At 60.7% G+C, this 57,671-nt stretch carries 34 protein-coding genes (2 of these 34 running past the window's edge); 7 read left to right on the forward strand and 27 right to left on the reverse strand.

Annotated elements, in window-relative coordinates; translation table 11 throughout:
* From RY113_RS12385 to RY113_RS12400, 4 genes are all read left to right on the forward strand, one after another.
* Positions 1-700: the 3' portion of an extracellular solute-binding protein gene (locus RY113_RS12385; RefSeq protein WP_315914793.1), read on the forward strand. Its footprint begins 653 nt before the window's first position; only the last 700 of its 1,353 coding nucleotides appear in the window; its start codon lies beyond the left edge, outside the window; its stop codon occupies positions 698-700.
* A gap of 123 nt (positions 701-823) precedes the next feature.
* The gene (locus RY113_RS12390) at positions 824-1,786 is read left to right on the forward strand and encodes a sugar ABC transporter permease (RefSeq protein WP_315914794.1); all 963 of its coding nucleotides are present in this window, start codon (positions 824-826) and stop codon (positions 1,784-1,786) included.
* Position 1,787: 1 nt separating this feature from the next.
* A complete protein-coding gene (locus RY113_RS12395; protein WP_110104478.1) occupies positions 1,788-2,627 on the forward strand; it encodes a carbohydrate ABC transporter permease in 840 nt (279 codons plus the stop codon).
* Between the two features lie 5 nt (positions 2,628-2,632).
* The gene (locus tag RY113_RS12400; RefSeq protein WP_315914795.1) at positions 2,633-4,024 is read left to right on the forward strand and encodes a glycoside hydrolase family 3 N-terminal domain-containing protein; all 1,392 of its coding nucleotides are present in this window, start codon (positions 2,633-2,635) and stop codon (positions 4,022-4,024) included.
* On the opposite strand, the gene RY113_RS12405 is transcribed toward RY113_RS12400, so the two are convergent.
* The 18 genes from RY113_RS12405 to RY113_RS12490 form a co-directional block, all read right to left on the reverse strand.
* A complete protein-coding gene (locus RY113_RS12405) occupies positions 4,021-5,397 on the reverse strand; it encodes a CoA transferase (protein WP_315914796.1) in 1,377 nt (458 codons plus the stop codon). The genes RY113_RS12400 and RY113_RS12405 overlap by 4 nt on opposite strands.
* A gap of 88 nt (positions 5,398-5,485) precedes the next feature.
* Complete coding sequence (locus tag RY113_RS12410; RefSeq protein ID WP_315914797.1) at positions 5,486-6,328, reverse strand: inositol monophosphatase family protein; 843 nt, start codon at positions 6,326-6,328, stop codon at positions 5,486-5,488.
* Positions 6,329-6,346: 18 nt separating this feature from the next.
* Positions 6,347-8,602 carry an NAD-dependent DNA ligase LigA gene (gene ligA / locus RY113_RS12415; protein WP_396334241.1) on the reverse strand — a complete coding sequence of 752 codons (2,256 nt, stop codon included), beginning with the start codon at positions 8,600-8,602 and terminating at the stop codon, positions 6,347-6,349.
* A 159-nt stretch (positions 8,603-8,761) separates the two neighbouring features.
* Positions 8,762-9,025, reverse strand: coding sequence for a hypothetical protein (locus RY113_RS12420; protein WP_146212954.1), 264 nt, complete (start codon positions 9,023-9,025; stop codon positions 8,762-8,764).
* Positions 9,026-9,192: 167 nt separating this feature from the next.
* Positions 9,193-13,629, reverse strand: coding sequence for an FtsK/SpoIIIE domain-containing protein (locus RY113_RS12425; protein WP_315914798.1), 4,437 nt, complete (start codon positions 13,627-13,629; stop codon positions 9,193-9,195).
* Positions 13,626-14,330, reverse strand: a complete 705-nt coding sequence (locus RY113_RS12430) for a hypothetical protein (protein WP_110104485.1) — start codon at positions 14,328-14,330, stop codon at positions 13,626-13,628. Before RY113_RS12430 ends, RY113_RS12425 begins: the two co-directional genes overlap by 4 nt.
* A gap of 37 nt (positions 14,331-14,367) precedes the next feature.
* Positions 14,368-16,158: a serine/threonine-protein kinase gene (locus RY113_RS12435; protein ID WP_315914799.1), complete on the reverse strand. Its 1,791-nt coding sequence runs from the start codon at positions 16,156-16,158 to the stop codon at positions 14,368-14,370.
* Complete coding sequence (locus RY113_RS12440; protein ID WP_315914800.1) at positions 16,155-18,317, reverse strand: FHA domain-containing protein; 2,163 nt, start codon at positions 18,315-18,317, stop codon at positions 16,155-16,157. Before RY113_RS12440 ends, RY113_RS12435 begins: the two co-directional genes overlap by 4 nt.
* Positions 18,310-19,299: a PP2C family protein-serine/threonine phosphatase gene (locus tag RY113_RS12445; RefSeq protein ID WP_396334243.1), complete on the reverse strand. Its 990-nt coding sequence runs from the start codon at positions 19,297-19,299 to the stop codon at positions 18,310-18,312. Before RY113_RS12445 ends, RY113_RS12440 begins: the two co-directional genes overlap by 8 nt.
* 5 nt (positions 19,300-19,304) lie before the next feature.
* Positions 19,305-21,257, reverse strand: coding sequence for an RDD family protein (locus RY113_RS12450; RefSeq protein WP_315914802.1), 1,953 nt, complete (start codon positions 21,255-21,257; stop codon positions 19,305-19,307).
* A gap of 103 nt (positions 21,258-21,360) precedes the next feature.
* Positions 21,361-23,928, reverse strand: coding sequence for a transglutaminase domain-containing protein (locus tag RY113_RS12455; RefSeq protein WP_315914803.1), 2,568 nt, complete (start codon positions 23,926-23,928; stop codon positions 21,361-21,363).
* Entirely contained in the window at positions 23,925-25,256 is a 1,332-nt protein-coding gene (locus RY113_RS12460) for a DUF58 domain-containing protein (RefSeq protein WP_315914804.1), read from the reverse strand. Before RY113_RS12460 ends, RY113_RS12455 begins: the two co-directional genes overlap by 4 nt.
* 106 nt (positions 25,257-25,362) lie before the next feature.
* The gene (locus tag RY113_RS12465; RefSeq protein WP_110104491.1) at positions 25,363-26,334 is read right to left on the reverse strand and encodes a MoxR family ATPase; all 972 of its coding nucleotides are present in this window, start codon (positions 26,332-26,334) and stop codon (positions 25,363-25,365) included.
* Positions 26,335-26,602: 268 nt separating this feature from the next.
* Positions 26,603-32,800 (reverse strand): Ig-like domain-containing protein, encoded by a 6,198-nt coding sequence (locus RY113_RS12470; RefSeq protein ID WP_315914805.1) that lies wholly within the window; start codon positions 32,798-32,800, stop codon positions 26,603-26,605.
* 227 nt (positions 32,801-33,027) lie between these two features.
* A complete protein-coding gene (locus RY113_RS12475) occupies positions 33,028-39,168 on the reverse strand; it encodes an Ig-like domain-containing protein (RefSeq protein WP_315914806.1) in 6,141 nt (2,046 codons plus the stop codon).
* 154 nt (positions 39,169-39,322) lie between these two features.
* Complete coding sequence (locus RY113_RS12480; RefSeq protein WP_110104495.1) at positions 39,323-40,402, reverse strand: adenylate/guanylate cyclase domain-containing protein; 1,080 nt, start codon at positions 40,400-40,402, stop codon at positions 39,323-39,325.
* Entirely contained in the window at positions 40,386-40,985 is a 600-nt protein-coding gene (locus tag RY113_RS12485; protein WP_315914807.1) for a PH domain-containing protein, read from the reverse strand. The genes RY113_RS12480 and RY113_RS12485 overlap by 17 nt, the downstream gene beginning before the upstream one ends.
* On the reverse strand, positions 40,978-41,988 hold the full coding sequence (locus RY113_RS12490) for a biotin--[acetyl-CoA-carboxylase] ligase (RefSeq protein WP_315914808.1): 1,011 nt from the start codon (positions 41,986-41,988) through the stop codon (positions 40,978-40,980). The genes RY113_RS12485 and RY113_RS12490 overlap by 8 nt, the downstream gene beginning before the upstream one ends.
* 226 nt (positions 41,989-42,214) lie before the next feature.
* On the opposite strand from RY113_RS12490, the gene RY113_RS12495 reads away from it, so the two are divergent.
* The 3 genes from RY113_RS12495 to RY113_RS12505 all read left to right on the forward strand — a co-directional run bounded on the left by RY113_RS12495 (position 42,215) and on the right by RY113_RS12505 (position 46,395).
* The gene (locus RY113_RS12495) at positions 42,215-44,410 is read left to right on the forward strand and encodes a DUF222 domain-containing protein (protein ID WP_315914809.1); all 2,196 of its coding nucleotides are present in this window, start codon (positions 42,215-42,217) and stop codon (positions 44,408-44,410) included.
* Positions 44,411-44,578: 168 nt separating this feature from the next.
* Positions 44,579-46,162: an acyl-CoA carboxylase subunit beta gene (locus tag RY113_RS12500; RefSeq protein WP_110104500.1), complete on the forward strand. Its 1,584-nt coding sequence runs from the start codon at positions 44,579-44,581 to the stop codon at positions 46,160-46,162.
* Positions 46,159-46,395: an acyl-CoA carboxylase subunit epsilon gene (locus RY113_RS12505; RefSeq protein WP_110104501.1), complete on the forward strand. Its 237-nt coding sequence runs from the start codon at positions 46,159-46,161 to the stop codon at positions 46,393-46,395. Before RY113_RS12500 ends, RY113_RS12505 begins: the two co-directional genes overlap by 4 nt.
* On the opposite strand, the gene RY113_RS12510 is transcribed toward RY113_RS12505, so the two are convergent.
* From RY113_RS12510 to RY113_RS12550, 9 genes are all read right to left on the reverse strand, one after another.
* Positions 46,396-48,537, reverse strand: coding sequence for an FUSC family protein (locus RY113_RS12510; protein ID WP_315914810.1), 2,142 nt, complete (start codon positions 48,535-48,537; stop codon positions 46,396-46,398).
* Between the two features lie 258 nt (positions 48,538-48,795).
* Positions 48,796-49,992 (reverse strand): thiolase family protein, encoded by a 1,197-nt coding sequence (locus tag RY113_RS12515; RefSeq protein ID WP_315914811.1) that lies wholly within the window; start codon positions 49,990-49,992, stop codon positions 48,796-48,798.
* A gap of 139 nt (positions 49,993-50,131) precedes the next feature.
* Positions 50,132-51,061, reverse strand: a complete 930-nt coding sequence (locus RY113_RS12520; RefSeq protein WP_315914812.1) for a cytochrome b/b6 domain-containing protein — start codon at positions 51,059-51,061, stop codon at positions 50,132-50,134.
* Positions 51,058-52,032: an electron transfer flavoprotein subunit alpha/FixB family protein gene (locus RY113_RS12525; RefSeq protein ID WP_315914813.1), complete on the reverse strand. Its 975-nt coding sequence runs from the start codon at positions 52,030-52,032 to the stop codon at positions 51,058-51,060. The genes RY113_RS12520 and RY113_RS12525 overlap by 4 nt, the downstream gene beginning before the upstream one ends.
* 15 nt (positions 52,033-52,047) lie before the next feature.
* Positions 52,048-52,836 carry an electron transfer flavoprotein subunit beta/FixA family protein gene (locus tag RY113_RS12530; RefSeq protein ID WP_110104505.1) on the reverse strand — a complete coding sequence of 263 codons (789 nt, stop codon included), beginning with the start codon at positions 52,834-52,836 and terminating at the stop codon, positions 52,048-52,050.
* A 75-nt stretch (positions 52,837-52,911) separates the two neighbouring features.
* Positions 52,912-54,069, reverse strand: coding sequence for an acyl-CoA dehydrogenase family protein (locus RY113_RS12535; protein WP_315914814.1), 1,158 nt, complete (start codon positions 54,067-54,069; stop codon positions 52,912-52,914).
* A 35-nt stretch (positions 54,070-54,104) separates the two neighbouring features.
* The gene (locus RY113_RS12540; RefSeq protein WP_315914815.1) at positions 54,105-55,073 is read right to left on the reverse strand and encodes a C-terminal binding protein; all 969 of its coding nucleotides are present in this window, start codon (positions 55,071-55,073) and stop codon (positions 54,105-54,107) included.
* The gene (locus RY113_RS12545; RefSeq protein ID WP_315914816.1) at positions 55,070-56,494 is read right to left on the reverse strand and encodes an aldehyde dehydrogenase family protein; all 1,425 of its coding nucleotides are present in this window, start codon (positions 56,492-56,494) and stop codon (positions 55,070-55,072) included. The genes RY113_RS12540 and RY113_RS12545 overlap by 4 nt, the downstream gene beginning before the upstream one ends.
* Positions 56,491-57,671 carry the 3' portion of a thiamine pyrophosphate-binding protein gene (locus tag RY113_RS12550; RefSeq protein ID WP_315914817.1) on the reverse strand. The gene runs 487 nt beyond the window's last position, so the window shows 1,181 of its 1,668 coding nt (coding positions 488-1,668); the start codon falls outside the window, past its right edge — the gene reads right to left on this strand; its stop codon occupies positions 56,491-56,493. The genes RY113_RS12545 and RY113_RS12550 overlap by 4 nt, the downstream gene beginning before the upstream one ends.

Raw genomic sequence — 57,671 nt, forward strand, 5'->3', positions numbered from 1 at the left:
CAAGAAGGAAAACGGCAAGTGGGTTTCCACCCTTGCCGATGCCAAGACGCTCAAGGGCTTGGAACAGTTGCGGGACCTGTACAAAAATGCTTCCAAGGCCCCCTCTGATGCCAAGGATGCCACCCCGTGGCTGTACATCAACGACGCCGATGAAATCCTCGGCGATGACGGCAAGCCCACAGGCAAGACGAGCCTGGCTGCTGCCACCATCATGGCTCCGGGCTGGGCCCACTGGTCCATCGGCGACTTGAAGAAGGATGATGCAACGGGCAAGGACGTGCGCACCTGGAATGAGGACACGTTCGGCACTCTGGTGCTTCCCGGCAACGACGGCAAGCCTGCTCCGGTCCTGGCCGGCGGTTCCAACATCGGCATCTCCGCCAAGTCCAAGAATCAGGATCTGGCCAAGGACCTGATGCGCATCATCTTCTCCGAGGAATACCAGAACATGCTCGGCGGTGCGGGCTTGGGCCCGGCCAACTCGGACTACGTGAATTCGTTAGGCGATGACCAGTTCGCCAAGGCAGCCATTGCCTCCGCCTCCAACTCCAAGCTGACCCCCGCCGCTCCAGGCTGGGCATCCGTTGAGACCTCGCTGGTCCTTGAGGAGTTCTTCGGAAAACTTCGCGACGCCACCGACCTTGCCGCACTGGCCAAGCAGTACGACGAAAAGATCACCCCGCAGCTGAACCTGAAGTAAAGACAAGAGCGCAGCTACACAGCACCAATAGTGGTGACCGGGGTTCGTAAGAGCCCCGGTCACCACCGCTTTGCCACCTGTAGCAAGAACCACGGCAGTTTCCGCCGTCACGAAAGGCCCCCTATGTCAACGGACGCCAAAGCGCCCCCCCTCGCACCCGGTCGCGGCGGACAGTCATCCGAGCCCGGCCCCGCCATCCGGCGCCGCAAAGCCAGCAAGGCTCCTTACTACCTGATTCTTCCGGCCATCATCATCTTGTTGGTAGCCCTGGGCTACCCCGTGGGCTGGCAGATCATCACCAGCTTCCAAAAATTCGGCCTGATGCAGCAGTTCGGCGGATCTCCTGAATTCGTCGGCTTCGAGAACTACTTTGCACTTCTGGGCACCTCCGAACTCTGGGTGGTCCTTGGCCGTTCACTGCTGTTCTGTCTGCTTTCGGCGTTCCTGACAGTGGCAATCGGCGGCCTCTTGGCCCTGCTGATGCAGCGCGTCGGCACGGCAGCGCGCCTGATGCTGCAAGTTTCCATGCTGCTGGCCTGGGCCATGCCCGTTGTGGCCGCCATGACCGTGTGGGTCTGGCTCATCGACTGGCGCCGCGGCGTCTTGAACTGGCTCCTAGTCCAGTTCGGCATTGATGCCGAAGGCCACAACTGGCTGGCTGATCCGGTCACGTTTTTCCTGATCGCCGTTGTCATTGTCGTATGGATGTCCGTACCGTTCGTGGCGCTGAGCCTCTACGCCGGCCTGACCCAAATCTCCGGCGAGGTCCTCGAGGCCGCCGGTATGGACGGAGCCACCGGCTGGCAGCGCACCCGCTACATCATCTTGCCGTTGATAGCCCCGGTCCTGTCGATCGTGCTGCTGCTGCAGCTGATCTGGGACCTGCGCGTGTTCACCCAGATCAAGCTCCTGCAAGACGCCGGCGGTGTTGCCAACGAAACCAACATGCTGGGCACCTTCATTTACCAGCTCGGCGTCGGCTCCGGGGACTTCGGCATGGCAAGCGCCGTGTCCATCCTCATGCTGATCCTGACAATCGGCATCAGCTGGTATTACGTCCGTTCCCTCATGAAGGAAGAAAACTAACATGCGGCGCAAGTCAATCATTACTGCTCTGTTCACCGCCCTGGCCGTGGCAATAGCAATCCTGTGGGCCTTCCCGGTCTACTGGATGTTCAACTCCTCCATGCTGCCCAACGTTGTTTTGCAGTCCACCACACCCACGTTCTTGCCCTTCGGCGGATCGCTGGAGAACTTTACGGCAGCCCTGGCCGACGGCAAGTTCCTCGGCGCACTCACCATCTCACTGACGGTCACGCTGAGCACGGTCGCGGCCGTGCTGATCATCGCCTTCCTCGGTGCCCTGGCCGTCAGCCGCTTCAAGTTCAAGGGCCGCAAGTCCTTCATCCTGGCACTGCTGTTAATCCAGATGCTCCCGGCCGAAGGCATGTTCATCGCCCAGTACAAGATGATGAGCTCAGTTGGCATGCTCAACAACATTGTGGGCCTGACCATCTTGTACACGGCCGCAGTTGTGCCCTTTACGATCTGGATGCTGCGCGGCTTCGTCGCCGGCGTCCCCGCAGAGCTGGAGGAGGCCGCCATGGTGGACGGGCTCTCCCGCACCAAGGCGTTCCTGAAGATCACGTTCCCGCTGCTTGCACCGGGCCTGGTGGCGTCCGGGGTGTATGCGTTCTTGCAGGCCTGGAATGAGTTCACCGTCGCCCTGGTCGTCATGACCGAGGACCAGTCCCGCACACTGCCGCTGTGGTTGCGCGGCTTCGTCCAAGCCTCGGCCACCCGGGAGACCGACTGGGGGATGGTCATGGCCGCTTCCATGCTCGTTGCCGTTCCGGTCATCATCTTCTTTTTGATCGTCCAGGGCAAGATGAGTTCCGGGCTCGTCAGCGGGGCGGTGAAAGGATGAGCCCCGTGGATGTGCGGCGTCTGGCCGCCGGAACGCTCATGCCAGGATTTGTCGGCACCACTGCCCCGGACTGGCTTCTTGACGCGTTCGACGACGGATTGGCCGCGGTGTGCTTGTTCGGCACCAACCTGGTCTCGTGGGATCAGCTTGCGGCACTGTGCACGCAGTTGCGCCGGCGGTCCCCGCACGCCCTCCTGTCAGTCGATGAGGAAGGCGGCGATGTCACTCGCCTGCACTACCTGGCCGGTTCCAACCAGCCCGGCAATGCGGTCCTGGGGCGGATAGACGACGTCCATGTGACGGCTGCGGCGGCCTCGGCCATTGGCATGGAGCTCGCAGCGTTTGGCATCAATTTGAATCTTGCCCCGGATGCCGATGTGAACTCCGCGGACGAAAACCCCGTAATTGGGGTCCGCAGCTTCGGTGCGGACCCCCTCCACGCGGCCCGGCACACGGTGGCTTGGGTGGAGGGCCTGCAGCTTGCCGGCGTGGCTGCCTGTGCCAAGCATTTCCCCGGGCATGGGGACACCCACGATGATTCACACCTGGCCCTGCCCCGGGTTAAAGCCCCGCTGCAGACGCTCCTTGAACGGGAACTACTTCCGTTCAAGGCGGCGGCCATGGCTGGGGTTGGAAGCATCATGACCAGCCACATTGTGGTTGAGGCACTGGACCCTGCCAACCCTGCAACTTTTTCGCCGATAGTGCTGCAGGATATTCTGCGCGGCCAGCTCGGGTTCAAAGGTGCCGTGATCACAGACGCTTTAGACATGGTGGGGGCCTCCGGAGTCATTGGCATACCGGCGGCTGCAGTCCGTGCCCTGGCAGCCGGTGCCGATCTGCTGTGCATTGGCTCCGAGACCACGGCCCGCCAATACCACGACGTACTCGAGTACGTGGTGGCGGCAGTTGCTGAGGGCACACTCCCGCTGGCCCGGCTTCAGGACGCCGCGGCGCGCACCGCAAAACTGGCTGGGGACTTCCCCGCCCACAGCGGTGCTGCCGTGAATTCTTCCGCGGCCATTCCGGCGGCGGCAGAAATCCGTAGCACCTTTGATCTCTCTGCCACGGCCAATACTTGGCTGGCTGATCCGTCCCCGGCCGCCGTGGTCCAGTTGGAAACACAGGCCAACTTTGCCGTAGGCACCGTCCCGTGGGGTCCGGCCGCCACGGGAGGCACCGTGCCTCAAGAAGGCCTGAACCCGGGCCAGAAGGTGGCCCTCGTGGGACGCGGGCTGGACGCCGACCATCCGGTCTGGGTCCTGGCCCAAGCTCTTCGCTCCGCTGGGCACAACACCATCACCGTCGAGTGCGGTTGGCCCCGCGGCGGTGCCGACATTGTCAGCTACGGGGCATCGCTGGCAGTGTCCACGGCCCTCATGGAGCTGCTTCTCTAGCCTCCTTCGGCGCGCACCACTCTGGCATTCCGGGGCTTGAGCCAACGAGCCTCGGAACTGCCCAATCCCCGGGCCGGAACATCGGCAGAGGCAACAAGACCGGAAATTTGGCACGCCGGCGGCAGCCGCAGGCCTGGGCCCCACGCGGTCTCTTCGGGCAGCAGCACCGCCGGGTCGAGTAGGGGTGGCGGCGCCAGCGGGTCCGAGGGCCCGGTGCGCATGAGCTCCACGGCAGTCCGGGCCAGCGAGAACTTGGCGCTGCGGAGAATTCCATCCAGCCGCTCGCGCCAGGCGTCGATAGCGGCTGCGGCACAAAGGTACCCCGTAGCGTGATCCAGGGCCTGCACGGGCAGCGGATGTGGACGGTCCGAGCCGAAGTGAAGCATCCCGGCGTGCGCAATCCCGCAGCTCATCTGCACGAGTGAGTCAAAGCCGCGCCGGCGCTTCCACGGCCCGCTCCACCCATAAGCGTCCAGCGCCACGTTGACCAGGCTCGGATGGCGCTCCGCCAGCCAGCCTTCGGACAGGCCCAGCCGGTCCAGCGCATCCGGACGGTAACCGTGGATAAGGATGTCGGCCCCGGCAAGTAATTTGTGCAACTTGGCCAGCCCATCGGCAGATTTCAGGTCCAGCCGGGCACAGCGTTTGCCCACCGTTAGCTCGGCTTCCAGCCCAGGCTCCGCCCACTCTGGCGGATCGATTCGCAGCACCTCTGCCCCGTACATCGCCATGAATCGGGTGGCCACGGGACCGGCGATGACACGGGTTAAATCCAACACCCGCACCCCTTCCAGTGGGCGTGCGGCACTGGCGGGCCGGGCGTGTTGGCGCGTGCCGCCGTCGTCCGTCAGCCGCGGGGCACCCCAGATCACGAGCGGTTCGGCAGCCACAGACCGACCCTGCGGATGCGCCAGCCACTGCTCCTGCGAGCGCATGAACGCGGCACAGCCAGCAGCCGCAACCACCGCAGCTTCTAGGTCTTCCCCCATCCAATGTTCGACTGCGGTGCCAACAGTTGCGCGGTCTGCGCCGGCTCCCAGCCCAAGTACCGACAAGGCAGCAGCACGGTGATGAGGTTCGTTGGTGTGCAGCCGGATCCAGCCGTCGGCGCAGCGGTAGTCCCCGGCAATGCTGTCCCACACCGGAGCCAGCTCCCAGCCAACAGGTTTGAACGATGCCCCAAACCAGAAGGAGGCAAGCTGACTGTCGATGGAAAGGTCAGGGGCGGTAGAGCCATGGTGTTGGACTAACCGGGCAATCGCCCCGGCTGCAGCACTCATGCTGGAGACCGCCAGCCCGGTCACATCAAAGGCCGCGGCCAGCACCCCGTTTCCGGTGCTCGCCGGCTCTTGCGGAAACTGCTTCTCACCCATGGCATCAGAGTACGACAACTACCCCATGACCGGCCACCGGGGCACCGGCCCTAGCCTTCGGCTGGGTGCCGCCCTGGCACCCTTGAAACTACTGCTCCGGGGCGAAGCCGCCTTGAAGCCCGGGCACGCAGGCGCCGGTCCACACGGACAGGACCTCTTCACGTGTTGGCAGCCCGTTAATGGCTGGGCTGAGGGTGGGCAGGTGCACCCAGGCACCGGCTTCTTCCGCAATGAGCCCGCCGGCGGCAAAGTCGTGCTCGAACAGGCCGTATTCCAGGTACGCATCCACGGATCCTTCAGCCACGGCACACAGTTCCAGGGCGGCGGAGCCGAGCCGGCGGAAGTCACCAAAATGGTCCATTTTGAAATCCAGTTCGGAGACCAAACGGTGGCGCACCACCGGATCGTACGTCAGTGCTGTGGAAATCAGGGTGCCACCGCGTTTCTCTACAGGACCGCTCAAACGCCGCACCGATTGGGCGCCATCTGCGCGTTTCTCATCCAGCCAAGCACCTTCTCCACGGGAGCCAAAGTACACGCGGCGCAGTGCCGGGGCGTTGACCACCCCGGCGAGCCATTCGCCGCTGGGCCCCATCACGGCCACCGAGGTGCCGTAGTAGGCAATGTTGCGGATGAAGTTCATGGTGCCATCGAGCGGATCGATGCTCCACCTGTACCCGGAGGGCGTCTCGGGAAGCGCAGGGGCCAGCTCCTCCCCCGTGATGACGTCATGCGGGCGGGCCTGTGCAATCACTGCCCGCACGGCGTTCTCTGCGGCAACATCAAAGGCAGTAACCCAATCAGCATCAGAGGATTTCTCCGTGGCCCCAAATCCTGCCGGATCCCGGGCCGCAAGCACGGCGGCACCTGCGGCAGCGGCGCGCAGGGCTACCTCCAACAGTTCATCAACAGGGACAGGGTGGACGTTCATGGTGCTCCTTCGTGTCTGTTATTCAGTGGGCTCGGCGTCAAGAAGTGGTCCGTTGGCGAGTAATTGCAAGAAAGCGTCCTCGTCCAGGACAGGGATGCCCAGCGCCTCGGCTTTGTCTAACTTGGTGCCCGCAGCCTCACCGGCCACCACATAAGAGGTGTTTTTGGAGACCGACCCGGCCGCCTTTCCGCCACGGGTGATGATGGCTTCCTTGGCCTCGTCACGGCTGAGTGTGGGCAGGGTCCCCGTCACCACAATGGTCAGACCCTCCAGGGTCTTGGGAACGGATTCGTCCACAGCATCAGCCATAAGCACCCCCGAAGCTGCCCATGCGGCAATGATTTCCTGGTGCCAATCCACCTCAAACCACTCGATCAAAGCCTCTGCGATGATGGCTCCCACACCATCCACATCAGCTAGTTGCTCCCGCGCATTCGGGGCCTTGAGCGCCTCCACAATGGCTGTGATGGACCCGTACCGGGTGGCCAGCGCGCGCGATGCCGTGGGCCCAACATGCCTGATGGACAGGGCAACCAACACCCGCCACAGCGGCGCCTTCTTCGCCTTTTCCAGCTCCTGGTACAACTTCTCTGTTGTTTTGGACGGCACGGAAGGCTTCTTCGCCGTGGCCTTCGTGTAGAAGTATGGGGTCAGCTCAAAGATGCCGGTACCTTCACCCTTTGACCGCTTTTCACGCCACACCATCACGCCGGATAAATCCAGTTGCGCAATATCGAAAACGTGCGCTTCACTCACCAGGGGGCCAGGGCCGGCCGGTGCAATGATCCCACCGTTCTCCGCCGGATCCGGGCCGTGCCCGGCGGTCAACGCCCGGGCCGCCTCGTAGCCAAGGGCCTCGATGTCAAAGCCTCCACGTCCGGCCAGGTGCGCCACGCGTTCGGTGAGTTGGCTCGGGCACGAGCGGCTATTGGGGCAACGAATGTCAATGTCACCCTCCTTGGACGGCGCCAGTTCAGTGCCGCAGGAAGGGCAGTGTGTGGGCATGATGAACTCACGCACGGGCGGAACCTGGGCATCACGCAGTGCCATAACGGGGCCCACGATCTCCGGAATGACATCCCCTGCCTTGCGCAGCACCACAATATCGCCAATCAAGATTCCCTTGGCCTTGACCACATCCTGGTTGTGCAGGGTTGCCATTTCCACGGTGGAGCCGGCCACCAGAACTGGTTCCATGATGGCGTAGGGGGTAACCCGGCCCGTGCGCCCCACATTGACCCTGATGTCCAGCAGCTTGGTATGAACTTCCTCCGGCGGGTACTTATACGCCACGGACCAGCGCGGCACGCGGGAGGTGTGGCCCAGTTCGCGCTGCGTGGCAAGGTCATCCACCTTGACAACAATGCCGTCAATCTCATGGATCAGATCGTGCCGATGCTCCCCGTAATAGGCAATGAAGTCCATGACCTCGGGCAGCGTGTCTAGCACCTTGTAATAAGGGCTGATGGGCATGCCCCACGATTTGAGGAGCTCGTACGTTTCGGACTGGGTGGCCGTGGTGAGCCCCTCACGGGCACCGATGCCGTGCACAAACATGCTCAGCGGCCGCTTGGCAGTTTCCGCAGCATCCTTTTGCCGCAAAGAACCGGCCGCCGTGTTACGCGGGTTCGCGTACGGCGCCTTTCCGGCCGCAACCATCACCTCATTGAGCGCCAGGAAGTCCTTGGAACCAATGAACACCTCGCCACGGATCTCCACCTCAGCGGGGAATCCGGAACCGTGCAGCTTTTGCGGAATGTCCTTGATGGTAGCCACATTGTGCGTGACATCCTCACCTGTTGTGCCGTCGCCGCGAGTGGCCGCCCGCACCAGCACGCCGTCGCGGTAGAGCAGATTCACGGCCAGGCCGTCAATCTTCAGTTCCGTGAGCCACTTCGGGGCCGTACCACCCCGGTTTTCCACCGAGGCGGCCGCCTTGAGCAGCCATGCTTCCAACTCCGCAAGAGAGAAGACGTCCTCCAGCGAATACATTCTGGCCAAATGCTCGAAGGCGGCAAACGCCACCGAGACATCCCCACCCACCACTTGGGTGGGGGAATCATTGCTGACCAGTTGGGGGTGGAGCGCCTCCAGAGTTTCCAATTCACTGTAGAGCAGATCAAACTCCGCATCGGAGACCAGCGGCGCATCCTCGTTGTAGTAGGCAGCCCGGTAGGACTGAATCAACTCCACTAAAACCACATAACGCTCCGCAGCGCTTGGCTCTACGGGCGGGGACTCTACGGGCTGGGGTTCTACGTTCTGGCTGCTCACGGTTCTATCTTGCCCCACGAAGCTGCCCTGACGCACCAATCAGCGCGAAGCGGCACTTAAACGCCAGACCGACCCCCACAAATGGGAGCCGGTCTGGGCCCACGCTCGCCAGGTTCCGCATAAATCGCGTCAGCGATTTATGCGGCCGGCGAGTGGGGACTAGCGTGAAGCTTCGATCTGCTGCAGCTTCTGCTTGTTGACCAAGGTCTTGACCTGGGTCAGATCATTGATGACGTTATTGAGCTGCTTCTTTGAGGTGGGCCAGGTGGTGCCCTTAAAGCGGGTGGCGTCGGCGCCTTCCCAGCGAACGGACTGAGCCTTGCCGTCAAGGGTGGACATTGCCGTGGTGATCTGGTCAATGGCTGAAGCCAACTTGGAAACCAGTTCTGCCATGTCCTGGGGATCATTACCGATCATTGCCATGATGAACATCCTTTGTGAGAAGAAAATACCCTGTGCTGGCTTTTCCAACCGGGCGGCTATCAATAACCTAACAATTTCCTGTCAGGAGTGCGATGGGGACAACTCCCCAACTGCGCCCGGCCGCCGGGAAACACTCCCCGGGACGTTGGCAGTTGAGGCCCCAACCGTTAGCGTTCGTGGTCCATGGTGGTGGCCACTTGCAACGCGAACGCCTTTCCGCGGCCCACCACAAAACCGCGGCCCGGGATGAACTTATTGTTGTGCAGCCGGCCCAGCGAGGTGTTCATCAAGGTGTCACCTTCAATATCGCTCGGGTTCAGCAGCAGGCCGCGGCGCCCAGCCTTGAAAAGCCCGGCCAGGCTCCAGGCGGCAGCCCAGGTAGAGGTCTCCCCCTCACCCACCACAAAGCAGTTGCTCTTGATGGCTGCCTTGATCAAGTTGACCAGGTCCATCTCTGCTTCAGAGTCGGCAAATTCGGTGACGCCTTCTATAAAGAACGCCACGGGGGTGGTTTCGCTTTCCACCAGGTCAATGAAACGCTGCAGTTGCGGCTCCAACCCAGCAGCCGTCACAATGGCCTCATCCCATACCGAGAGGTTGGCGATCGCTGAGCGGCGTGAGCCGAAGTACACGCGGCGGGTACCCGGCGTCGAACGTTTAAGCGCCTCGGCGAGGGTGACCAAGGCTGTGGTGCGCCCGGATGCGGGCGGTCCCGTCAGCATGAGTGCACCGCTGGCCACCAAGCCTGCCGGTTCCAGATTGTAGTCATCCACACCGATGATGACGTTGCCGGGGCTGGCCTCTGGGAGCACGTTCAAGTCCACGTTCTCCGGCAGCGATTCAATCCGCCGCGCCTGCGGCACCCCTTGGCGGCGCATGGTTTCGCCCAGGCTGGCCACTTGGCGCGCCTGCAGGGCAAGGTTAGGTGTGCCACCAAAGATCGCCATCTGGATTTCGCCGCCGTCGATCATTCCACGCCCGGGTGGTGATGCCGGATCAAGCACGTCGCGGGGCAGGCCCAGGTTGGAATAGTCATCGGCTGTGGCCATGCGGAACACCAGAAGGCGCTGCACGGAAGAAGCCAACGACGCCGGGAGCGACTTCGGGCTGTCACCGGCAATGACAATGTGGACGCCCATGGGACGGCCGTCCGTGGCAATCTGCTGGAGGGTTTCGAACTGGGTCATGCCCACCCGGAATTCGTACAGTTCCCGGAACGTGGCCAAGCCATCCACCATGATGATGATGCGCGGCTCGTTGGGCTTGTTGGCCAGGTGGCGGTACTCGGCAATGCTGCCGGCCTTAACCGCGGCAAAGCTCTCTGCCCGCTCCTCAATGACAGAGCGAATGTGGCGCAGCAACCGGCCAACACGTTCGGCATCCTCGGCGTTGATAATCCCGCCCACGTGCGGGAGCGCTTCTAGCATTTGTAGCCCGTTGGAGGCCGCGTCAATGCCGTACACCTGCACGGGCCCGCCGCGCGGAGTGATTGCCGCGGCAATGGCGATGGTGCGCAAGGCCGCCGATTTACCCGAACCGCTGGCCCCCAGGATGGCCATGTTGCCGTCCTTGTCCGGTTCGAAGAACACGGTGGGCTGTGCCTGGTGTTCCGGATCATCCATAACGCCCAGCACCAATTGCTCATCGGTGCGCGAGTTGGGCAGTTTGGAGAAGTCATAAATCTCGGACAGCTCGCTCAGCCAGGGTTTGCGGGGCGGCTTGATGCCCAGTTCCACGGCGGCCAAGGAAATATTGCTGACCACTTTGGCAATGTCATTGGGCCCGGCTGAGTCCTCCACAGGGGCTACCGCGAGTTCCTGCTCCCATGGGGCGCCGGCACCAAAGTCCATCTCCACAATGTCAATGCGCGGACGCTGCGGGGTGCGCGTGGTCCAGCCACCGGCATAGCCTGTCTGGAAACCCTGGATCCGGCCTGGGCCGGTTTTGGCTGCCCCACGGCCGGGAATGGACGGGCTGAAGTAGGCGGCTGTGGGCTCCCCTAAAATATCTTGGGAGTCATCCACATCCGCCATGCGCAAGGCGATGCGCATATTGGTGTTGGCGCGCAGGCTGTCCTTGATAACACCCGAGGGGCGCTGGGTGGCCAGAATCAAGTGCAGTCCCAGGGAGCGGCCACGGGCGGCAACATCCACCACACCGTCAACAAATTCCGGCACTTCCTTGGCCAGTGCGGCGAATTCATCCACCACAATGATCAACGACGGCGGCGCCTCAGGATCTGCTTCCCGCTCCATGGCGAGTAGGTCCTTGGCTTTCTTGCGGTTGAGCAGGTGCTCCCGGTAGTGCAGTTCGGCACGGAGCGAGGTCAGGGCCCGGCGCACCAGGTGCGGGGACAAATCGGTCACCAGGCCCACTGTGTGCGGCAGTTGCACACAGTCGGCAAAGGCAGCCCCACCCTTGTAGTCAACAAACAAGAAGGAGAGCCTGTCGGGGCTGTACGCGGCGGCCATGCCCAGCACCCAGGCTTGGAGAAACTCGGACTTGCCTGCACCGGTGGTACCGCCCACCAGGGCGTGCGGGCCTTCGGTTTTCAAATCCAGGTACATGGGTTCCACACCCTTGGAACCCACCAATGCCCGCAAGGAGCCCTGGTATTTGCGGTTCTTCACGGCGCGGGAGGCCACGGAGTTGTTCTCCAGCCAGCGGTCTGCAATTCCGGAGGTGTTTTCCACCAGATCATGCCCGGCCAGCGCCACGTAGGAGACGCTGCGGGGAAGGTCAGAATCATCGTCAACAGGTTTGCCGGAGTCAACCACCGGGGCCAGCAAGCGGGCCAGTTGAGAGGCCAGCTCCAAGCTGACGCTTTCACAGCTCACGGGGAATGTCAGCTGGCCCAGGCGCACCTGGCCTGTGGTGGCAGTCTCTGCCACATGGACAAAGTCACGGCAGGGGGCCGGGAGGGCATCCACGGAACTGGCAACCCACAGGATGTGCAGGCCTGCGTCCGCACCGTATTCCGTCAACCGGGTGAGCCTGGCCCGGTCCACTTTGACGTCATCTTCAATGATGACCAGCATGGCCGGGGTGGCAGGAGGGGGCGGATCCGCTTTGGTGGGATCTTGGCTGCCACGGTGGGCGGCGGCATGGGCGGCCAAGTTGACGCCACGGTTGACCATAAGATCCTCCAGGGCAGCCAACAGCACTCCTGCGGCACCGCTGCCGGAGGCCAGATGGTCAGCAGCCAGCGGGGAATGGACTGAATCCACGTGCGGAAGCCATTGCAGCCACTGCCAACGGTCCTTGGACTCAGCGGAGGTCATGGCCGCCACGGCCAGTTCAGCCGGTGAGTGCAATCCCACGGCCTGGAGCACCAGTGCCCGGGCTACATCGTCCACCACACCGCGCGGGCCGGCAACACCCAGGGCGCCGCTGTTGCGCAACTGCGCCACCACGGGAACGGCGTCAATATCGGAAAATTCGGCCTTGATTTCCTGTACTTCTGCCATGTATTCCGGCAAGGTGTCATTGCTGTCGCCCACCTCTATGGGGGTGCGGGAGGGCTGTCTACCCACGCCCAGGCGCAGGGTCAAAAACGCCTTGTGCTCGGGGCGGTGAGTCCACATCAGCGGGCCCAGCTTGTAAATGGCGTCCACAGTTTCCGCCGCCGAGGGGCTCTCAGCCAGGCGGATGGCCCGCTCCACCTGCTGCCGGGCGGTCATTTGGCGGCGGAACTCTGTGACGGAACCCCGGAACTGCTCAATGGATTCCCGCAGTTCGCGTTTGGCGTTCATTTTTTGATCCACGAAGCCGCCAATGATCATCAACGGCATCATGGCCATGAAGATCACACTGAACAAGCTCCTGGTGACGCCGAACATGACAGCTCCCATGAGAATGGGCGCAATGAGGATGACCACGGGGAAGCGTTCGCGCCGGGGCCGCTTGGGCCCGGCCGGAACGGTCTGCTTCTCCACCTTGAACTGGGGCACAACACGTGGGGAGCGGTTGAATTCCACCAGCGGGCTGGTGGGTCCCGACTGTGAGCCGCGGCCCAGGCTGATGACTGAAATGGTGCTCTCGCCCAAGGTCACCTCATCCGAGGAGCCCAGCACGGCCCGGGAAATCTGAATTCCCTCCATCATCATGCCGTTGGCTGATCCGGTATCCGCGATCTCCACCGTCTCCCCCACCGTGATGCGGGCATGGCGTTTGGAGGTCATGGGGTCACTCAGGCGCACGTCGACGTCAAAGTCGCGCCCCACATAGCTGGTGCCCAACGGGAGCGCGAATTCTTTCCCCGCGTCCGGCCCGGCCATGACGCGCAAGGTGGCAGCCGCCGGTCCCCTGTCCTGATTGGGCAGCGCAAAAGACTCACTGACCTGAGTCAGTGAAACCGTGGCGCCGGGACGCAGCCCAGATTCCAGCAAGTTACTCCCCGGTGGCAAGGTGCGTCCCTGAATGCCACCTACCAGTGACTCCTCCACTAACAAGGAAAGGTTGGCCGGAGCCTGCGCACCCTTACGGGTGGGATCAGAGAGGAACAACTCCGTAGCAATGTCCCCTACAGTGGCCAGGCCGTCAACAGTGACTGCCAGGTTCTTATCCTCAAGAGGCTCGCGTCGGAGCGTTAGTCGCAGCCTCATTCATCTTCCATTCCACGTTGGGATTCCAGCAGGGGCAGATCATCAGGTGTGACCAGGTGTGAGGTGACGGCATGTTCAACCAGTCTGGCCCGCCTGTTGGTGGCGAGTTTTCCGCCACCTCCGCGCAAACCCACCACACCCACTCGGTCCAGCTTGTCGCACACGTTATCGAGCTTGCGGTTGAAGCGGGTCAAAGCCCATCCGAGCCGCTTGGCCGCTTGAGCGGAGGACGGGATGGAACTAAAACCTGTTCCGCCACGGCGCAGCATGGGCTCGGCCAGGGCCACTATCAGCGCCTTCTGGGACGGGGTGAAAACAACAGGGCCAATCGTGGTGGAGCCGGCGGAATCGTCCTCCCGGCTCTGCGAGGTGAAGGCGGGTGAATCCAGGTGGACGGAGAACTCGTACGTGGTGGGTCCGGCCGTGAAGATCACGTTGGTCTGCTGGAACACCAACGGTACGCGTGCCCCCGGAGCCATCCAGGCCTGCATGCCCCCAGCCGCGTCAGCAATGGTCGCTGAGAGCATGGTGCCGGCATTAGTCAGCCACCAGATACCGTCATATTTGCTGACCTCTAGGAACTTGCGGTGCAGATACGGGTTGTCATCGACCTCAATATCGCCTTCACGGCCAATGCTAAAAACACTCTCAGGCGACGGTTCATACCATTCGCCACAAAAGTCAATGGTCAGTTCAGCCATGATGGTTCTCCCCCTTGTTGGTGCTGGTCCTTAGAGCTCATTCGGTACATTTTTTTATTTCATCGGAGACCTGACCGTTGGAGCGCAGTAGTTTCACGGAAATACAGGAAACCCCATTAGCGCCATTGACAACAAACACCCTGTTATCTGTGATCCGTTTGAACTCACCCGTATCCACAATGCTGATGGCAGCCCACATGAACTGGTCCCCTTCTTGCGGATCAGGGTTGGTCCAGGTCCATTCGGCGCCTCCATTGATGGGTTTAGCGCTCAGATCGCTCACTTGTGGCACCTCGGCGCCCACCACTAGAGCTGTGGGCGGCGGGGCGCTCTGGGACGCAAGAGGGTCTGGTTTTGGTGCTGCTCCACCAGCGCTGAAGACCATAATGCCCACCACGACGGCGGCCACCAGTACCAGCCCGGAGACCAGTCCCAGCCATAGCCCCTTCTTGCGCGCCGGTGTGGGGGCAGTTTCCAGCTCTGCCGGGGCCAGTAAATCCTGGCGCTCTACCGTCTGGTCCAGGGCGTACTTCTGGGCCGGATTCTCCAGCCGCAGCCCCGTGTCATTCCACTGCGTCGGTGATGCCACGTTGGAGAAGCTCTTGGGCACGGTAGACCCACCCGCGGTGTCCTGCGAGGGAACTGTTTGGCCGTTGCGGGTCAGGCTGCCGGTTGTGCCTGTTGTACCAGTTCGACCTGTTGTACCAGTTCCTTCTGCGCCTGCTGTCCCGGGACCGCTGGGGCTAAAGCCGGTGTTTAGCTGCTGCCTTCTAAGAGCTGAGGGTCCATTGGAGGACGTTCCGGCAGTGCGGCTCGCAGGGCTCGCAGCGCCTGTGGCCCGCGAGGGAAAAGTGGGGTTGGGGGTGCTTGCGTCAGGGTCTATGGAGATGATGGAGCGTACCCGTGTGGGTTCCGAATAATCCTCAGGGTGGCCAGGAGGCCGTTCCTGAACAACTATTTCCTCCTGCACCTCAAAGGGGGTGACGGAATAGTTCAGATCCGCCTGCACACGCATGAGTGCCCGGGCAAAGTCCTTGGCCGAGGCATACCGGGAGCTTGGGTGCTTGGCCATGGCGGTTGCCAGGACCATTTCCAGGGCTTCGGGGATGTCAGCCCGGCCCAGCCGTGGCAGCGCCATGGTGGCAATTCGGTCCCCGAGAATGCGGTAGGAATTCTCCGCACCCGGAATGACGAACGGCGAGTGTCCGGCCAAGAGTGTGTAGATGGTGGCGCCCAAGGCCCAAATATCCACCTTCACGCCGTCCGTTGCTCCTGAACCAAAAGATTCAGGTGGCGACCAGGGCACGGACATCCCGCCGCCGTCGGCCGCCAGCGCATCCGTGGTGCCGGAAATTCCAAAGTCAGTCAGAGCCGGCCGGTTGTAGTCCGTGACCAGGATATTGGCGGGCTTGATGTCTCGGTGGGCAATGCCTGCACGGTGTGCGGTTTCCACGGCTGACGCCACCTGGATACCGATTTCCATGGCCTTGTCAGCACTGTAACGTCCCTGCTTGAACTGCAGATCCAGGCTGGGGCGCGAGCAGTACTCCATGGCCAGGTAGGAGTGGCCAGCATCAGTGATCACGGCTTCGTAAATCGTGACGATGTACGGATGCGCGGATAGCTGTGCCATCAGGTTCGCTTCGGATTCAAAGCGGGTTCTGGCTCCGGCCGTCTTCAGGTCAGCCGTCAGGACCTTGATGGCAACCTTGCGTCGGGGCCGTTCTTGTTCGTACAGGTATACGTCGGAGAATCCGCCCGAGCCCAGGCCTGAGATGAAAGTGTAGCCGGGCAGCTGTGGTGGGGCCGCCACTCGCCTCTGACTCACGGCAGTCCGTCAAAGAGCAGGGAAATACCATCACCGAGCTCGGCAATATCGCCGTTGAGCAAGATGGCTTCCTCGCCTTGGCTCAGACGCCGCGGAGCCTGACCTTCACGTACTAGGACTGTGCCGTTGGTGGCTTTCAGATCCACCAGCAGCACATCCCAACCGTCGAGGCGCACTTCCACGTGAGAGCGTGAAATGTCATCGTTGCCGCTCTTTACTTGCACCAGCCGGGGCATGGCACCGCCCATGACACGGGACACCGAGGGCTGGCGGCCAATGATGAGCGAGTGGTCAAGCTCTACCGATTCGCCACTGGAAATGTGCATGGTGCCCAGACGGGGACGGCCTACTTCACGGGGCTCGGAGTTAATGGAAGCACCGCAGTGCGTGCACTGCGAACGGCTGGGCGGGTTGGCATGACCGTGCGGGCACATGCGTGCCAAAACCATGGGGCCTGTGGAAGGACGTGATTCCAGGAGGGGCGCTGAGGCCAGGGCGCTGTGCTGTTGGCCCTCGCCACTCATGATGGTGTGCCCGTCATGGTCAGGATCAAAGGCCACATTCTCGGGTGCCAAGGGTGCCAAGGGAGCCGAAGTTGCCGGGGGTGCCTGCTGTTCCACTGCGGGGGACATGTTCCACGGCACGGAATCGATCATGGGTGAGTGTGCATTGTGCTGCGCACCGGGGTCGGGATTGTGCTGCGCACCGGGGTCGGGATTGTGCTGCGCGCCGGGGTCGGGATTGTGCTGCGCACCGGGGTCGGGACGGTGTTGTGCCCCTTGTTCAGCACTGGGGAATGCCCCACCCTCGGAATCCGGCGCCCCGAACGGATCATGGTGTGCGGGGAGAATACCGGCTGCTGGGTCCTCGCCATGGCCTGAAAGCGGAGGTGCTGGCGGCAAGGGTGGAACCACTGGATCAGAGGACACCGGGTGCACGGGCTGCCCGTTCTCATCAAGGCGCACGGCAGCGTCTTCAACACTGCGGGAAATTGTGGGACCCCACAAGTGGTCATAGTTGGTTGTGAAGGATTCTTCCTCAGATGACGGGCTCTCAGGCGCTTCCTGGACCTCAACGGGCTCCGCGGCAACACCATACTCGTCCATCAGCTGTTCTTGCTCAAGCTGTTCTTGCTCAAGCGGGTCTGCTTCCAGCGGGTCTGCTTCCAGCGGGTCTTGCTCAAGTGGTTCTGCCGCCAGCGGGCCTGCTTCCACACCTTGTTCCTGCTCGGAACCCTCAACGGCTACCTGCTCGGTAAACTCGTCGTGGTGCAGGTCCGGGTACCTGGTCAGGTTCAAGTCATTGTGGGACTCTTCGGCCGTTGCCGAAACGGGCGCCAGCTGTGCGCTCCACTCTGCGTCCGCAGCTTCTGCAGCCATCGCGAAGCTGGCATAGGCGTCAGCATCCTCCACAGGTACATCGCTTGGGGCCTCATCCGTAGCGGGCGCACTCTCAACCGGCTCTTCCGCGGGCGCAAACCAATCATGCTTCAGAAGTGAAACAGAGTGCTCCTCAGCCTGGGGCTGCTCCGCGAATTTAGTTGATTCATCCTCCGAGGCATAGTCGGCAGCAGAATCCTGCGCGTCATGATTGCCGCCAGGGTTCAGGACCTCCTCAGCTGCCAGTGCTGGTGAGGCCTCCACGGCGGCGCTTTCCTCCTCTGCCAACCCTTCCGGGGCAGAGACGGCAGCGGCAAAGCCTGTTTTTGTGCCATGAAGATCACCCTGGAGCAATCGCTGCAACCGAACAACGGCTTCCCCCACGGGAAGCTCGAGCTCTGTGTCACCGGCGGAAGTATCCGCCAGTGTCAGTTCCAGTGCTTCCGGAAGGGCCAGCGAACGTTCGCTCCAGGTGGAGACTTCCCGGCCGGAAACCACTTCTGCGGAATCACCCTGATGAGCAATCAGGGTGATATCCCCGCGCAGGATGGCGTGCAATTTATCACTCTGAACCAGGATGGCGAAGCTGGGCAGCCCGGTCAGCCCGGTGCCGAACTCGGCCGTCACTTGGTTCAGGACACCGTGAATGGTGGGTTCTACTCCAAGGAAATCCCACAGCCGGTTGACGATGGCTGGGTTGGTGTTGCCTTCCAGCACTATGACAGAGCCGGATCGCACAATTCCAAGCCATGAGCCTGTGCGGTACGTGCTGCTAACCATGATTCTCCTTGGGTGAAAATGCTGTGGCCTGGACAGGGGCTGCCATGGCCGGAACTGCAGGTGCGTGGGATGGTGGCTGCAGTTTGAGGTCGGTGTTTTGCCCTGCTTCGCGCACCGAGGCAGGAATGGACTCCAGCACGTCCTCAATAATTGGCATGCGGGGAAGAGTGTCCTCTGGTACGGATTCTGCGCTCTTAGGGTTGTTGAGGGTTTGCTCAGCCGCACCGCCGAAGACATTGCTAGCATCTACCACGATCACGGTGATGTTGTCTCTGCCCCCGGAGCGCAGTGCTGCTTGAATCAGTGAGTCGACGGCGTCCTGCGGGTGACGCAGGGTGCTCATGACGCGGTGAATTTGCTCGTCGCCAAGCTCGCCGGAGAGGCCGTCGGAGCAGATGAGAATTCTGTCGCCTTCTTCCACGGGGACCAACCAGAAATCTGCCTCGGTGACCGATCCGGTGCCCAGCGCACGGGTCACCACATGCCGCCGCGGGTGTACCAGGGCTTCTTCGGGGGTGATGAGACCGGCATCCACCAGTTCCTGAACTTCGGAATGGTCCACACTGATCTGGCTGAAATTGCCCTGGCTCAGGCGGTACGTGCGTGAATCACCCACGTTGAAGACCAACCAATACGGAACTGTACGTTCCTCCACCAGAACTACCCCGCTGACGGTTGTACCGGCGCGTGCGTTGGTCAGTTCGCGGATACGGGCATCGGCTTGACGCAGTGCCTGTTGCAGATCTGCTGCCGTTGCTTCCCTGCAGCCTGCGCTGAGTAGCCGCTGTTGGCTCAGAACTTCAACACACTCGCGGCTGGCAACCTCGCCTGCCTCGTGCCCGCCCATGCCGTCTGCCACGGTGAAGAGCGGATCTGCTGCCAGGAAGGAGTCCTCGTTGAGTTCCCGGCGCAGACCGCGGTCCGTACCAAAGCCGAAGGCTAGGCGGACCCCTGAGCTAGCTGCGCCCTTCATATCATCCATCAAACTCATACCTGTTCCACCGCAAAGGATCTGTCACCAAAATGAACTCGTGAGCCGGGCACCGCGAGGGTGGGCGTGCCGCCTATCAGAGGGGTCTTGACACCGCCGGTGTTGGCAATGGCGCTGCCATTGGTGGAATTACGGTCAGTCACCCACAGCCCCTCAGCCGCGGCACGGACGTGAAGGTGTGTCTTGGATACTGATCGGGTGGAATCTTGGATTGGGATGAGACGGGAAATCATCTCACCATCGTAACCGGCAGGGTTACGGCCAAGCAGCGCTGTGGCGCCCAACTCTTCGGTGCGGCCATCATCGAAAACCAGGCGCACTGCGGTCCGGCTTCCTTGAGGCCGCGCCCGGGTCTCCCCCGCCTCGTCATCGAATGGTGTGCTGGCATAAGCATCCGCGGGCCCAGGCCTGGAAGCCGGTGCTGGTGCAAACGCTCCCGCGGGGGCGAAGCCCTGTGCCTGCATCCCCTGAGCCGGCTGCTGGGGCTGCTGGGGCCGTTGGGGCGGTTGCGGCTGTTGGAACTGTTGGGGCTGCTGGAACGGCTGCCCCGTTTGGGCATCGGGAGCGGTGGTGTCTTCAGTCAGCGGCCGGGTGATGCCTGGCACAGTAGTGATGGGGCCTTGCTCTATCGGCAGCTCGGGCGCCGGAGCGGAGGGCGGCGGGGCAAAGAGATGATTCGTCTGCTGGAACTGCTGAACCGGCTGCTGGTTCTGGAACTGTCCCGGGGCCTGAGCTTGGCTGGGCTGGTTCTGGAACTGGGCAGGGGCCTGAGCTTGGCTGGGCTGGTTCTGGAACTGGGCAGGGGCCTGAGCTTGGCTGGGCTGGTTCTGGAACTGGGCAGGGGCCTGAGCTTGGCTGGGCTGGTTCTGGAACTGGATGGCTGGTGGGGCGAAGGGATCCACGGCGGCACCCTTCTTCTTGCCACGCCCCAAGCGGCGTGCGGGCACTGCAGCGGCAGCGCCCGGAGCAGGCGCCTGCCCGGCCTGAGCCTGTCCCACCTGAGTCTGTCCGGCCTGAGCCTGTCCCATCTGAGTCTGTCCGGGCGGGAACTGTCCGGCGTGGGCTTGTCCGGCCGTTGGTGCAGCGGGGCGGACCAGCGGTGAGCGCACGGGGGAAAGAGTCGGAACTTCTGTGGGGGTGAATGTCTCCCGCTCGGCGATGCCGCCGGTTTCCAGGGGGTTCCGGCCCTTGGAAACGTTGAAAACTAGGGTGTGGGCAACCTTGTCGTGCCAACCCTGCTTCTTGCCGTTTTTATCCCACGCATTGGAAACCAGCATCACGATCGGTCCAATAGTGGGCACCACACCGCTCAGGCTAACCATGAGGGAACGGAGGAAAATTGCGAGTAATCCGGCCGGTGTCCCTTCCATGTTGGTGGTGCGCAGGCCCAGCATCAGGTTGCCGAGGGTTTTGCCAGCCCTGGCTTCCCACACCCACTGCCACACGGCATATGCCAGCGAGAGAACGGATGCCACACCCATCAGGACAGAGAGCCATGTGAAGTCCACCTGGGTGCCGCCCTGCACGGTGGTGGTGGTGATAAGTGCTGCTCCAACGCCCCCGGCCACACCAAAGAGGATTCCCGGTGGCACACCGTCAATGATCTTGGCGGCCAAACGGCGCCCCGCTGCCGCATTGGATAAAGCCGTTGCCGCTGCAGCCCGAGGGTCCTGCCCTACCTGCACGGGAGGAAGTAGCGGTCCGGAAGGAGTACTGCCAACAGTGATGATGCCCGGCAATGCTTGCCCCGGAACAGCGGAACCCGGAACACTGGGAGCACTGGCGGCCCCAAAGCCGGGAGCGCTGGGCGCACCGAAACCGGGCGCACCGAAACCGGGCGCACCGAAACTGGGAGCCCCGAAACCGGGAGCCCCGAAGCCCGGGGCACTGGGTGCACTGCCACCCAACGGCGCAACTGACGGAGCCGTGGAAGCAGCCCGATTAGCCACGGTGGCCCCACAGACTAGGCAAAAAGCCGCGCCCGGCGAAAGAGCAGCCCCACAATTCCGGCAGGGATCCGCCATATTCTGCACCATTTTGTTAGTACCCTTCTTAGGACTTCTTCATCATCTGCGCCAGCTTGGCGCGGATACCCGCACGGCCTTGGTCATCGCCGCTCTCGCCGCCCCAAAGTCCGCGGTCCGCTTCCTTGCTCTGCGCCTTAGTCCGTGCCCTTTCTTGGGCGCGAAGTCTGGCATCGGCCAGCAATGATCGTGGTGAGAACTTTGCCCGTTGCCGCTTCCAGAATCCTACCGACCCAGTCATGCCTTGGGCCGAATGTTCCACGTGTTGCCAGTATGTGGCGACTTCATCTTCGCTGGGCTGGCCCGGTCCAAAGATGGCGGCGTCAGCCCGTTCTGCTAGCAGTGCAGTGGTGCCGGCCGCGGCAGGGAAGGCGCCGTACAGTGCTGCAGCGCTCTCGCGGCGGGTGCCGCTGGGCTCCGGTCCCGCACCTAGATCGGTGGCCAAGCTCAGCACTTCCGACCATCCGCCACCCACCCTGTCGGTGGGCAGTCCGGTGGTGAGGCGCTTCTTACGGCGCCGCGACTTCAGCACCACAATCAGGATCAGCGGCAGCGCGATGATGAGCAAAGGAATTGCAGCAACGCCTGCGATCAGCAAGATGGTGCCCCAAATACCGGCGAGCTGATCCTTTTTACCGTCAGTGTCGAGGGCATCGGGAGCGCTGTCCGGCGGAAGATCGGCCGGCTCCTGCGGCGGAGGCGGCGGCTGGAGCACCTGCGGCTTGGGCTTGGAGGCGTTCTGGGGCTCCGGCGGGTTCGGCACATTGTCCTTATCCGGCGTCGGATTAAACGGCACCCAGCCCTGCCCCGCAAAGTTGACCTCAACCCAGGCGTGGACATCGGCACCCTTGACCTTGATGGTGCTGGCCCCGTTGCCGGTGTCCTTCTCATCGAGATAGAAGCCCATGACAACACGGGCAGGAATACCTAGATGACGGGCCATAAGCACCATCACCGTGGCATATTGCTCGTCGTCGCCCACCATTTCCTTGCCGCTGAGTAGCTTGGTGATACGCGCAGCACTGTGGCCCGAGTTGGACTGGGCCTGTCCGTCCAGACCGTTGCTGAACTTTCCTTCACGCTGCAGCGCACTCTCCAGTGCCTGCACCTTTTTCAGCGGAGTGTCCGCCTCACCAACAATCTCATTGGCCTTGGTGCCAACAACCTGCGGCACGTTCTCCAGCTTGGGCAGGTTGACGCGGCCAAACTCGGAGCCGGCCAGCTTGTTGCCCTCCACCTGCGGGAATTGGACATCCATGGAATAGGAATCGCCATCCTTGACACCCGCCAGGTTCAGCGCGGTGCCGGATTCCTTATTCAAGTACAGCGTGGGCGTGGAGCCCTGGGCGCTCTGGTAGCTCAGGCTGCGGGCCACCGCCACATTGGGAATCCACACTCCCTGATACCCCTCAATGACCAGTCCGACGTCGCGCCCCTCACCATCAGTGCCCTGGTTCAGAGCCTTCGGGTCACCAATCGGGGAAAAGGATGCAGAGCTGTTGGGATCCACAGTAAAAACAACACCGTCGTAGTTGTCCATGGCGGCAATGCGTACACGGCCGTTTTTGGGCATGCCCTCAACCGTGAAAAGGACGGTGTCCTTTTCATTCTTTACATAGTCACGGAACTTGGTCAGCGGAGAAGGCAAGGCATGCAAGTCCGGCGGTGGGATCACGGTATCGCGCAGCACCTCACGGCTGGATGATTGAGTCAAAACAGGTGCCGCCGCCATGGTCAGCGCCCCGGCAACAAGGATCACTCCAGCGCCCATGCCTATCCGGCGCAGCAAGGAAGCCCGTGCGCCGGCAGCGTCCTGCACCTGCTGATTGGCTGAGATGGAACCCGCCATTTCACGGCGCACCAGTTCATGGCGGTAAGCCAGCCACGCAATGGCACCCACGGTCAGCAGAGAGCCCCGCAGAACAGGCAGGAAAACTTCTGCCGTACCAAAGAGAATCGCGGTGATAAACAAGGCCACCACCGGAACCAACGCCCAATAGGCGGTGCGCAGGCGCCAGGCCAGGCTGCCAGCCACAACAGCCGTCACAAAGGCGCACAGATAAGGCACCACCATGACCTCAACACTGGTTCCTACGGGCGGTGCAAGAGTCAGTAGCTGCTTCCAAGAGAGCATGATGCCCAGCAACAGACCGCGCAAGGAGTCCAGGCTGGGCAGGAAACCCAAGAAAGCCTCGTTCGGTGCGGCGAGGGCGCTACCGAAGAGCATATAGACCAAGAAGCCCACACCCACCAAGGGGATCAGGCCAAACCGCCAATGAGCTCCCATGGCTGCCACACCCAGACCCAGCACAATGGCGCCAATTCCAGCCACCAAGTACGCGGGGCTGTGGCCAAAAGTAGGGCCAAAGCCGAGAACGGCGACGCCGAGCAAGATCGCTAAAACGGCCCCGTCAAGGACAAAGTGCCACCGCAGGCGCGCGCCTGCGAACGCTGACGGCTTCTGCGGGAGAGCCTGTTTCGGCGTTTCCACCCGTGGCTGGCGCCGGGCGGATGCGCGGGTGCCTGCCTGCCCTGCTGCTGGGGAATCTGATGAGTTGTTTTGCGGCTGTGCTGCCGCGCTCCTGCGGGCGCTCACGCGACGGCCTTTCTCAGAACTGCTGCCAGATCACTGAGCTCGCCCAAGGTCAGGACGGTCAGGTCGGCAATATTGGCACGGGCCGGTTGTGCCCCGGTAAAGCAACGGATGGCAAAAGCGCGCACACCCGGCGGCACGGAGGCGGCCGCGCTGCGTAGTTGTCCCGGGGTCACTTTTGAGCCCACCACTAAGAACACCACGGAAGCATTGGGCACCACATCGGAGAGAGTGCGGGCCAAATCAACGGAGTTGCCGCGGCGGTTGAACCCCTCCACCCGGGTCATGTCATCGAGCAGATTCCTACCCGTCTCACAACGAATAGGACCCTTCTGGGTGATGATGCTCAGCTCGCGGCTTTCCTTGATGGCTTGTCTGCCCAGCGAGGCCGCAGCCGAAATGGCCAACTCAAAATCGTCGTCGTGCTCATATTCATCGGTGTTGATGGAAAGGGCCACGGCCATGTGTGAGCGGCGGGTTTCCTCAAATTGGCGCACCATGAGCTTGCCGGTGCGGGCCGTGGTCTTCCAGTGGATATGCCGGCGGTCATCGCCAGGCACATAGTCACGGAGGGCGTGGAAGGCAATATCGGAGCTGGAAAGATCCCGGGTTGTCAGGCCCTCCAAGTCACGCAGGAATCCGGCGGCCGGGCCGTCCAGGGCTGTGGTGCGGGGATGCACAAAAAGGTCCGTGGGCTCCGTCCAGAGCATTTGACGGCGCAGCAATTGCAAGGGATCTGCATTGACGGAACGTACCGGCCCTACTGTGATGACGGCTCGGCGGGTGGTGGGGATGGTGAAGAGATCCTCGTGGATCTCCTGAGGTTTCATGCGTGGCAGGTGAAACAGTGCCGTGGCCTGACCCACCGGCAGTTCCAGCGCGGCGGGCAGGGCACTACGGGATGACATGTTGGCCACGGCAATGCTGCCCACGGCGTTATCACCCACGGCAACCCGGGTGCGGGCCAGATCAAGCTTGACCGCGTACATGGACTTGCCCATCACAAAGGCAATGGCAATAAGCATCAACACCACGCCCAGCAGGGCGGCCACTTTGGCTTCCTGCCAGCCGAACCGGGCTCCCAGGGTCCACAAGAAAACAGCCGTACCGAGGACAACCCAGCCTAGAGTGCTAATGGTGGCTAAGGCCGGGCTGATCCAGCGCTTAAACCAGGCCACAATCTTGGACCACACGGGAGCAGCATAAATGCTGGCCACCTTCCCCGCCTCACGGGTGAGTGAGGCGGGGTGCAAGCGGGTGGGGGATCCTTCGCGGTGGAAAGGCCGGGAGAGAAACTCCCCCACCTTCCCTGCGCTGGATTTAATGCTCATGTTTTACCTTCGGCTGGTGGTGCTGTGATGTGCTGGTGTTGCTGTGCTTATGACGTAGCTGTGCTTCCGTGCTTATGGTGCTGGTGTGATTAGGGTGCTGGTGTGTTTAGACGGAAGCGCGCTGCTGCGGAGGCGCGACCTCAGCCATGATGCGGCTCAGGACTGCTTCGGGAGTGGCACCGGCAAATTCCGCTTCAGGATCCATGACAAAGCGGTGCGTCCACACGTACGGCGCCAATTCCTTGACATCATCGGGCAGTACATAGTTGCGGCCCTTCGCAGCCGCCCACACCTTGGCAAGGCGAACCATGGCGATGGCGCCACGGACAGAAACACCCAGGCGGGTTTCCGGAGCGTTGCGGGTTTCTTCACACAAGCGCGAGATGTATTCCAACACGGCCGCATCCGCATGAGTGGTTGAGGCCAGGTCCGCCATCTCCGAAACTGCCTGCGGTGTGATGATGGCCTGCAGGGAGGAGGTCCTGTCACGCTGACTGGAACCGGCCAGCAGTTGGACCGTTGAGGCATGGTCCGGGTAGCCGATGGAGGTCTTGACTAGGAAGCGGTCCAGCTGAGCTTCGGGGAGGCGGTAGGTACCGGCCTGCTCAATGGGGTTTTGAGTGGCAAGCACCATGAAGGGCCGGCCCACCTCGTGCGTGTTGCCGTCCATGGTCACACGGGACTCTTCCATGACCTCCAGCAGTGCTGACTGCGTTTTCGGGGAGGCCCGGTTAATCTCATCGGCCAGCACAATCGTGGCGAAGATGGGGCCCTTGTGGAATTCGAATTCCTGAATCTTCTGATCATAGATCATGACGCCAGTCACATCGGAAGGCAGCAGATCAGGGGTGAACTGGATGCGGCTGTTGCTGCCCTTGACCGTCGCTGACAGGGCCCTGGCGAGCATGGTCTTGCCGGTGCCCGGAGCGTCCTCAAACAGAACATGCCCCTCGGCGAGCATAGCGGCCAAGGTCAGGCTGATGACCTGAGACTTACCCAGAATCGCCTGACCAACATTAGCCACCAACTTCTCGAATGTTCCTGCAAACCATGTGGCCTGTTCGGGCGTCATGGACATATGTCATCCTCTTTCGATTATTTAGATTCGTGCATCGTTTGCAGCAAAACCTGCATTAGTTTATCCACTAGTTGGCGTTACTCGCTATTAGCGGGACTTATTCAACACTTTCACTTTGTTATTCACTTGAGCAACGGCGGCCCCGGCATGAGCCGGGGCCGCCGTTGACATACGCGCCGTGCTTGAATTATGCAGCAGTTGACCCAAACACAATAGGCGCCGATGGGCTAGACGTTTCTGGGCTACTAGTTACTGGGCGAGAAGCCCATCACCACTGCCCTGGCCCTTGCGGACACTTCGGCATGTTGGGGCTGGGCGTCCAGGAAGGGGAACCACTGAAGGCATCCCATCGGGCAAACAAGCCGTTGTTGGCTCCGTTGGGTCCGCTAACCTGGCGGAACCAGTTGCCTTGGTTCCCCGAACTGCTATCTCGCCAGACGTAGCAGTTGCTGACAATGGTCTGGCCTGGGTTCAACCAGTGCCCACCGGAACAGCTACTGCCGGTCCAGTTGGTACTACCCAAAGCATCCATGCAAGTCCGGTTGCCGATGCTATGGGTAATGTTCCATTCTGTCACGGGCGGCGGTGGCGGTTTCTTGGGTCCGCTGGTCAGTGTCTTGGACACAACAGGACCGTAGGTGCCCACCGAGTTTTTGGAGCGAACAGAGATGGTCACCGAAGTACTGTAGCCACCCGTGTTGTACGTGGCACTCCCATTGCCGGATTTGGCAGCCCAACCACCGGAGCCCACTTTCACCTCAATCGAGGCCGCGTCCACGGCCCCGCCGGGATAGGCCCACGAGTAGCTCACTGATTGCTGATCCTCTGCCCCATTACTACCACCCACTCCAGGAGTTCCAGGAGTTCCATACGGTGCCAGTTTCGCGGACGCACCGGAAGTATCACTGCGGTCGCCAGCATTGGATGTTGGCTGCGCATAGACGTTGGCGAAGACGGGGGTACCGTTCGGAGAGTTCAGGACCACCCCGGACGGCACACCGCAGCTGGTAGTGCCGGGAGTGAGAGTGACACAGTACTGGACCTCGCCACTGGCGTAGCCGTTGAGCTGACTCTGGGGAATGGCGCCATAGCTGACCTTGACCTGCCCACCGGATCCGCCCGTGCCCACCAAGGTTAGCCCCGGCGCTGCGGGGATCCCCGTGATCTTACCCAGGGCACGTTGTGGCGCGGACATTCCACTCCACGCGGTGGTGCCGGCCTTGTTCGTTGCCCGCACCCGGTACTGGTAGCCCTCTGTTGACGTGCTCACGGAGAAGGTGGTACTCAGGCCTGTCACCGTTTGCGTGGAAGTCCCCTGCCCACCGCCGGAACGTTCCACCTCGTATTTGGAGATGGGGTCACCGTTAATAAACGGCTGCTCCCAGGAAACACTCACCTGGCTGTTGGATCCCACGGCCTTATTGGTTGTCACGGCGGGCACGGCAGGAACACCGGGCACACCAGCCGGGATCACGGAGGTGGAATAAGCACTCCATTCTGAGGGATTGGGGGCCTTGTTAATCGCTTGGACGCGGAATTGGTATTCCGTACCATTCTCGAGATTGTTCCACGTGGTCTGGTTTCCTGTGAGGCCTGGCTTTTGGCCGTTTTGCCCCGAGGGTGCCGGGGAAATCTCCACGTTGAACTTGGTCACTGCGGAATAGGGACCCACCGGGGTCACCCAGCTAACCACCACGGACTTATCACCGAACACTGTGGTTGGTGCCAGCGGGGTGTCGGGGATACGGTCCGGTGTGGCGCCTACGGAGGCCTTGGATGCCGGTGAGGTGCCCACGGCGTTCGTGGCCGTCACCGTGAAGTTGTATGTTTTGGTGTTGGTCAGATCCGTGATGGTGCACGTGTTTGTGGCACACTCCTGGCTACCGCCAGCCCACGCCACCGTGTAACTGGTGATGGGTGAGCCGTTATCTGCTGGCGGATCCCACGTGAGCAGGACGGCTTGATCCTTCTCCTCTTCCACTTGGGGTTTGGCAGGTGAATCCGGCCGGCCCTTGACTGTGATGCGAATCCGGCCGTTGGCGTACCGGTCCTCATTGTTGGTCTTGTCAGCAATGATGTAACGCACCACCACTGTGCCCTTGTAGTCTTCGGCGGTGTTGACGGAGACGGAGTCATTCTTATTAGTGACGGTGATGCCAGCGCTACCGGTCTCCACTGATGTTCCCACTACCTTCAGGGGCGTATCTGGGAAAGGGTTGACGTCATTTTCAAGAACCTTGATGGTTTCCACCCGGCCAGCATGAGCGTCCAGAACAATGTCCTCGTTGGCCACAGCCAAGGGTTCCGAGGAGGAGATGGCTTTGAGCAGCACTTCCGCAGGAACAGGAGGATTAGTGCCATCCTCAACCTGGACCGTGATGGTACCCGTGGCGCCCACTTTGGTGCTGTCTTGGAGTGAAACACTCAGGACGCTACCGGCCAGGTTCACCTTGAAGCCGGCGGGAGTGCCGCCCACCACCGCGAACTTGAACTTCTCTTTATCACCCGGATCAATGTCAAAGGCCAGTGGCCCAACATCGAGGGTCACGGACTCTTGCTGCGGAACATCCAAAAGGGAGCCGGTGAAGGTGGGAGGGGTATTCTTCTTCTCTTCCTTTTTGTCATCCTTCTTTTTGTCATCACTGGGCTTTGCCACCGGTGCGGGATCCACCAGAGTCATCACTGTCAGTGTTGATTTCAGGCCTTCGGGATCATCGGGAGCGGAGCCATCAGTGACCTCAAAGGTGATGGAACCCGGACCGTAGAACTTGATATTGGAGGCGTATTTAATCGCTGTACCGTCACCTGCAATAACATCCTCATTGGAAGCGCCCAGAAGGTAAATCTTGGACGCCTCGGTCAGGCGGGGCGTGCGCCCCTCCCGCACCTGGACGTAATCAGAGAGCTTCATGGTGGCACTTTCGCCAGCTGTCATGCGGATGACGTCATGACTCTTGAGTACGGGGTACTGCTTATCCAGGCCCGGCACCCAAATAACGGCTGTGGCTTTCAAACCGTCCTGATCAGTGATGGTGTAAGGAATCATTTGATCGGCGGCAGCCAAAACAACTCGCACAGCACCGTCCGAGGTGACAGTGGCATCGGGTGCGGGGCCCCCTGGAGCGCCTTCCACGGAAACTTTCAGCTCTTCGGTCACACCGTCTGGGTCAGCATCATTTTCCAACACGGGAACATCTACCGTATTTTTGCCCAGCATTTGCTTCACTGTGACCCTGTCATCTCGGGCGATGGGGGCCTTCAATGCTGCTTTGGGGGTGACCGTCATGCGGATATTACCGGTGGCTTTGGCCCCAAACTTGTCAGAAACCGTGTACATCATGGTGGCGATACCGGGTTCCAAGGGTGAAGTTACCAACACCTTGCCCTTATCGGTGACCGAAGGCAGCATCTCCTCGGGGCCCTTGAAGCCATTCTTGACCAGACCCAGCTGGCCACCGTCGGGGTCGGAATCGTTCAGAAGAACATCCAGGGATACTTTCCGGCCCGGACGCATCGTAATGTAATCATCCTCGGTGACGGGCGGGTGGTTCAGTGCAAGTGGCGGGGCCACACCCACATCCACGCGGGCAATGGCTTCGGCGCCGAGCCGGTCCCGAACCCGGTAGCTGAAGGTATCAGTGCCGGCAGAGTTTCCGCCCGCTGTGTAAAAAATGTAGCCGTTGCCGGTTTCCGCCGTGCCTAGTGAGGGCGCCTTGTCAATGCCCACCAGCTCTACTGAGTCACCCTCGGGGTCAATGCCGTTCAGGGTCACAGGGATACGGATCTGGTCCCCTGCAATCACGCGGCCAGTGAGGTTCTTCGGAGCAGGCGGTAGATTGTGTTCGGGATCTGCAGCCACAATGGTGACGGTCACTTGCGCCGAGTTTGACTGACCCGAGCTATTGCTCACCTTGTATACGCCGCTGAGCTTTCCTGGCGTCATCCCGGCAATGAAACGTAGCTGGTTTTGGTCCGAGAACAACTTACCCATGTCAGCGTTGCCGGCTTCTGTCACCAGCGGTTCCTTGAGTACTTCACCGTTGGGATCGGTGTCATTGAGAAGGACGGGAATACTCACCACATCCCCTACACGCACCGTGGCAGTGTCAGCTTCTGCGCGGGGCGCCAGTAACTTATCTGCTGCGGGAATCCGGATGATCGCAACCTCTCCCACGGAGCTGCCGGTGCCGTTGGAGATGGTGTACTTAATGCTCATAGCGCCAGTGAGTCCGCGGACATCGCTGAGCTTGATGACATTGCGTTCAATGATGGTTGCGGAAACAGGTGAGCCGGCCGGGACATCCACGGACTGGATCACCAGGACTCCTCCCGCCGGGTCCTCGTCATTGCCCAGCACATCCACCAAAACTGATCCTCCGGCTGGCAGCATGGCCAGATCCTTCACAGCCACGGGTAAGCCCTTGGTGTTTTCGGGAACAACATCAACACGGATCAGGCCGGTGGCGCTCATGGGTCCGTTGGTTACCTGATATTCCAGGTACACCTCTCCAGGTGAGCTGGCCGTAAAGGTGACCGTGCCGTTGTCCGCGATTTTGGAGATAGTGGCGTTGGGTACCTTGGACACGCTGGCCAGACGCAGTTTCCCTCCCGAAGGGTCCTGATCGTTGCGTAATGGGGCCAGCGCGATGGGCTGGTTGACCACAGCTCGGAAGAAGTCCGCATTGGCTACCGGGGGAACCGTACCGCCAGGTTTGACGTTGACCTTGATTTTCTTCTCGGTGCTGTCCTGGCCATCGGAAACTGTGATGGTCATGGTCTTCAGCCCGGCGTTCTCGCCATCATCCTTGTAGCTAAGTTGCCCATCCGGGGTGGTCTTAATGACCGCGGACTCATCATCCGAGACTGCTCCAGTCAAGAAGATGTCATCCCCATCAGGGTCAATCCAGTCTGCCAGCACGTTTTGCTTCATGGTCTGGCCTTGTTCTACCACCATGGTGGAGTCACGCATGGCCTTGGGCGGGGAGTTTTCACTCTCAGGCACCACGCGCACGTTCACGGAGGCCTGAGCAGTTCCCTTCCGGCCATCATTGGCGGTGTACATGAAGGTCCCTGCGCCAGCTGCGCCTTCGGGAACCTTGATCTGCAATCCGGTACCACCGTAAATGGACTGGACGCCGCCTACCTCGGGGTCAGTGGCAGGAGGCTCGGCGGTGAGCACGTCACCATCAGGATCGGAGTCGTTAAAGAGAACAGGCAAAATAGTGGTCTTGCCCGCGCGTACCCCAAAGGAGTCAGGGGCAGCTTCCGGAGGACGGTTCGGCTTTGTCCTATCCGGCAACGTGTTCACCACGTTGGGATCAGCAGATTCCTTCTCAGCGTTGTCCGCCTTCTTCAAATCAGTTTTTAGATCATCCCAGTTATTCACCAGAAGCATGTTCTGGTTGACCAGCCACACATTGCCGGTATTGACATCGTTGAGAACCACCACGTCACGGTTCTTCCGGAACACAAACTCAGACTTTGCCGAAGCCTTGGGAATATCAATCAACTCTCCGGCACCGTCACAAGAGAGCGCATACTTGTTAGCCCCGGACCAGGCAGCATGAACACAACCGTTCTGCACTACGGGAGCAACAGCCTTAGCCGTGGTCCCCAGTTCCAGCACCTTCGCCGCAGAACCGTCCAAGGGCTGTGTGAACAATGCCGTGGCCGTTTCCACTGCCACGAAATTCCCGTCAGCAGTGGGCTGAGCCAGCAAGGCACCCTGTGCATCGGGGATCTTCACACTCTTGCCGCCAGGTAAAAAGACAGTCCCGGACTCAGCGGAAAAAGCAACCGGCTTCCCCCCGGCAACAGTGAGCTGAACGTCAGACTTACCGGCGAGCCCCTCAACTTTCACCCGCTCCTGGGAGGCAACCTTCCCGGCGTCGGTCAAGGTGGTGGTAATCAGCTCGCCAGCCCCACCATCCACCGTGAAAATGGTGTCATCGGGCGCCGTCACCGAAACAGCACTACCCAACTTGCTCACAATGGGCGCCGTGGTCTTTTCACTAAAACCAGGCACCTCCCCATTACTGAGGGCCCACACCTTGCCCGCACCAGAATCCGTCAACGAGACAATATTGGTACCTTGGGAAACTTGTTTGCCACCACCCAAATCAGTCTCGGAAGCCATCGCCATCATGGGCACGCTGACAGGATTCAACAAAGTGCCACCGTCGCCACTCATGAACACATTCCCGGCATCCTGCACCACATCAAAAGTGGTGGAGGTAGCGGCAAAACCACCATCGAGGACCTTCGATTGGTCATTGAGGTGGCCTACCAAGCCCTCAGCACGGTTAGTAACCCACACGCTGCCATCGTTAAGATCAACATCAGCCGTGGTAAATCCGGGGTACACAATGGCTCCCGTCACCAGGGACGCAACCACTACAAGTGTTCCGGAGATCCCCAAGATCTCTTTTTTTCGCAGTGAACGTCCTGTGAGTGACTGCAATGCCATGTGCCAGACTCCAATAAATAGCTACTGTGGGTACTGCTGTGTGCCGCGTCCTTGCCGGATTCCAGCGCACGGGGCACAAGAACAACATTATATGCCGAATGGACTAACTCCTGGCCCATCCGCCGTAACTGTACCAATGCCAGCATCCAACACCGCACCAGCAAGGGCAATGGGGAGCTCTCCCCCTCACAGGAGCGCTCCCCAATGCCGCAGCTCCAACACCCCAGCTAGCAGCGGATGTTGCCACCGTTACGGTCGCGTACATCCACGGTGTCGCTACGGACCCAACGTCCGGAGACTGGTCCGCTGCTCATGACATACCAGTTGCTATGGCAGCCCGTTACCGTGACCCAGCCGTCAGCGTAGTCCAGCCAGTTGCCACCAAGGTTCACATTCCCACCTGGGGATTCAACTCCATCACAGCGAACAGGGTTGGTCTTGAATACTCCTCCCCCGCTGGGCCCCATGGTGCAGGAGTGCCAGTCCCCGGCTTTGACCCGAACTTCGGTGACCGGCGGCGTTGGCTTCTTGGGGCCACTTGTCACGGTCGTCGAGGCTACGGGACCGTAGGTGCCAATGGAGTTTTTGGCACGAACCGAAATAGTCACTGAGGTGTTGTACCCGCCAGTATCATATGTGGTGCTACCGTTGCCGGATTTGGCGCTCCAGCCGCCGGAGCCCACTTTCACTTCGACGGAGGCCGCGTCCACTGCCCCGCCGGGATAGGACCACGAATAGGACACACTTTGGGAGTCCTCTCCACCGTTGCTCCCACCCACACCGGCAGCACCCGGCACTCCGTGCGGTGTGACTCCCAGTGATGCCTTTGAGGCATCGCCCACAGAGCTCAACCCTCCCGCCGCTGCCTCGGCGCGGACCGTGGCAGAGACTTCCTTGCCGTTGGTACTTGCCAAGACCGCCCCGGACGCCATACCACATGTTTCACCCATGGTGGAAAGTGTCACACAATAGGTGACCTCATTAGCGGCAAAACCATTGCGCTGTGTGTCATCGAGAGGGGTGTAGGTCACCGTGACTTGCCCACCGGCCGCATTCTGATTGGCCACCGCGATTTCCGGCGCTGCCATGATAGCTACCTTCCCAACAGCGCGCTGCGGTGCCGAGGCAGGGCTCGAGGAACTTGTTCCTGCCTTGTTGGTGGCGGTCACGGTGAAGATGTAGGGCGCTGTGGAGTTACCCACTGTGACGGTCTGGCTGGTACCGGTGGGCGTGTAGGTTCTCACGCCGTCCCCTCCGCCGGACTGGGTCAGAGTGTATTTGCTGATGGCCGCGCCATTGATGAACGGCTCATTCCACTGCACCGAAATCTGGTTTTGATTGCCAACTTTATCCAAAACAGTAACCGTGGGTGCGGCAGGCGCGTCCGGTACACCGGCCGGAACCACGGATGCCGAGTACGGCCCCCAGTCAGAGGGTTTGGGCGCATTGTTAATGGCTTGGACCCGGAATTGGTACCCGGTCCCATTCGCCAAACCGTCCCAGGTGACGGAATTGCCTGTGAGCCCTGTCCGCTGGCCGTTCTGCCCGGCCGGTACCGGGGAAATCTCCACAGTGAATTTAGTGACAGCAGAGAATTTACCCACTGGAGTCACCCAATCCACGGTCACTGCCTTGTCACCAAATGTGGTGGTGGGGGCAGCCGGTGCATCCGGTTTACGGTCCGGAGTGGCAGTGACGGACGCCGGCGACGCCGGCGATTGCGCCACCGCGTTGGTGGCGGTCACCGTGAATTTGTAGCCCGTAGCGTTATCCAGTCCCGTGATGGTGCACGTGTTAGTTCCACAATCTTGCGAACCGCCTGCCCAGGCCACCGTGTACTTCGTGATGGGTGAGCCGTTATCTGCTGGCGGATCCCAAGTAAGCAACACGGCCTGGTCCTTCTCCTCCAAAACCTGAGGTTTTGTGGGTGCGTCCGGCCTGCCCTTGATAGTGATTTTGATGCGGCCAGTTGCGTGCCGCGCCTGATCCTTAGTTTTGTCCTCCACCACGTAACGCACCACCACGGTGCCCTTGTAGTCTTGATCGCTATTGACCGTGACGGCCCCATCCGTGTGCGTGACTGTCACGCCGGCAGAACCGGTTTCCGTCATGGTGTCCACCACGCGCAGCGGCGTGTCCGGGAACGGGTTGACGTCATTAGCCAGCACATTGACCACCTCGGCCTGGCCGGCATGGGCGTCCACAACAAGATCCTCGTTGGCCACCGGTAGGGGCTTGGCGGACGACGTCGCACGCAACACTACATCCGCCGTCACCGGCGCGTTGGTCCCATCAGTGACGGTGAGCGTCATTGTGCCTTGCTCGCCCACCTTGGTGCCGTCTCGCTGGGTGATGGTCAGGACAGTTCCGGATAAGCCAACCTCAAAGTTGCCCGGCTTGTTCTCCCCTAGTGCGAACTTGAATTTCTGCTGATCGCCAGGATCAACATCAAAGGCGAGCGGGCCGACGTCGAGCTTCACACTCTCTTGTTGGGGCACATCTAGAGAAGCCCCCGTGAAAGTGGGCGGGGTGTTCTTCTTTTTCTCCTTGGTGCTGGCCGGTGCAGGGTCTACCAAAGTCATCACTGTCAGCGTTGATTTCAGGCCCTCGGGATCATCCGGGCCGGAGCCGTCGGTGACCTCGAAGGTGATGGACCCGGGGCCATAGAACTTAATGTCTGAGGCGTAGTTGATTCCTGCACCGTCACCGGCAATGACCTTGTCATTACTGGCACCGACCAAGGAAATTTTGGCGGCCTCGCTCAGGCGTGGCGTGCGGCCCTCCCGCACCTGGACGTAGTCGGAGAGCATCATGGTGGCACTCGCACCCGCCGTCATGCGGATGACTTTATTGTTTTTCAGGACCGGGTATTGCTTGTCCATGCCGGGCACCCAAATCACGGCGGTGGCCTGCAAACCATCTTGATCCGTGATGGTGTAGGGAATCATCTGTTCCTGCGGACCCAGTTCAATGCGCACTGCACCATTGCTGGTGACGGTGGCGGATTCGGTCACAATGCCCTTGACCGGTTGAATGCTCAGCTTCAGATCTTCTGTGACACCGTCCGGATCAGCGTCATTTTCCAGCACGGGAACATCTACCGTGTTTTTGCCCAGCATTTGCTTCACCGTGACCCGGTCATCCCGGGCGATGGGGGCTTTCAGCGCGGCATCAGGGGTGACTGTCATACGGATATTGCCGGTGGCTTTGGCCCCAAACTTGTCAGCAACCGTGTACATCATGGTGGCAATGCCGGTTTCCTTCGGCGCTCTCACCAGCACCTTGCCCTGATCGGTGATCTCGGGAAGCATCTCTTCGGGGCCTTGGAAACCACCCTTGACCAGGCCCAGCTGGCCGCCGTCGGGATCGGAATCGTTGAGAAGAACATCCAAGGAGACCTTCCGGCCCGGACGCATTGTAATGTAATCATCCTCAGTGAAGGGCGGGTGGTTCAGTGCCAGTGGCGGCGCCACACCCACATCCACGCGGGCTACCGCCTCGGCCCCGAGCCTGTCCCGAACCCGGTATGTGAAGGTGTCAGTGCCAGCAGAACTACCGGCTGCCGTGTAGAAAATGTAGCCGTTGCCGGTCTCTGCGGTGCCCAGTGCCGGGCCCTTGTCAATACCTACCAGTTCCACGGAATCACCCTCGGGGTCTATGGCGTTCAGCGGCACGGCAATGCGCACTTGATCCCCGGCAATGACACGGCCGGTCAGGTTCTTGGGGGCTGGCGGGAGGTTACGTTCCGGGTCAGGTGCCACAATGGTGATGGTCACTGGCGCTGAATTGAACTGGCCGGAGCTGTTGGCCACCTTATACACGCCTTGGACTGTTTTCGGTGTGGCACCGGCAATGAAACGCAGCTGGTTCTGATCCGCGAACAACTTCCCGTATTCCGCGGCAGGCACCTCATCTACTACGGGTTCTTTGAGCACCTCACCATTGGGATCACTGTCATTGGCCAAGACAGGGATGCTTACTACGTCACCCACGCGCACCATCGCAGTATCGGGTTCAACCCGTGGGGGCTGGATTTTATCGGGTGCCGGGATCCTGACCACAGAGATCTCTCCGGTGGCGCTGCCGGCACCATTGGAGATGGTGTATTCAAGGCTCATCTTGTCACGCAGACCGCGCAAGTCATTGATTTTGATGATGCTGCGGTCAATGATGGTTGCTGAAACAGGGGAACCTGCCGGTAGTTCCACTGATTGAATCACCAGTACTCCCCCGGCAGGATCTGAATCGTTGCCCAAGACATCTACCAGTGCCGAACCACCTGAAGGCAGCATCACCAAGTCCGTAACAGCTATAGGCAACCCTTGGCGGTCAGCTTCCACCACATCCACCCGGATCAGACCGGTGGCGCTCTGGGGCCCATTGGTCACCTGGTATTCCAGATACTCTTCCTTCGGCGTGTTCGAGGTGAAGGTTACTGTGCCGTTGTCAGCAATTTCTGACACTGTGGTGTTCGGTGGGCGGGAGATACTGGCGAGCCGGAGCTTTCCACCTGCCGGATCCTGATCATTCTTTAGCGGCGCCAACACTACCGGCTGGCCAACTACTGCGCGGACATGGTCTGCATTCGCCACAGGAGGCACTCCCCCCGCAGCTTTGACGTTGACCTTGAGCTGCTTCTCGGTGACGTCCTGGCCATCGGAGACGGTCACCGTCATGGTCTTCATGCCGATGCCTTCACCATCGTCGGTGTAGCTCAGTTCGCCGTCGGGCGTGGTCTTGATGGCAGCGGAGTCATCATCGGAGACGGCACTGTTCAAGAAGATGTCATCCCCATCAGGGTCTATCCAGTCCGTCAGCACGTTTTGCTTCATGGTCTGGCCTTGTTCTATCACCAACGTGGTGGTGCGCATGGTGTTGGGCGGGGAGTTTTCACTCTCGGGCACCACGCGTATATTAACGGACCCCTGAGCGGTTCCTGCACGGCCATCATTGGCTGTGTAGCTGAACGTGCCTGCGCCAGTGGCATTCTCGGGAACGTTGATCTGCAACCCAGTGCCATCGTAAATGGACTGGAGTGCACCAATCTCGGGGTCAGTTGTGGGAGGCTCCACAGTCAGTACGTCACCGTCGGGATCGGAGTCATTGAAGAGCACCGGCAAAATAGTGGTCTTGCCCGCCCGCACCCCAAAGGAGTCTGGGGCAGCTTCCGGGGGACGGTTCGGCTTTGTCCTGTCCGGCAAGGTATTTACCACGTTGGGGTCAGCAGATTCCTTGTCCGCGTTGTCTGCCTTTTTCAAATCGGTTTTTAGATCATCCCAGTTATTGACCAGCAGCATGTTCTGGTTGACCAGCCAGACGTTACCGGTGTTCACATCGTTGAGAACCACCACGTCACGGTTCTTCCGGAACACAAACTCAGACTTTGCCGAAGCCTTGGGAATCTCCACCAACTTGCCAGCACCGTTGCACGCGAGTACGTACTTGTTGGCGCCGGACCAGGCAGCATGAACACAGCCGTTCTGCACCACGGGCGCCACAGCCTTAGCCGTGGTCCCCAGTTCCAGTACCTTCGCCGCAGAACCGTCCAAGGGCTGTGTGAACAACGCTGTGGCCGTTTGCAGCGCCACAAAATTCCCGTCAACAGTGGGCTGAGCCAGCACGGCGCTCTTGGAATCGGGGATGGTTACGCGTTTGCCGTCCGGCAGGAACAAGGTCTGAGATTCGGGGGAAAAGACAACAGCTTTGCCCCCTGCCACAGTGATTTGTTTCTCGCCCGTGCCAGCCAGCCCCTCAACTTTCACCCGATCCTGGGAGGCAACCTTGCCGGATTCGTTCATGGTGGTGGTGATTAGCTCGCCAGCCTCACCATCCACCGTAAAAATGGTTTCATCAGGCGCCGTCACAGAAACAGCACTACCCAACTTGGTCAGGATGGGCGCTGTGGTCTTTTGACTAAAACCAGGCACCGCCTCATTAGCCAGAGCCCACACCTTACCCGCACCAGAATCCGTCAACGAGACAATATTGGTACCCTGTGACACTTGCTTGGACCCGCCCAGGTCCGTCTCGGAGGACATCGCCATCATCGGCACGTTCACAGGGTTCAGGAGGTTGCCGCCCTCGCCACTCATGAACACGTTGCCACCATCTTGCACCACATCGAAAGTGGTGGAGGTAGCAGCAAAACCACCGTCAAGGACCTTCGATTGGTCATTGAGGTGACCTACCAAGCCTTCAGCACGGTTAGTTACCCACACGCTGCCATCATTGAGATCAACATCAGCCGTAGTGAATCCCGGGTACACAATGGCACCTGTCACAACAGCAGCGGCCGTTAATACGGCCGCTGACGCTCCAAAGAATTGTTTTTTGTTGCCGGTGCGCTTGAATATGTCTGTTAATGCCATGACTAGCCTTTGCTGCCCCTCTGCAGTGGGGAATGGGGTACAACCATTTTTGCGGCCCAAAGTGCCCACAAAATGCCACTGTTAGACTACCGGATTCTTCCAGTTGATTGGCATACCCGCAGAAATTGCTTTACTAGTCCACTACCAGACCTTTTTAGTCCACTACCAAGCCTTGGCCTTTGCCCCGTCCCAGCAATACAGGGGCAATCTCGCCAAAGCCGCGCACGTTTTCAACCGGCAGCTGGGTCAGCACAAAGCGGTCGTCATTAGTTAGTGCCGAGGCTGTCACTGAGTCAATGAGCACTGTCCCAGGTTCGGCCAAGGAGGTCAGCCGGGCGGCCAGGTTAACGGTGGGTCCGTAAATATCACCCAAGCGGGAGAGCACCCGTCCCCAGACCATGGCCACACGGGCTTCGGGCAGGAAGTCATCCGCTGCCATGGCTTCTGCCAGTGACAAGGAAATCTGGGCACCGGCCACCGGTGTTTCACAGTTAAAGAGGACTTCATCACCGATGGTTTTGACCAAGCGGCCACCGCCCACGCTGATAATCTCGGCGCAAACATTTTCAAAGCGCTGGACCAGGCGTGCCAGGGTCTTTTCATTCATGCGCCGTGACAGGGAGGTGTAGCTGACCAGATCTGCGAAGCCCACGGCGCGTGCCAGGGGCAGCGGCGCGTCGTCCTCATCGCCGTCGCGCCCCAATTCACTGGACGCGAGGCCTTCTTCAGCGCGCACCGCTAGGCGCTGGACGCCAGCGTTGAGCTGGCGCCGGTAGGAATAAATCAACAGTTCTTCAAGGGGCGCAATGAGATTGGGGAGCTCGGAAACCACCGCGCGCCGAGCTTCGGCGTCACTAACACCATGTTCCACCACGAGGTCCTCCACGAGAGCCTCAATCTGCCAAACAGCCATCCTGTCAGTCATCTGACCGATGGAGCGGGTGACTGAAATGGCGGTTTCTTCTGTTAATAGCCCCTCACGGACCATGGTGACAACTATTTGCAGGGCTTCCTGGTCACGCGGAGTGAAGGCCATATCCTCGTCCCCAATGTTGGGGAAACCCATGGCACGCCATATTTTGCGTGCCGACAATAGTGAAACGCCAACTCCGGCGGCAACTTCACGGCGCCTGAGCGTCCGTTCGCCGCCCAAGAGTTGTGTTTCCAGTGCCTTGGTTTGATTGTGCGAGGCAGGCGGCAACAGCGGCTCGGGTGGATCAATGGTCTCTTCCAAGCTTGCGCTGCTCCTTTTCGCTCATCCCAACCACACCAGCGTAGTCCCGTTCCCGGGGTGTTTGCTGCATGGGCTCTCGGAACTCCGTAGCCCAAAATTGTTGGGCATCTTTAATAAATTCATTCCAGTGCGGAATTTCGGGTATAACCACTACGGTGTCGGGGTGCATGAGAAGTTCCAAGTCACCCGAACCGACCATTCTTTGGCGCCAATTCTGCACCGGACGCAGTTCCTTGATCTGGGTCAAGGCGCGTACTTGAAAACGCCTGCCCATGAGGCCTTTACGTACCAGCAGCCTTTGGTTGGTCAGAACATATTTTGTCCCAGTCCACCGCAGTACCCGCCGAAGCGGATAGAAAAGCCACACCAACACTACCAAAACCACCACACAAACCATCAGCGGCTCACGGAGCGGCTCAGCCCCTGGAGCCCATTCGGAGAAGGTGTGAGGTTGCAGCTTTTCCAAGGCCGCCGAACCCACCATGACGGCCATCAGGCCCACGGAGATGGGCCATAAAAGTATTCGTGAATGGGGACGGTTGGAGATCTGTACCTGCTCATGTTCCAGCAGTAACTTACGCATAGCCGATCGCACCATCGGATCCGGTACGGCGAAGGTGCAGCACGTCGCCAGCACTGACCGTGTGCTGCGTTCCTTGCTCATCCCGGAGCCGCAAACTGCCGTCAGCATTGACGTCAATGGCTGTGCCATGGAGCATGGTGCCACCGGGCAGCTCGGCCCGCACTTGCTGTCCCAGCGTACTCATCAGAGACTTAGCAAGCGCCAGCGCACTGACTCCCCCCGCGAGAGGTAACTGGGCATCCCCACCAACAGCCGCAAACGCTTGGTACAGCGCCGCAAAATTGTTCAAGTACGCAGGAAGGAGCTTATTCCTATCAAGGCCCGGCGCCGGGACGCCCTCCACCAACAATGATGTGGCACGATCTGTTGGCAGATCCTCCTCGCGGGCACTGACGTTGACACCAACCCCAACCACGACGCCGGGCCCCACCGGGGTGAGTGCGGCCGCCGCAGTCCCCGGGACGGCCTGCTCAGCTGGGGTTCCCGGGACAACTTGGGCCAGGATTCCCGCCAGTTTCCGTGAGTTCACCACCACGTCATTGGGCCATTTCAGCGTGGCCAAGACACCTGTTTCTGTACGCAATGCCTGACACAACGCCACTGCGGCAAGGATCGAGAGCCAGCCATAACCTGTGGGCGCGAAGGAAGTTCCCGAACCGTTGCTTACGCACTGCTCCCCAGGCCATACCAGCACGCTAGAAATCATGGCAGTACCCGCTGGCGCCTCCCAGGTCCTCCCCAGACGCCCCTTGCCGGCCGGTTGAGCATTGGCGATCAGGACGCTGAGGTCAGGCCAAAATTGTTGCGTGTCAGCAGCATTCGCAGCCAAGTCAGTGTTGGTTGAGCCTGCGGATTCCACTACATCAACGCGGGCAAAGCCTCCCTGCGGGCTCAGAAGGGCAGCCTTGAGCTGGTTCCTGTCTAGAACAAAATCAGCTTGCGGCACATCCGTTTGGGGTCGCCCAGGACCATTCTGTTCAGGTGTTGTGGCTGTGCCAGTCATGGTTCCAATCTTAGTCAGGCCTCAAGGCTGATGCATCACTCCACAGGTGGAGAATGGCCATTTCCCACGGGTTTCCAGTCCGTTTCGGCAGTCAGTGGTCCACTTTCCGGATCTCGACGGCCGTGGTGGCGGTGTTGTTTCCTCCACAGGGGTGTTGGTGATGTGGTGGTTCACGGATGTGCTTGGTCTCATGTTCTATGTCAGTGCCTGCTAATAGAATAGATGTATGGATACAGCAAGGGGGAACCCGGTCAATCCGGGATCCCTTTCAGGGGCTTTACGAGTTGGTGACCACGTTCATCAACTTCTCAACCTCGCCCACGCACTATCCACCACCACCGAGCCCACTGGTGCTAACACGGTGGGCGAGCCTGCTGCGCCCACTGCCTGTTCTAGCAGCGCTGGCCCTTCACAGGATCCTGGCCCTGTTCTGGGCCGGGAGGTCAGTATGGGCCTGGATCTCGGGGTGTTCACTGATGTGGAATGTGTTCGGTGGGCTCAAGACCTTGAGCAACTCCTACGCTTTGGCCAAGCCCTAGCAGTACAAGCCGCCGGTGAACTCAACGAACGAGTCCACGCAGGGCGCTACGCAGAGACCGGAGCCCGAGGAGGCACCAACCTCCTAGTGCAATCCCTGCAACTAAGCACCTCCGAAGCGAACCGGCGCATCCGCCTGGCTAAAGAAGTCCTCCCCATCACCGACCCCATTACCGGTACCACAGCCCCTACCGCTTACACAGGCCTAGCAACAGCATTCTTCAACGGCTCCCTCTCTCAAGAACGTGCCCTTACCGTAGCCCATTACCTCGATGAAGCCTCCCGGCTGGCTAAAAACGCGCGTATCAGCACCGAAGAAGCCACCGAGGTTGAAGAAGCACTCGTCTCTACCGCCCAACTCCAAGGCCCCGATTTCATCCGTGCCGTAGGCAACCAGATCATGAGTCACCTAGACCCCGACGGCAACAAACCCAGCACCTCAGACCTCATCGCCAAACAAGGCCTGTTCTTCCGCCAACCCCGCCGCGGACTCGTCTCCCTCTACGGCGCCTGCACCATCGAACAATACGAACAACTCTTCGCCCTGATCAGCTTCGCCACCAACCCCAACAAACACACCAACCCCAACACCATCAACACCAACGACCCAGACCAAGAAGACGGCACCGACACCACTGCCAGCACCAACGAAGCAGCCGGATTCGACGGCACAGTCGGGACTTCCGGCACAAATACCAGCGGCGGGACAGACACCAGCCGTAACCCAGAATGTACTGGGCAAAGCTCACTTCTAGAACAACTACGCGATCTCTCCGCCCAGTTCACCACCCCCAACCCACCAGAGCCAGAGCCACCCGAGCCACCCGAATTATCTGACCCGCCAACGCTGACGAAAACCACGGAACCAGAACCGGCCAGAGTCACACCACCACCTCTGGGTAACGGATGGCGCCGCAAGCTAGAACCCGGGGAAATACCACCACGGCCACCACAAGCCCCCGAGAACGCCATCGCCCCCGTCTTCGACGGCGATACCTGGTTCTGGTTCGCCCCAGCCGCAACAGAGCATCCAGTACAAGCAGCGGACCCAGTAACTACCGCATCTACCGATAATGCAGTGGACGCGGGGGCTGCGGTGGCTGCAGCCAAAACTGCGGATCCAGTGAATGCTGCGAATGCTGCGGATCCAGCGGATCCAGTGGATGCTGAGGAAACAGTGCCGTGGCCTCATCAGCTCTACGGCATCAACGTCCCAGCCCCGGGCAGCAACGAACCCTTCGAAGGGCTAGATTCCATCGACCCGAACAGCACCGACCCGGCCGTGAAAGACACCCGCACCTACGGACAAAAACTCCTCGACGGACTCATCTCCTGCGTCAAACTCGCCGCCCGCACCGGAAAACTCCCCCTCAACGGCGGCCTGAAAACCCAACTCATCCTCAGCTGCACCGAAGCAGAACTCCGCAACAACACCGCCACCGGCACCGGCACTATCTACACCACCCATAGCGGCCCCATGCCGCTGAACCTCTTCGCACAAACCCTCTGTGACCCTGAGATCACCACCATCACCTACAGCACCGGCCAAAACATCATCAACCTCGGCCGCACCCAACGCCTTTTCACCCCCACCCAACGCAAAGCCCTCTACGCCCGCGATCTCGGCTGCACCTTCCCCGACTGCACCAGCCCCGCCACCTGGTGCGAAGCCCACCACATCACTCCCTGGCAAGACGGCGGCCCCACCAACCTCAACAACGCCACCCTCCTCTGCCAACACCACCACACCCTCCTCCACCACAGCCAATGGCAACTACAACTCATCAACGGCACACCCTGGTACACACCCCCCTTCACCATCGACCCCACCCAAACCAAACGCCGCAACAACTACCACCACGGCCTCCCAAAAAACACCAACTAGATCAAAAGACAACAACTGTTCCACAACGCCAGATTCTTTTCGGCCGACTTTGTAGGGTTCCTACACATGCAGGCGAAGATTTCGTTATTAGACTGTCAGTAGAGTTTGCCGTTTTGTGCAGTTCCTATGAAGGTCTGCAAGCATCCACACTATTGAGCCGGAGTATCAATGAGCCACGATCTATCGACAACAGCAGGCAAGATTGCCGATTTCCGTGACCGGATGACTCAGGCTGAAATGCCTTCCGGTTTAGCAGCCGTTGAGAAACAGCACGCCAAGGGGCGCAACACCGCCCGCGAGCGCATTGATCTGCTGGTTGATCCTGAATCCTTCGTAGAATTCGACGCCCTGGCCATCCACCGTTCCACAGCGTTCGGCATGGAGAAGAAGACGCCGTTGGGTGACGGCGTGGTCTCCGGTTACGGCACAGTGGACGGCCGCCTAGTGGCCATCTATAGCCAAGACTTCAGCGTCTACGGCGGCTCCTTGAGCAAGGTCAACGGCGAGAAGATCGTCAAGGTGCAGGAATTTGCCATACGTAACGGCTGCCCTGTGGTGGGCATCAATGACGGCGGCGGTGCCCGTATCCAGGAAGGCGTAGCCTCACTGGCAATGTTCGCGGACATCTTCCGCAATAACGTGCACGCATCAGGTGTTGTCCCTCAGATTTCCCTCATCATGGGCCCCTGTGCTGGCGGCGCGGCGTACTCCCCCGCCCTGACCGATTACGTGGTCATGGTGGATAAGACTTCGCATATGTTCATCACCGGACCCGATGTCATCAAGACCGTCACAGGTGAGGATGTGGATATGGAGACGCTTGGCGGGGCCCGCCAGCACAACGCCACCACGGGAACCTCCACCTACTTGGCTACGGATGAGGCTGACGCCATTGAGTTTGTCCGGGAGCTCCTTGACTTCCTGCCCTCCAACAACCTCGCCGAGGCGCCCGTCACGGAGCACGAGCAGGAGCTGGAACTCAACGACGACGATCTCGCTCTTGATGCTTTGATCCCCGATTCAGCAAACCAGCCGTACAGCATGCTCACGGTGATCGAATCGATTCTCGATGACGGTCACTTCCTTGAGATGCAGGCACTCTACGCACCCAACGTCATCATTGGATACGGCCGCATTGAGGGCCACACCGTGGGCATCGTCGCCAATCAGCCCATGCAATTCGCTGGCACTTTGGATATCAATGCCTCCGAGAAGGCAGCACGCTTTGTGCGCAACTGCGACGCCTTCAACATTCCGATCATCACGCTGGTGGACGTTCCCGGTTTCCTGCCTGGCAAGGACCAAGAATTCCAGGGCATCATCCGCCGCGGCGCCAAACTGCTCTATGCCTATGCCGAAGCGACTGTGCCGAAGCTGACAGTCATCACCCGCAAGGCCTACGGTGGAGCCTACATTGTGATGGGTTCAAAGAAGCTCGGCGCCGATTTGAACCTGGCTTGGCCCACTGCCCAGATTGGTGTCATGGGCGCCCAAGGTGCAGTGAACATCCTGTACCGTCGCGATCTCGCAGCAGTCGAGGCTGAGGGCGGCGATGTTGAAGCCCGCCGTGCGGAAATTGTCCGGAACTACGAAGACGAGTTGCTCAACCCTTACCAGGCCGCGGAGCTTGGTTACGTTGATGCTGTTATTGCACCCTCAGACACGCGTCTTCAGCTCATCAAGGGATTGCGCGCACTGCGTGATAAGCGGGCCAGCCTGCCGGCAAAGAAGCATGGGAACATCCCGCTGTGACGGCCGCTGATCAGAGTCCTGAGAGTAACCCGGTTCAGTTACCGTTGCTCAACGTGACCCGGGGTAACCCCACCGATGAAGAGCTGGCCGCGGTGACCGCCGTCGTCCTAGCCCTGCAATCCGGCAGCAGCGAGGACGCTCCGAACGAACCAAAACGTCAGTGGGCGCGCCTGGCACAATTGCATCTGCCCCCACGGCCTGGCGCAGGTTCTTGGCGTCGCTCCGTCCGCTAGCTAGTTCTTAGCGGTACGGGGCGAACCCTGCCCGCGCAGTATGTGCACCATGGTGTCCACCGAGTTGGCAATCCTGTCCGTTGCATCCATGATGGCTGGCTGAACAACTCCTGACTCCAAAGAAACCGGCGGCAGGATCTCAGCTAGCCGGGTGTAGGAATCACGCATATTGACGGCCCCCCGGGGAGTTGTCCCGTCTCTGACTGCATCCTGACATGCCGTCAGAGTGGTGGCGGTGTCACTGACGAACGGCTCCAGCGGGGCCAGTAGTTTCTCCACCGGTCCCTTGGCCGCCGAGACGGAGAGCCGGGCTGCGTCTATCACCATGGCGGCCTGGATGAACAAGTGGCTCTGGACCAGTAAACCTTCGCCAACATATTGAGCTGAGAGCCCATCCACTGGCTCCGCCTGGGTCCGGTCCAGGGAAGTTTGCGCATTGGTCCTAGCCAACCTGGCGGCGATTCGGGCGGCGTCAATCTCTGACTTTTGGGCGGCAGGATCGCTCACCGCCACCAGATAACGCCCATAGCTGGCCAGTAGTTCGGCAAGCCGGGCTGGTAGGTAGCTGCGCTCCCACGCGGGCCACACCACGGTAGCCGCCACGGCCAAGGCGCCAGCTATGACGGTGTCCACCAAACGTGGCACTGCCACATCCCCGGCCGGAATGCCGGACAAATCCAGCAGCGCCACAAGATAGGCGGCCGTCCAAATAGCCATGAAAAACGCGTTGGGCAATCCGGAGACACGGACGCCGAAAACAAAGAGCACAACCAGCGCTATCAGCGCATAGTGGTTCTCCGTACCCACCAGAGAGGTGGCCACCGTGCCAATCCCCAGGCCAATGAGTGTTCCTGCCAGCCGGGCGCTGGTGCGCAGGAGAGTGCTGGCAAAGTCCGGACGCAGCAACAGCAATACCATCAGTGAGATCCAGTAGCCTCTGTCTGCACTGGGCAGCAGGCGGGATAAGCCATCCGTGGCCGATACAAGCACAGCAAGCCTGACAGCGTGCCTAAATACCGCCGAGCTCGGATTCAGATTAGCCCGCAGCGTATCGAACGGGGCCTGCGCGGCTACACGTATCCCACCGATGCGCACTTTCTCTTCAACAATGCGCCCTTCTACCGCCCCCGGCGTGGTCATGCGTGCGCAGGCCCGCAACTGTCCGGCCAAGGCCCGGGCATGCAAGGAAGCAAACCTGCCAGTAGGCGAATCCGGGTGATCTCCAACAATTGTTTGGAGCACGTCCACAGCCTCGTCAACGCCCTCCATGACAGAGGAGTCAAAGACTTTTCCCTTATACAGGGACTCAGCCACAGCATCGAGCACAGTCCCAGCCGCTGCCAAGAGAGTATGCACGGCATTGGCCTGCGTAGTCCGGTCAACCCGTTCAAAACGTTCGAGACAATAGGCCAAGGCGATGACTTCGAGCCGGATCCGTTCAGCCTCGTCAACCAGGCCACGATAAGCCTGCATACTGGGGCCGTGGCCGTGCCCAAAACCGGTTATCGTGGCCCTGGCAGCTTCAAGTTTGACTTCGGCTCCCGGCTTCATCATCTGGGGGTGCGGGGAGCGGGTGCGCTTCGCCAGAGCCTCATACACCGCGCCCAAGGCGGCTCTTTCCGGCGCGTGCCGGTGCACTGGCCAGCCGGCAATGGCCAAGAGGCTTTGCAGCAATCCGGCTGCAATCACCAGCGCCGCTATCCCAAGGGCACTAGATGCCGGCAACTGGAACCGGTTGAGCACAATGGCCACGGCTGTCCCGGCAATCCCGATTTGGGCCACTACGGGTCCCAGCGAAAGCAGCATGCCACTGACAAAGGCAAAAACAGCTATCAGCAACACCGAGAGCAGCCAGGAATGCGAAGCCAGAACTGACAGTCCACCGCCAATGCCAGCGGCCAGAGCGGTCATGCCCATGCGGGAAAGCCTGAGCCGGTAGCTTCCTGGCCTGTCAGCGAAAGCGGCAAACATGGCCCCGACTGCACCGAAAACGGCAATCGGGATACTTCCTATGGCCACCCCCACCACCAAGGGAATGGCGATCCCCAGGGCATTTCGGCCCGCAACTACGGGATCGGACTGGGAAAAGTCCAGCCGAAGCGATTTCTTGACGGTTGCCGTGACTGAGGAAGTGGCTAACACGTTCCCCAGTATGTCAGCCATCGGCCCCAGAAGAGATGATTTAGCTTGCTAAGCCTGATCGGAGCAATTTGGGTCAACTCGGAGCCACTGCGCACCGGCCTGCTGTGGCTGGGCCCCAGCAACCCGGCGCTCTCTAAGCCAAACACGACGCCGTCCCCCGAAAGTCATGCTCGAGCAACGGCGTCGTACTGGCAACTTCTGGCCCAGCCACAAGAAGAACAGCCGCAACAGACCAGACAAAGACAGGCCCAGCGAAGGCTAGGAAACTCTGCGGAACAAGGCTGCCAGTGCCTGTCCACCGCCAATGCACATGGTGACCACACCCAGTTCCATATCACGCCGGACCAAGTCCTTGGCAACGCGCAGGCTCAGCATGGCACCCGTGGCACCTACGGGGTGGCCCAGGGCAATAGCGCCACCGTAAGGGTTGGTCTTGGCAGGGTCCAAACCGGCATCGCGCATAACAGCAACTGCCTGCGCGGCAAAGGCCTCGTTGAGCTCGATCGTGTCAATATCAGCCGCAGTTGTTCCTGTCTGTGCGAACAATTTCTGCAGAGCCAAGGTGGGCGCATACCCCATCAAGGATGGATCCAGGGCGGCCGTGGTGACGGCTTCCAGAGTCACTAATCCCTGGAGTCCACGCTCCAGTGCGGCACCGGCACGGGCCAGCACCACCGCTGCGCCGCCATCATTGATTCCTGAGGCATTGCCAGCGGTGACAGTCCCACCTTTTTCAAAGGCTGGACGGAGCCCGGCGAGTGTTTCCAAGGTGGTGTTTGGTTTGGGATGCTCATCCAAGGTGACCGTGTGCGGCCTGCGTCCGCCCACCTCCACAGGAGTGATCTCCTCGGCAAAGGCGGCTTGCGCTGCTGGTGTTGCTGCCCGACGCTGGGATTCAAGGGCAAATTCGTCCTGATCCTGACGGGACACGCCATACTTGCGGGCCACGTTTTCCGCTGTGACACCCATGTGGATGTTACTGAACGGGTCAGTCAACATGGCAACGGTCCCATCCACAAGTGTGCGGTCCCCCAGCCGGTTACCGGCCCTGGCAGCGAAATCGTAGAACGGCATGCGTGTCATGGACTCGTTGCCACCGGCCAGGGTGAAGTCTGTTCCGGACCACTGCATTTGCATGGCTGCTGACCAGATAGCCTGCAGCCCGCTGCCACATAACCGGTTCACTGTGTACGCCGGGGTGCGCTCCGGAAGGCCAGCTGCCAGCGCCACGCGGCGTGCGTTGTACGCATCGGCCCCCACCTGCCCGATGCAGCCCATCACCACCTCGGAAATATCTTCCCCTGATATGCCCGCCCGCAGAATAGCCGCCCGGGCTGCGGCGGCACCGAGCTCATGGGCTGGCACATCCTTGAGAACCCCACCAAAACTACCAATGGGGGTCCGTGCGCCCTCGAGGATGACAATTTTCTCGGCATTCATCGCTGCTGCGTTCATTGCGTGTGTCCTTCGTGTAGAAGTTTCATTATGGTGGTGCGCCCGCGGCAAGCGGGCGGTGGGCTGCCCACCCGAGGCCTCCCGCCCACCGCGGCAAGCGGGCGGCGGGCTGCCCACCGCGGGCCCGCGGTTGGGCCTGCTAGCGGCTCACTTTGCCGGTAAGGGAGGCGATGGGCCGCAGAAACAATGGCCGCGCCATGAACCAGGCAGCCACCATAACGGCAAGGGAGCCCGCAAAGATGCCAGCGCCGAGCCAACTGCCGTCATTTCGCCCTGCATACATATGGTTCAAGTTGTGCAATGCCCCGGTAATCAGTACCAAGGTCACATGCACAGCCACGAAGGCTACAAAGTAAAGCATCACGGGTAGGTGCAGTGCCCGGGCCGCCTCAATGGGGAAGGCCTTGTTTAGCCAGACGGTATTCTTTGGCCAGGCCGGGGACATCCTCAGCCCGGAGATCAATGCCAAAGGCGCAGCCACAAACACTGTCAGAAAGTACGCCAGCACCTGAAGGGCGTTGTAATTGACCCAGCCGGATTCCAGCGGCCAGTTGAACGACGCGTATTGCAGCATGGCCGAGGCCGCGTTCGGGACAATATCCCAGCTGGTGGGCACAATCCGCATCCACTGATTCGTGACAAACAGCAACACCATGAACACAATCCCGTTCAACACCCACAGCGCATCCAAACTCAGGTGGAACCACAGGTCAAGGCTGATCTTCTTCGGCGCCCCCTTGGTTTTGATCAGCCCCTTGTTATTGCGCGTCCAATAGGCGCCGGGCCGCGTAGTGGTGCGCACCTGCCACCCGGTGCGCACAATGAGCAACAGGAAGAACCCGTTCAGGAAGTGCTGCCACCCCAGCCAAGGCGGCAACCCCACAGGCGCACCCGCTGGCAGTGCCGAATGCCCGGTGTACTGAATCAGGAAGTCTTGCACCCCCTCAGTGCCGCGGAGCCATTTCGCCCCGAGCACCATCAAAACCAGAAGTACAGCGGCGGCACTTGCCGTGAGTGCCAGCCGCACCTTTTTCTTTACTCGGGAGGGCTTGTTCTGCAGCGCCGTCATGCGCCTGAGCGTGCTTCCAGCGCGGAGATCAGTTGAGGCACCACGGTAAAGACGTCGCCCACAATGCCAAAGTCTGCAACCTCAAAGATCGGTGCATCAGCATCTGAATTCACGGCCACAATGGTTTTGGCTGTTTGCATACCGGCCCGGTGTTGGATGGCCCCGGAAATACCCAGGGCAATATACAACTGCGGTGAAACGCTCACACCGGTCTGGCCCACCTGCGCCGACTGTTGGACATAGCCGGCATCCACTGCCGCACGGGAAGCTCCCACGGCAGCGCCCAACGCATCGGCGAGTTGGCCTACCAAGGCAAAGTTCTCGGAGGAGCCCAGCCCGCGTCCGCCAGCCACTACCCGGGCCGCGCCGCGCAGTTCAGGACGGTCACTGGCTGTGGTGGCTGCTGTGCTTGAGAGGATTGTCACTGACGGTCCCTGGGCAGGATCTAGCGAAATGGTAGTCACGGTAGGGGTGGCGGCCGGGGCCTTGTCCTCAATGGCGCCCTGACGGACGGTGAGAACCGCAGCACCGCCGCTCACGGTGGCTTCCACCGTGTAGTCACCGCCCAGGACGGAGTGCGTGCCAATGATTGAATCACCCTCAACACGGACATCAACAACGTCCGCCAATAATCCTGCACCGGTGCGGGCCGCGAACCGGGCGGCCGCATCGCGCCCGGCCACGGAGTTAGCGGCCACAATGGCCACCGGGTTCAGGGCCTGAGCCGCTGCCGTGAGTGCGGCAAGATCCGCGGCCACCACAAGCTGGCCAACGTTCGGCGATTCAGCTAGGAATACCGTCTCAGCACCCCAGGCACCGAGCTGTTCTGCCAGTTTGGCGCCGCTGCCGGGAGCTACGGCAAGAACAGCCACGGGTGTACCAATCTTGGCTGCGGCTCCCAGCAGACCTGCGGTAGTAGTGCCCAATGCGCCGGTTTCAGTGGTTTCAATAAGTGTCAAGACATTTTTCATGATGGTCCTTATGTCCTAGATCAAACGGCTGGAGCGCAGGAACGCCGCCAATTCGGTGCCGGCATTTCCTTCATCAACAACAATTCGGCCAGCAGTCCGGGCTGGGGTGCGCACCGTGCTGATCACAATGCTGGAAGCCGCTGTTCCGGTAGAAGGCAGTGAGCCCAAGTCGGCAAGGCCCAGCTCAGCAAGACCCAGCACTGACAGAGGTTTGCGCTTGGCGGTGATGATGCCCTTGAAACTGGGGAACCGGGCTTCGCCACAGCGTTCGGTCACCGAGACCATGACCGGGAAGGGTGCGCTGAGCCGCACTGAACCTGTTTCGGTGCCGCGCTCCCCTATTACTTCTTGGCCGGAAATTTCTACGGTGTCTACAGCACTCATCAGTGGCAGCGACAAACGCTCGGCAATCATGGCTGGCACAACACCGCCGCGACCATCCGTTGACTCGTTGCCTGCCAACACCAGATCCGCGCCGGTGTGGCGCAGGGCGGCGGCGAGCACTTCCGCCGTCCGTCCCGCATCCGCACCGGCCAGGCTGGCATCACACACGTGAAGAGCATAGTCGGCACCCATGGAGAGGGCTTTACGCAAGCCCTTAGTCAGGGTGTCCGGGCCCATTGAGATAACAACCACCTCGGTACCTTTGTTGGCGTCCTTATACTTCAACCCCACTTCCAGGGCACGTTCGTTGATCTCATCCAACAAGTTCTCCCCTGAGCGGTCCAAGCTCCCCTGCACGGGGTCAAGGTTGCGCTGCTCCCCGGTGTCTGGAACCTGCTTCACCAACACTGCAATCTTCACGTTGTACTTCCTTCTCATCCCTGATGGGTGGACCTGTTGCGTGGGCCTGCTGGGTGAGGCCGTTGGCTGGTGATGCTAGAGGTTGCGGGAGATCACCAAGCGCATGATGTCCGAGGTGCCTTCCTCAATTTCCTCCAGCTTGACATCACGCATCCACTGCTCAACCGGGTACTCGCGGGAGTAGCCCCAACCACCGAGGGTCTGCACGGCCGCCCAGGTGACGAACATGGCGGTTTCGGAGGCCTGCAGTTTAGCCATGGCGGCCAGGCCATTGACGTCCTCACCGGCATCGAGCTGACGGGCTGCATGCAACGTCATCAACCATGACGATTCAATGCGGGTGGCCATATCTGCCAGACGGAACGCCACAGCCTGGTGTTCAATAATCGGCTTGCCGAACTGAGTGCGGGTCCGGGCGTAGTCCAGTGCGTATTCATACGCTGCACGGGCGGCGCCGCAGGACGCTGCTGCCAGGACAACACGGGATACATCGAAGGTCTTCATGAGGCCGTAGAAGCCCTGGCCTTCTTCGCCCAAGCGATCTTCTTCGGGAACAAAGACGTTGTCAAAGAACATTTCGCGGCACACAATGGCTCGCTGGCCCATCTTCTTCATCGGCTCCCCGAAGGAAATGCCGGGCGTGTCCTTCTTCATGAGGAACGCCGTGACACCCTTGGACCGCTCTGAGGGGTCAGTCTTGGCGAATACCACGTACTGATCTGCCAGGCCGGCGTTGGAGATCCACGCTTTCTGGCCGTTGATGGAGTAACCGCCTTGAACCTTGTCAGCGCGGGTCACCATGGAGGCGGAGTCAGAGCCGGAGCCCGGTTCCGTAGTGGCCAGAGCAGTAAACGGTGCATCAGGACCGGACAGGGGCGTGAGCCACTTCTTTTTCTGGTCCTCGTTTCCGAGCGCCAGGATGGGGTCAGCGAAGAAGCCGTTGGAGCAGACAAAGTTGCCAATGCCGGGATCTCCCCAGCACAGCTGTTCCTGAACCAGGCACTGGGTGAAAGCATCGGTGTAGCCGCCGCCGCCATATTCCTCCGGCATCATGAAATCGGTAATGCCCACCACTGCGGCTTTCTGGAAAATGTCCACGGGTGAGACGGTGTCCGCCTCATCCACTTCGCGGCCACGGGGACGGATCTCGTTGGTAGCAAAATCCTTGACCATTTCAACGATGGCGCGCTGCTCATCGTTCAACGGCCAGTATTCAACATTCTTCTTTGCCATGGTCTTCTCCTGTTTTTGGTGTTAAGTGTTTTGGTCTAGGCCGTGAACTGTGCCGCAAGCGGGCTGTTCACGGGGTGTTCCGGGATCTGGCGGTGGTGCCAGGTAAGAACATTTTTTGCTTGCTGCACCACGTAGTCCCGCGCTGACTGCTCAGATAAATACGCGGCATGCGGACTCAGTAGAACCCGGGGGTTGCCGAGCATCGCCTCCCCCGCCGCCGGAGGTTCAACGGCCAGCACATCAAGGCCGGCCCCACCTAGCTGGCCGCTTTCCAATGCCCGCGCCAGTGCCGGGTGATCTACCAACCCGCCACGGGAAACATTGACTAAAAACGATCCCCTCGGCATGAGTGCGAGCCGGTCCGCGTTCACCAGGGCGGTGGTCTCTTCGGTCAGTGGAAGGTGCAAACTGACAAGGTCGCTGCGGGTGAAGAGCTCATCCAGCCCCACCGCCTGGATGCCGTCGGGTGCTGGAAGGTAGGGATCGTAGCCCAGCACGGTTCCCACAGTAGGTCCCATGAGCTTGGCGAAACGGGCACCAATACGGCCCAGCCCCACCACGCCAACGGTTGCCCCGGAGAGCCTGAGCAGCCTCTCCGTTGTGCCGTCCCACTGCCCGGCCTGCACACTCCGGTCAAGGAAGGGCAGCCCGCGCAGCAAAGACAAGGCCATGGCGAAGGCGTGGGTGGCAACTTCCTCCGTGGCCGCCCCCGGCACGTTGGCCACCCAGATGCCGCGCTTGGTGGCAGCAGCAAGATCCACCGTGTCAACGCCCACCGATTGGGTGGCTACAATCTTCAACCCCTCAAGGCGCTCAAGGAGAGCCTCATCAACCACGCAATAGCCAATCAGCAGGGCTTGTGCGCCCTGGGCTACCTTGGCAATGACGTCAGGGTCTGAACTATTGGCCACCCGGACCTCAAAACCGGCTGCTTCCAAGAGCTCAATACCGGGCTGAAGATCGGTGCCGTCCACGTCGGTGTAGACCGCAAGGGGTGAACTCATCGCTGCACCGCAGTGATTTCTGTGTATTCCTCCAGGCCGGCCACTCCGAGTTCACGGCCAATTCCGGAGTCCTTCCATCCACCGAAGGGGGCTTGCGGGTTGAACGGGGCACCGTTGAGATCAACCTGGCCGGTGTCAAGGTGCCGAGCAATCTCCAGTGCCCGCTCGGTACTGCCGGCCCACACCGCACCGGCTAGTCCGTAGACCGTGCCGTTGGCAATCTCAATGGCTTCGGCCTCACTGGAATAGGCGTGTACCACCAGCACAGGCCCAAAGATTTCCTGCTGACTGGCCGGGTCAGTGGGCGCCAAATCTGCCAGGATGGTCGGGTTTACATAGTGTCCGACGGCGTGGGCTGAGACGGGCGGGCCCGTCACCAGCCGGGCGCCCCGGCCCAAGGCACCGTCAATGACGGCAAGTACATCAGCCTTTTGCTTGGCGCTAACCAGCGGGCCCAGATCGGTGCTCTCCGCAGTGGGGTCTCCCACCACAAGAGTTTTGACGTGGGCAGCTGCCAGTTCCAGAGCTTCCTCATAGCGTTGTGCCGGGACCAGCATTCTGGTCCAGGCACTGCAGGTCTGGCCGCTGTTGAGCATGGCCGCGTCCACAGTTCCGGTCACGGCCGCTGCAAAATCAGCATCAGCGCAGATGATGGAGGAGGATTTCCCGCCCAGTTCCAAGCAGGCGCGTTTGAGGTTGCGGGCAGCGGTGGCCCCCACCTCACGGCCTACTGTGGTGGAACCGGTGAAAGAGATAAAGTCCACTCCGGGATGGCCCGTCAGAGCGTCGCCAATGGCACTGCCTGCACCGCTAATGAGGTTGAAAACGCCCTCTGGCAGCCCGGCTTCAATGGTGGCCTCAGCGAAAATATAGGAGGACAACGGCGCCAGTAACGCAGGTTTTAGCACAACCGTGCACCCTGCGGCCAGGGCTGGACCAACCTTCGCCGCCAACTGGTAAAGCGGGTAATTCCACGGGGTGATGCAGGCAACCACACCTACCGGTTTGCGCAGTAAAACAGAGGTCCCGGACTCTTCCTCAAAGGCATAGTTGCGTGCGTTGGTGGCTGCGGCAGCCATCAAATCAATGGCCAGATCCACATGCCAGGCACGGGCGTTGGCAACGGAAACACCAACTTCTGCAACTGTCACCGCAACGAGCTCCTCACGGCGCTGCCGCAACACGGCAACGAGGGCTTCGATGGCATCGGCACGCTCACCGGCAGTTTTGGCACCCCAGGCGCCGGCTGCCGTGCGGGCTGCAGCTACAGCAGCATCCACAGTGGCCCCATCGCACAGAGCTGCCGAGCCAATCACCTCGGCGGTGGCCGGGTTTTCTACCTCCTGCGTAGCCCCGGCCTGTTGCCAGCTACCGCCAATGAGGACGTCGTCACGGAACCAGGTCATGACCGCGGTGTTCACAGTGCCTCCTTGGCGGCCAGCATGTCCGCTGCGGCACGGCTGTCCTCATAGATGTGCAAAACGGTGGGCCTATCGGCGTCGAGCGCTGTTTTGATGGCGCTACCTAGTTCACTGGCGTTGGCAATGGCTACGCCGTAGCAGCCAAGAGCCCTGGCGAGCGCCGGAAAGTCCGGGCTGCCCAAGGCCACAGCGTGCACGGGTTCGCCGCGGTCAGCCATTTCATTGCGGATCTCGCCGTAGCCGCCGTTATCTACAATGACGATGGGCAGTGCTAGGCGAAGCTCCGCGGCCATGGCCAGTTCGGCAATGGTGAACATGATGCCACCGTCACCGTGCAGGACCAGTACCGGGGCTTCTGGATTGGCAACTTTGGCACCAATTCCCGCCGGTAACCCGTACCCGAGCGTGCCAACACCTGTGGGATACAAGAACGCGTTGGGACGGTGCAACGGCAGGTTTGACAGGGCCCCGTAGTAACAAGCCATGGCACTGTCTGCGGCAACAATGCCGTCCCGGGGCAGGGCCGCTGCAATGGCGTCCACAATCTCCAACCAGGGTCCGCCTTCAGTCTGGGCGTCCGTTTCAAAGTCCGCCCGCAGCGCCACCATACGCTGGGCAGCGATGGAGGCGGCGGCGTCGTCCGTGGCTTCATCGGTGGCTGCATCAGTGGCCGTATCAGTGGCACTGAGGTTCGCCAGCAGCGCCGTCAAGACGGCTACACTCTCGCCCACCAGAGCGTGGGCGGGGATGGCGTTGGTGTTGATGGAGGTGGCGTCAATATCGATCCGGATCAGTTTTCCCGCCAGGTTCGGCAGCCCCAGCCACCAGTCCGCGGGGGAAAGTTCTGTTCCGATCGCCACAACAGCGTCGGCATCGTTGAAGGCAGCCAAAGTGCTGGGGTGTTGGACTCCAGCACCAACGGCCAGTACGTGGTCCTCCGGGAAAATGCCCTTGCCGTTGGTGGTGGCAAAGACCGGCGCGGACAGTGCTTGTGCAAGGTCCTTGACCTGGGCCGCGGCCCGGGATGCCCCACCGCCCACCAAAAGCAGCGGGCGTTGAGCTTCGCTGAGCGCGGCCGCAGCAGCCTGGATTTGTGCTGTAGGGGCCATGAGCTGACCGGCGGCCACCGGCGGCACCACAGTTACTTGCCCCACCTCATCGAGCAGGTCCAGCGGGA

The organism is Arthrobacter sp. lap29, from assembly GCF_032458965.1.
GTDB classification, from domain to species: Bacteria; Actinomycetota; Actinomycetes; order Actinomycetales; family Micrococcaceae; genus Specibacter; species Specibacter psychrochitiniphilus.

Excerpts from the sequence above, each read along its gene's own strand:
- RY113_RS12440 (WP_315914800.1), bottom strand. The coding sequence starts at position 18,317 with ATGGTTAGCAGCACGTACCGCACAGGCTCATGGCTTGGAATTGTGCGA.
- RY113_RS12410 (WP_315914797.1), bottom strand. The coding sequence starts at position 6,328 with ATGAACGTCCACCCTGTCCCTGTTGATGAACTGTTGGAGGTAGCCCTG.
- RY113_RS12475 (WP_315914806.1), bottom strand. The coding sequence starts at position 39,168 with ATGGCATTAACAGACATATTCAAGCGCACCGGCAACAAAAAACAATTC.
- RY113_RS12515 (WP_315914811.1), bottom strand. The coding sequence starts at position 49,992 with ATGAACGCAGCAGCGATGAATGCCGAGAAAATTGTCATCCTCGAGGGC.
- RY113_RS12405 (WP_315914796.1), bottom strand. The coding sequence starts at position 5,397 with ATGGGTGAGAAGCAGTTTCCGCAAGAGCCGGCGAGCACCGGAAACGGG.
- RY113_RS12495 (WP_315914809.1), top strand. The coding sequence starts at position 42,215 with ATGGATACAGCAAGGGGGAACCCGGTCAATCCGGGATCCCTTTCAGGG.
- RY113_RS12395 (WP_110104478.1), top strand. The coding sequence starts at position 1,788 with ATGCGGCGCAAGTCAATCATTACTGCTCTGTTCACCGCCCTGGCCGTG.
- RY113_RS12390 (WP_315914794.1), top strand. The coding sequence starts at position 824 with ATGTCAACGGACGCCAAAGCGCCCCCCCTCGCACCCGGTCGCGGCGGA.
- RY113_RS12540 (WP_315914815.1), bottom strand. The coding sequence starts at position 55,073 with ATGAGTTCACCCCTTGCGGTCTACACCGACGTGGACGGCACCGATCTT.
- RY113_RS12485 (WP_315914807.1), bottom strand. The coding sequence starts at position 40,985 with ATGCGTAAGTTACTGCTGGAACATGAGCAGGTACAGATCTCCAACCGT.
- RY113_RS12490 (WP_315914808.1), bottom strand. The coding sequence starts at position 41,988 with ATGACTGGCACAGCCACAACACCTGAACAGAATGGTCCTGGGCGACCC.
- RY113_RS12500 (WP_110104500.1), top strand. The coding sequence starts at position 44,579 with ATGAGCCACGATCTATCGACAACAGCAGGCAAGATTGCCGATTTCCGT.
- RY113_RS12460 (WP_315914804.1), bottom strand. The coding sequence starts at position 25,256 with ATGAGCATTAAATCCAGCGCAGGGAAGGTGGGGGAGTTTCTCTCCCGG.
- RY113_RS12430 (WP_110104485.1), bottom strand. The coding sequence starts at position 14,330 with ATGGCTGAACTGACCATTGACTTTTGTGGCGAATGGTATGAACCGTCG.
- RY113_RS12445 (WP_396334243.1), bottom strand. The coding sequence starts at position 19,299 with ATGGATGATATGAAGGGCGCAGCTAGCTCAGGGGTCCGCCTAGCCTTC.
- RY113_RS12470 (WP_315914805.1), bottom strand. The coding sequence starts at position 32,800 with ATGGCATTGCAGTCACTCACAGGACGTTCACTGCGAAAAAAAGAGATC.
- RY113_RS12520 (WP_315914812.1), bottom strand. The coding sequence starts at position 51,061 with ATGACGGCGCTGCAGAACAAGCCCTCCCGAGTAAAGAAAAAGGTGCGG.
- RY113_RS12525 (WP_315914813.1), bottom strand. The coding sequence starts at position 52,032 with ATGAAAAATGTCTTGACACTTATTGAAACCACTGAAACCGGCGCATTG.
- RY113_RS12535 (WP_315914814.1), bottom strand. The coding sequence starts at position 54,069 with ATGGCAAAGAAGAATGTTGAATACTGGCCGTTGAACGATGAGCAGCGC.
- RY113_RS12465 (WP_110104491.1), bottom strand. The coding sequence starts at position 26,334 with ATGTCCATGACGCCCGAACAGGCCACATGGTTTGCAGGAACATTCGAG.
- RY113_RS12425 (WP_315914798.1), bottom strand. The coding sequence starts at position 13,629 with ATGAGGCTGCGACTAACGCTCCGACGCGAGCCTCTTGAGGATAAGAAC.
- RY113_RS12420 (WP_146212954.1), bottom strand. The coding sequence starts at position 9,025 with ATGGCAATGATCGGTAATGATCCCCAGGACATGGCAGAACTGGTTTCC.